General features: G+C 32.3%; 46 protein-coding genes, 2 tRNA genes and 1 CRISPR repeat array (1 of these 49 cut by a window edge). Of the genes, 28 read left to right on the top strand and 20 right to left on the bottom strand.

The features are described from left to right. Positions 1-181 precede the first annotated feature (181 nt). Positions 182-253 (bottom strand) — tRNA-Glu (locus V1T75_RS09895). A gap of 75 nt (positions 254-328) precedes the next feature. Further along, on the bottom strand, positions 329-1,807 hold the full coding sequence (gene proS / locus V1T75_RS09900; RefSeq protein ID WP_330488386.1) for a proline--tRNA ligase: 1,479 nt from the start codon (positions 1,805-1,807) through the stop codon (positions 329-331). Positions 1,808-1,954: 147 nt separating this feature from the next. On the opposite strand from proS, the gene V1T75_RS09905 reads away from it, so the two are divergent. The 5 genes from V1T75_RS09905 to porT all read left to right on the top strand — a co-directional run bounded on the left by V1T75_RS09905 (position 1,955) and on the right by porT (position 7,147). Then, a complete protein-coding gene (locus V1T75_RS09905) occupies positions 1,955-3,265 on the top strand; it encodes a hypothetical protein (protein WP_330488387.1) in 1,311 nt (436 codons plus the stop codon). A 46-nt stretch (positions 3,266-3,311) separates the two neighbouring features. After that, positions 3,312-4,706: an OmpP1/FadL family transporter gene (locus V1T75_RS09910; protein WP_330488388.1), complete on the top strand. Its 1,395-nt coding sequence runs from the start codon at positions 3,312-3,314 to the stop codon at positions 4,704-4,706. A 98-nt stretch (positions 4,707-4,804) separates the two neighbouring features. Then, positions 4,805-5,698: a NifU family protein gene (locus tag V1T75_RS09915; protein ID WP_330488389.1), complete on the top strand. Its 894-nt coding sequence runs from the start codon at positions 4,805-4,807 to the stop codon at positions 5,696-5,698. Between the two features lie 20 nt (positions 5,699-5,718). Further along, a complete protein-coding gene (gene ubiE, locus V1T75_RS09920) occupies positions 5,719-6,447 on the top strand; it encodes a bifunctional demethylmenaquinone methyltransferase/2-methoxy-6-polyprenyl-1,4-benzoquinol methylase UbiE (protein WP_330488390.1) in 729 nt (242 codons plus the stop codon). A 1-nt stretch (position 6,448) separates the two neighbouring features. After that, entirely contained in the window at positions 6,449-7,147 is a 699-nt protein-coding gene (porT, locus tag V1T75_RS09925; protein ID WP_330488391.1) for a type IX secretion/gliding motility protein PorT/SprT, read from the top strand. Between the two features lie 286 nt (positions 7,148-7,433). Here the strand turns inward: porT and V1T75_RS09930 are convergent, their stop codons facing one another. The 3 genes from V1T75_RS09930 to V1T75_RS09940 are packed head-to-tail and all read right to left on the bottom strand — an operon-like array spanning position 7,434 to position 9,052. Then, positions 7,434-8,252, bottom strand: a complete 819-nt coding sequence (locus V1T75_RS09930) for a mechanosensitive ion channel family protein (protein WP_330488392.1) — start codon at positions 8,250-8,252, stop codon at positions 7,434-7,436. A 41-nt stretch (positions 8,253-8,293) separates the two neighbouring features. Further along, positions 8,294-8,476, bottom strand: a complete 183-nt coding sequence (locus V1T75_RS09935; RefSeq protein ID WP_330488393.1) for a hypothetical protein — start codon at positions 8,474-8,476, stop codon at positions 8,294-8,296. Positions 8,477-8,482: 6 nt separating this feature from the next. Then, complete coding sequence (locus V1T75_RS09940) at positions 8,483-9,052, bottom strand: RNA polymerase sigma factor (protein ID WP_330488394.1); 570 nt, start codon at positions 9,050-9,052, stop codon at positions 8,483-8,485. A 219-nt stretch (positions 9,053-9,271) separates the two neighbouring features. Here V1T75_RS09940 and V1T75_RS09945 point away from each other — a divergent pair, with 219 nt between their 5' ends. Together V1T75_RS09945 and rpe are read left to right on the top strand one after the other, a co-directional pair. Further along, positions 9,272-10,135 (top strand): sigma-70 family RNA polymerase sigma factor, encoded by an 864-nt coding sequence (locus tag V1T75_RS09945; RefSeq protein WP_028891227.1) that lies wholly within the window; start codon positions 9,272-9,274, stop codon positions 10,133-10,135. 150 nt (positions 10,136-10,285) lie between these two features. Next, positions 10,286-10,942 carry a ribulose-phosphate 3-epimerase gene (rpe, locus tag V1T75_RS09950; RefSeq protein WP_330488395.1) on the top strand — a complete coding sequence of 219 codons (657 nt, stop codon included), beginning with the start codon at positions 10,286-10,288 and terminating at the stop codon, positions 10,940-10,942. 70 nt (positions 10,943-11,012) lie between these two features. Here rpe and V1T75_RS09955 read toward each other — a convergent pair whose 3' ends face one another. After that, positions 11,013-11,165 (bottom strand): hypothetical protein, encoded by a 153-nt coding sequence (locus tag V1T75_RS09955; protein WP_330488396.1) that lies wholly within the window; start codon positions 11,163-11,165, stop codon positions 11,013-11,015. A gap of 108 nt (positions 11,166-11,273) precedes the next feature. Further along, complete coding sequence (locus tag V1T75_RS09960) at positions 11,274-11,693, bottom strand: CBS domain-containing protein (RefSeq protein ID WP_330488397.1); 420 nt, start codon at positions 11,691-11,693, stop codon at positions 11,274-11,276. A gap of 141 nt (positions 11,694-11,834) precedes the next feature. Here V1T75_RS09960 and V1T75_RS09965 point away from each other — a divergent pair, with 141 nt between their 5' ends. The 19 genes from V1T75_RS09965 to V1T75_RS10055 all read left to right on the top strand — a co-directional run bounded on the left by V1T75_RS09965 (position 11,835) and on the right by V1T75_RS10055 (position 34,065). Continuing rightward, complete coding sequence (locus V1T75_RS09965; protein WP_330488398.1) at positions 11,835-12,467, top strand: Crp/Fnr family transcriptional regulator; 633 nt, start codon at positions 11,835-11,837, stop codon at positions 12,465-12,467. A gap of 65 nt (positions 12,468-12,532) precedes the next feature. Beyond that, positions 12,533-13,516 (top strand): Tll0287-like domain-containing protein, encoded by a 984-nt coding sequence (locus tag V1T75_RS09970; protein ID WP_330488399.1) that lies wholly within the window; start codon positions 12,533-12,535, stop codon positions 13,514-13,516. Positions 13,517-13,520: 4 nt separating this feature from the next. Next, the gene (gene trxA, locus V1T75_RS09975) at positions 13,521-13,820 is read left to right on the top strand and encodes a thioredoxin (protein WP_330488400.1); all 300 of its coding nucleotides are present in this window, start codon (positions 13,521-13,523) and stop codon (positions 13,818-13,820) included. A 75-nt stretch (positions 13,821-13,895) separates the two neighbouring features. Further along, complete coding sequence (locus V1T75_RS09980; protein ID WP_330488401.1) at positions 13,896-15,224, top strand: cytochrome ubiquinol oxidase subunit I; 1,329 nt, start codon at positions 13,896-13,898, stop codon at positions 15,222-15,224. 3 nt (positions 15,225-15,227) lie between these two features. After that, a complete protein-coding gene (cydB, locus tag V1T75_RS09985) occupies positions 15,228-16,304 on the top strand; it encodes a cytochrome d ubiquinol oxidase subunit II (protein WP_330488402.1) in 1,077 nt (358 codons plus the stop codon). Positions 16,305-16,425: 121 nt separating this feature from the next. Continuing rightward, the gene (locus V1T75_RS09990) at positions 16,426-16,953 is read left to right on the top strand and encodes a DUF2202 domain-containing protein (protein ID WP_330488403.1); all 528 of its coding nucleotides are present in this window, start codon (positions 16,426-16,428) and stop codon (positions 16,951-16,953) included. Positions 16,954-17,074: 121 nt separating this feature from the next. Further along, entirely contained in the window at positions 17,075-18,388 is a 1,314-nt protein-coding gene (locus V1T75_RS09995) for a TolC family protein (RefSeq protein ID WP_330488404.1), read from the top strand. Positions 18,389-18,395: 7 nt separating this feature from the next. Beyond that, positions 18,396-19,469: an efflux RND transporter periplasmic adaptor subunit gene (locus V1T75_RS10000; protein WP_330488405.1), complete on the top strand. Its 1,074-nt coding sequence runs from the start codon at positions 18,396-18,398 to the stop codon at positions 19,467-19,469. Positions 19,470-19,669: 200 nt separating this feature from the next. Next, entirely contained in the window at positions 19,670-22,876 is a 3,207-nt protein-coding gene (locus tag V1T75_RS10005; RefSeq protein WP_330488406.1) for an efflux RND transporter permease subunit, read from the top strand. Position 22,877: 1 nt separating this feature from the next. Beyond that, a complete protein-coding gene (locus tag V1T75_RS10010) occupies positions 22,878-23,183 on the top strand; it encodes a hypothetical protein (protein ID WP_330488407.1) in 306 nt (101 codons plus the stop codon). A gap of 2 nt (positions 23,184-23,185) precedes the next feature. Then, complete coding sequence (locus tag V1T75_RS10015) at positions 23,186-23,374, top strand: YgaP family membrane protein (RefSeq protein ID WP_330488408.1); 189 nt, start codon at positions 23,186-23,188, stop codon at positions 23,372-23,374. 233 nt (positions 23,375-23,607) lie between these two features. Then, complete coding sequence (locus tag V1T75_RS10020) at positions 23,608-24,351, top strand: LytR/AlgR family response regulator transcription factor (protein ID WP_330488409.1); 744 nt, start codon at positions 23,608-23,610, stop codon at positions 24,349-24,351. 61 nt (positions 24,352-24,412) lie between these two features. After that, the gene (locus tag V1T75_RS10025; protein WP_330488410.1) at positions 24,413-27,292 is read left to right on the top strand and encodes a sensor histidine kinase; all 2,880 of its coding nucleotides are present in this window, start codon (positions 24,413-24,415) and stop codon (positions 27,290-27,292) included. A 105-nt stretch (positions 27,293-27,397) separates the two neighbouring features. After that, a complete protein-coding gene (locus V1T75_RS10030; protein WP_330488411.1) occupies positions 27,398-28,408 on the top strand; it encodes a hypothetical protein in 1,011 nt (336 codons plus the stop codon). 26 nt (positions 28,409-28,434) lie between these two features. Next, complete coding sequence (locus V1T75_RS10035; protein WP_330488412.1) at positions 28,435-28,983, top strand: hypothetical protein; 549 nt, start codon at positions 28,435-28,437, stop codon at positions 28,981-28,983. 165 nt (positions 28,984-29,148) lie between these two features. Beyond that, positions 29,149-29,604: a hypothetical protein gene (locus V1T75_RS10040; RefSeq protein ID WP_330488413.1), complete on the top strand. Its 456-nt coding sequence runs from the start codon at positions 29,149-29,151 to the stop codon at positions 29,602-29,604. Positions 29,605-29,776: 172 nt separating this feature from the next. Further along, positions 29,777-31,633 carry a cadherin domain-containing protein gene (locus V1T75_RS10045; protein WP_330488414.1) on the top strand — a complete coding sequence of 619 codons (1,857 nt, stop codon included), beginning with the start codon at positions 29,777-29,779 and terminating at the stop codon, positions 31,631-31,633. 162 nt (positions 31,634-31,795) lie between these two features. After that, complete coding sequence (locus V1T75_RS10050; RefSeq protein ID WP_330488415.1) at positions 31,796-32,941, top strand: DUF4932 domain-containing protein; 1,146 nt, start codon at positions 31,796-31,798, stop codon at positions 32,939-32,941. Positions 32,942-32,982: 41 nt separating this feature from the next. Next, the gene (locus tag V1T75_RS10055; protein ID WP_330488416.1) at positions 32,983-34,065 is read left to right on the top strand and encodes a beta-propeller fold lactonase family protein; all 1,083 of its coding nucleotides are present in this window, start codon (positions 32,983-32,985) and stop codon (positions 34,063-34,065) included. 4 nt (positions 34,066-34,069) lie between these two features. Here the strand turns inward: V1T75_RS10055 and V1T75_RS10060 are convergent, their stop codons facing one another. From V1T75_RS10060 to cas9, 4 genes are all read right to left on the bottom strand, one after another. After that, positions 34,070-34,756 carry a zinc-dependent peptidase gene (locus V1T75_RS10060; RefSeq protein ID WP_330488417.1) on the bottom strand — a complete coding sequence of 229 codons (687 nt, stop codon included), beginning with the start codon at positions 34,754-34,756 and terminating at the stop codon, positions 34,070-34,072. A gap of 564 nt (positions 34,757-35,320) precedes the next feature. Next, positions 35,321-40,304: a CRISPR direct-repeat array (repeat unit 46 nt; unit sequence GTTGTGAATTGATTTCAAATTGTATTTTTACGTGAGCAATCACAAG). 58 nt (positions 40,305-40,362) lie between these two features. Next, the gene (gene cas2 / locus V1T75_RS10065) at positions 40,363-40,701 is read right to left on the bottom strand and encodes a CRISPR-associated endonuclease Cas2 (protein WP_099216047.1); all 339 of its coding nucleotides are present in this window, start codon (positions 40,699-40,701) and stop codon (positions 40,363-40,365) included. Further along, positions 40,698-41,588, bottom strand: coding sequence for a type II CRISPR-associated endonuclease Cas1 (gene cas1, locus V1T75_RS10070; protein ID WP_330488418.1), 891 nt, complete (start codon positions 41,586-41,588; stop codon positions 40,698-40,700). Before cas1 ends, cas2 begins: the two co-directional genes overlap by 4 nt. A gap of 56 nt (positions 41,589-41,644) precedes the next feature. Further along, on the bottom strand, positions 41,645-45,832 hold the full coding sequence (gene cas9 / locus V1T75_RS10075) for a type II CRISPR RNA-guided endonuclease Cas9 (RefSeq protein ID WP_330488419.1): 4,188 nt from the start codon (positions 45,830-45,832) through the stop codon (positions 41,645-41,647). A gap of 543 nt (positions 45,833-46,375) precedes the next feature. On the opposite strand from cas9, the gene V1T75_RS10080 reads away from it, so the two are divergent. Together V1T75_RS10080 and V1T75_RS10085 are read left to right on the top strand one after the other, a co-directional pair. Beyond that, positions 46,376-46,999: a JAB domain-containing protein gene (locus V1T75_RS10080; protein ID WP_330488420.1), complete on the top strand. Its 624-nt coding sequence runs from the start codon at positions 46,376-46,378 to the stop codon at positions 46,997-46,999. Between the two features lie 296 nt (positions 47,000-47,295). Beyond that, on the top strand, positions 47,296-47,706 hold the full coding sequence (locus V1T75_RS10085) for a hypothetical protein (RefSeq protein ID WP_330488421.1): 411 nt from the start codon (positions 47,296-47,298) through the stop codon (positions 47,704-47,706). A 357-nt stretch (positions 47,707-48,063) separates the two neighbouring features. On the opposite strand, the gene V1T75_RS10090 is transcribed toward V1T75_RS10085, so the two are convergent. The 9 genes from V1T75_RS10090 to murD all read right to left on the bottom strand — a co-directional run. Next, a tRNA-Arg gene (locus tag V1T75_RS10090) sits at positions 48,064-48,137 on the bottom strand. An 11-nt stretch (positions 48,138-48,148) separates the two neighbouring features. Beyond that, on the bottom strand, positions 48,149-48,595 hold the full coding sequence (locus V1T75_RS10095) for a GatB/YqeY domain-containing protein (protein WP_330488422.1): 447 nt from the start codon (positions 48,593-48,595) through the stop codon (positions 48,149-48,151). Positions 48,596-48,666: 71 nt separating this feature from the next. Next, a complete protein-coding gene (gene ftsZ, locus V1T75_RS10100; RefSeq protein ID WP_330488423.1) occupies positions 48,667-50,532 on the bottom strand; it encodes a cell division protein FtsZ in 1,866 nt (621 codons plus the stop codon). A gap of 84 nt (positions 50,533-50,616) precedes the next feature. After that, positions 50,617-51,957: a cell division protein FtsA gene (gene ftsA, locus V1T75_RS10105; RefSeq protein WP_330488424.1), complete on the bottom strand. Its 1,341-nt coding sequence runs from the start codon at positions 51,955-51,957 to the stop codon at positions 50,617-50,619. Beyond that, complete coding sequence (locus tag V1T75_RS10110) at positions 51,944-52,684, bottom strand: cell division protein FtsQ/DivIB (RefSeq protein WP_330488425.1); 741 nt, start codon at positions 52,682-52,684, stop codon at positions 51,944-51,946. Before V1T75_RS10110 ends, ftsA begins: the two co-directional genes overlap by 14 nt. Position 52,685: 1 nt before the next feature. Beyond that, complete coding sequence (gene murC / locus V1T75_RS10115; RefSeq protein ID WP_330488426.1) at positions 52,686-54,032, bottom strand: UDP-N-acetylmuramate--L-alanine ligase; 1,347 nt, start codon at positions 54,030-54,032, stop codon at positions 52,686-52,688. Beyond that, positions 54,032-55,123, bottom strand: a complete 1,092-nt coding sequence (gene murG / locus V1T75_RS10120) for an undecaprenyldiphospho-muramoylpentapeptide beta-N-acetylglucosaminyltransferase (protein WP_330488427.1) — start codon at positions 55,121-55,123, stop codon at positions 54,032-54,034. Before murG ends, murC begins: the two co-directional genes overlap by 1 nt. Positions 55,124-55,195: 72 nt before the next feature. Continuing rightward, positions 55,196-56,386 (bottom strand): FtsW/RodA/SpoVE family cell cycle protein, encoded by a 1,191-nt coding sequence (locus V1T75_RS10125; protein WP_330488428.1) that lies wholly within the window; start codon positions 56,384-56,386, stop codon positions 55,196-55,198. A gap of 16 nt (positions 56,387-56,402) precedes the next feature. Further along, on the bottom strand, positions 56,403-57,671 hold the 3' portion of the coding sequence (gene murD / locus V1T75_RS10130) for a UDP-N-acetylmuramoyl-L-alanine--D-glutamate ligase (protein WP_443082047.1). 117 nt of this gene lie beyond the right edge of the window; the window shows 1,269 of its 1,386 coding nt (coding positions 118-1,386); the start codon falls outside the window, past its right edge; the stop codon is at positions 56,403-56,405.

Raw genomic sequence — 57,671 nt, forward strand, 5'->3', positions numbered from 1 at the left:
CCGTACGGGAATCGAACCCGTGTTACCAGGATGAAAACCTGGCGTCCTAACCCCTAGACGAACGGACCAAAACAATCGTTCTGATTGCGGGTGCAAATATACAATTCTTTTTGTTATTTGCAATTAAAATTTATTTTTTTCTTTATTTATTTTTCCTTCTAAAATAAAGAAAAAGAACTTGTAGTCCGTACGGGAATCGAACCCGTGTTACCAGGATGAAAACCTGGCGTCCTAACCCCTAGACGAACGGACCAAAACAATCTTTTTTGCGATTGCGGGTGCAAATATAAAAACTGTTTTTTATTGCACAAAGCTTTTTTTTATTTTTTTAATATGCTTTTGCAAAAAGTACTCTTTTTGTAGATGGTTTCCCTGTTAAAACACATACACCTACCTCTTCCTGTGCATCGTTAGGAATACATCTTATAGTTGCTTTTGTTAACTCTTTAATCTTATCTTCAGTCTCTATGGTACCATCCCAATGTGCAGAAACAAATCCTCCTTTGTTTTCTATCACATCTTTAAACTCTTCAAAAGAATTTACCTCGGTGATATGATCGTTTCTATATGCTAAAGCCTTGTTAAAAATATTTTCTTGAATCTCTTCTAATAAAGCTGTCACAACTTCCACTACTTCGTCTCTAGAAACAGTTTGCTTTTCAAAAGTATCTCGACGAGCAACCTCAACAGTCCCGTTTTCTAAATCACGAGCTCCCATAGCAATTCGTACAGGTACTCCTTTTAATTCGTATTCAGCAAACTTAGCTCCTGGCCTAAATGTGTCTCTATCATCAAACTTTACAGAAATTCCTTTAGCTCGTAATTCTTTTACAATTACATCAACCTTTTCAGAGATTGCATTTAACTGTTCTTCTCCCTTGTATATTGGGACTATTACAACTTGGATTGGCGCTAACCTTGGTGGCAATACCAAACCAGCATCGTCAGAGTGCGTCATAATTAACCCTCCAATTAACCTTGTTGATACTCCCCAAGAGGTTGCCCATACATATTCTTGCTTTCCTTCTTTAGAAGTATACTTAACATCAAAAGCCTTTGCAAAATTCTGTCCTAAGAAATGAGACGTTCCTGCCTGCAATGCTTTTCCATCTTGCATTAATGCTTCTATTGTTAAGGTATCATCTGCTCCTGCAAAACGCTCACTTTCACTTTTTGCTCCTTTTACTACTGGCATTGCCATAAAGTCTTCTGCAAAAGTTGCATAGACTTCTTGCATTTGTTTTGCTTCCGCTACTGCTTCCGCTTTTGTAGCATGTGCTGTATGCCCTTCTTGCCATAAAAACTCAGCAGTACGTAAAAACAAACGTGTACGCATTTCCCAACGCACTACATTTGCCCATTGGTTAATTAACAATGGTAAATCTCTATGTGATTGTATCCATCCTTTATATGTATTCCAAATAATTGCTTCAGAAGTAGGACGAACAACCAATTCTTCTTCAAGTTTTGCTTCAGGATCTACGCGTAATTTTCCTTCGTTCTCTGGATCATTTTGCAAACGATAATGCGTAACTACCGCACATTCTTTTGCAAAACCCTCTGCATTTTTTTCTTCTGCTTCAAACAAACTTTTGGGCACAAAAAGAGGAAAATAAGCGTTTTGATGTCCTGTTTCTTTAAACATTCTATCTAATTCTTTTTGCATGTTCTCCCAGATTGCAAACCCGTAAGGCTTAATTACCATACAACCTCTTACGGCTGAATTTTCAGCTAAATCGGCTTTTACAATCAATTCGTTATACCATTTCGAGTAATCTTCGGCTCTTTTTGTTAAATGTTTGCTCATAATCAAAAGTTTGGCATAAATATTGTTATTTTTTATGCGTAAATTGTGTCTGCAAAACTACATTAAAAAGGTAACAAGCCCAACAAAGAACTAATTTTTTGCAGCTAGTTAAAAAACAATTTGCTATAACCTTAAAATAAAAAAGTCATGAAGCTACATTACACCAACACCAAACTCTCTTTTTATATCCTATCATGTATGATGGCAGCTATGTTTATTTCTTGTGGTTCTGCACAAACGGTTACTGGTAGTGATGATGGTATTTATGCTAACGAAGTAGAACAACCTCAACGCAGAGTAGTCATTGCAGACGATCGTGCATACGATGAATACCAAGAAAATTATTTTACCAAAGAAGTAGAACGTTTAGATGCTTTAAACGGTACGGATATTTTTACCGACATAGAAGATTATAAATCTGAAGGTACTGATTACTACGACGATGAAGAAGTTATTTATGAAGAAGAACCAGAAACAAGAATTACATACAATAGTAATGAGCCTTGGGGCTATGATTCTAATTCTGATGTGGTAATTAATATCAACACCTTTCCTCGTTATCATTTAGGATGGAATTGGAATACCTATTGGGGAGATCCCTATTGGGACGGTCCATTCGGATGGAATAATTGGGGGTGGAATAACTGGCGATGGAATCGTTGGAGATACAATTCTTATTGGCATCCTTATCATAATTGGAATGCTGGATTTTATGCCGGTTTAGGTGGATTTTATTACAACTCTTACTGGAATAGATACAATTATTATAGACCATATAGATACTATAACAACCACTATTACAGACGTCCTTACAGAGGTGCCAACTATTACAGAGGACATAGAACTGCTACAGTTTCTAGAAGAGGATACACTACTGGACGTAGAGGAACTACAACTGTTAGACGCTCTTCTGATGTATATAGAAGAAGTAACGGAAGTACCTATCGTAACAACAGAAATACACGTTCTACAAGAAATACACGAGGCTACAATACCAGAAGAGGTAATAGCTCAAATAACAGAAGCATCAAACGATCAACTAGAACAAGAAATTATAACTCAAATAGCAACAGGTCTACTCGTAGTTATAGAGATACGCCTCGTTCTACAAGAAGCTCAAGAGGATATTCTGTAAGAAACTCTAGCGCTTCCAATAATAATGGTGTTCGTAAATCTTCATCAGTTAGAAACTCCAGAAGTTACGCTAAGAGAAACCAAAGTTCTAATCAATCTGTTAGGAAATCATACACTCCTAGAAACTCTAAAAGCTACTCAAAATCAACTGGAAATAATCGTAAAAATTATGCTTCTCGCAAAAACAGTAGTTCAAGAAATTCTAGAAGTTACTCGAGATCTTCCAGCAGCTCTCGTAGTTACTCAACACCATCAAGAAGTAGTTCATCATCTACCAGAAGCAGTACAAGAAGTAGCAGTTCATCAAGAAGCTCTAGAAGATAAACTAAAAGCAAACTTCAAGATAAGTTTTTAACGAATTAATGAAAAAATGAAAAGAATTTTAACCTTCGCGATAATTATCGCATGCACCTATACTGCCTATTCACAATCTTTAGGCTATAATGATTTAGGAATTTTATTTTCTAAAGACGATAATTACGGAACTGCTCGCTTTGAAGCAATGAGCGGAGCTTTTGGAGCCTTGGGAGGTGACATCTCAGCTTTTGGAATTAATCCAGCTGGTAGTGCCGTTGCTATTAAAAGTACTTTTGGTGTTACTTTAGGAAACAGAAATACTACTTATACTGCTAGGTATTACGGAAACACTACAGAAATAGAAGATGATTTTTTTAATATTACTCAAGCAGGTGGTATTTTATCTTTTGACACTACTCATAACTCTGACTGGAACCGTTTTGCTTTAACTTTTAATTATAGATTGAAAAGTGATTTTGAAGGATTATTTTCTTCACAAGGCAATAGTGGTCAAGCATTGTTTAATGAACACCCTGATGATATTACCAACCAGTACGACAATGGACAAGAACAACGTTTTTTAAACTCTACCTACGGAGAGAGTAGTATTTTTGAAATGGGATTCTCTGCTGTACACCAAAATAAGTTACATGCAGGAGCAAGTATAAAGTTTCACAATTTTAGCTTTGGTCAAGTTACCGAACTAAGAGAAGTTAACGAAGATGATAACGGGAACACCTTAACAGCTCTTAACGTTCAGGACAGCTACTTTGAAGGTAGTGGAGTTTCTTTTAGTGCTGGTTTTATATACAAAGTAAATCAAAGCTTCCGTTTCGGATTAGCCTATGAAACTCCAACGTGGTACAATGAAGTTTTTGAAGACAGCAATTTAGGTGTTTTCGACCCAAATGATTCTAGATATGATGATTGGGTTGGTTATACTGAAATCTCTGCTACAAACCAAGATACAGATGTTAATAGTGGGGAAGAATTTTATTCAAATATTTTCAGGCTACGAACACCAAGTAAACTTACTGCTAGTGCGGCTTTTGTTTTTGGCAAACAAGGTTTGATAAGTGCAGATTATACTTATAAAGATTACAGCAGTACAAAATATAGAGAGAATGATCCTTATTTTATAGAAACTAATCAAAACTTTGATACTGATTTTAAAGGCACCCACTCCTTAAATATTGGTACCGAGTGGCGTTTTGACAAAATGAGTGTTCGTGGTGGTTATCATTATGAGCAAAGTCCTTATAAAAATGCTTTAGACGATGATAATATTTCTGGATTTTCATTAGGACTTGGTTATAATTTCGGAAACGTTAAGTTTGATTTATCATATACTAATTCAGAAAACAACAGTCCGTATCATATTTATAATTCTCCTGCTGTAGATGTGAATCCTATTGAATTAACAACTGATACTTCTCGAATTTCCGGAACACTTACTTTTAGTTTATAATTCACAAAAACATATAATAAAGGTCCTGCTATATGCGGGACTTTTTATATATACATATCTCAGTTTTTTACCGTAATTTTGCTTCTTATTTACAACTTATGAGTTCAATAAAAATAAACATACAAGAAACTAATAACGAAACCATTCTAAAGTTTGTTAGTAACCAAATTTTAGTCAATGGGGGTAGTTATGAATACAATAATATAGACGAGGCTAAAAACTCCCCGTTAGCACAACAATTATTTTACCTTCCTTTTGTAAAAAAGGTATTGGTTACAGCCAATTTCATTGCTATTCAACGATATGATATTGTTGAGTGGAACGATGTTGAAGAAGAGGTTCGCGAACAAATAGAAGCTTATATACAAGGTGGTAACTCGGTAGTAACAGAAGAAACTACCAAAAAAGATGCTGTTGAAGTATACGCTGAAGTTACTCCAAATCCTGCAGTAATGAAATTTGGAACCAACAAAGCATTAACGCAAACTGACGTCGAGTACACAAACATTGAAGAAGCAAGCAAATCCTCTCCTTTAGCTCAAGCATTATTTAGCTTTCCTTTTGTAAAAGAAATTTTTATTTCTGAAAACTACATTTCAATCACCAAATATGATATGATTGACTGGAATGAAGTATACCAAGAAGTGCGTACTTTTATTCGTAGTTATATTCAAGAAGGCAAAAAAATCATATCTGAATTGCCTAAGCAGCAAACCAAACAAAATGTTGAAGTTCCTAAAGAGAATTTAACCGCTACTGAAACTAAAATTGTTGATATTTTAGACGAATATATAAAGCCTGCTGTAGCTTCTGATGGCGGAAATATTGCGTTTCAATCGTACGATGCTGAAAGCAAAAGAGTAAGTGTTATTTTACAAGGAGCTTGTAGTGGTTGCCCATCATCAACAGTAACGTTAAAAAATGGTATTGAAACCATGCTAAAAGAAATGTTACCTAATCAAATTAATGAAGTAGTTGCCATTAACGGGTAATTGTAAATCAAACAAAAAATATGTCTGAAAAGATCAAACCATACAAAGATTCTGAACTAGGAAAAAAAGAACAAGTTGCTCAAATGTTTGACAACATCTCTGAAGATTATGATGGGTTAAACCGTGTTATTTCTTTGGGTATTGATGTTAGCTGGCGTAAAAAAGTAGTAAAACTAATAGGCGAAAATAATCCACAACAAATTTTAGACATTGCTACTGGAACAGGTGACTTGGCTTTAATGATGTCTGAATTAAACCCTGAAAAAATTGTAGGGTTAGATATTTCTGAGGGAATGTTACAAGTGGGAAGACAAAAAATAGCTAAAGCGAACTTATCCAATAAAATTAAAATGATTGTTGGTGACAGTGAAAACATTCCTTTTCCCGATAACACTTTTGATGCAATTACTGTTTCTTTTGGTGTTAGAAACTTTGAAAACTTAGATAAAGGCTTAACCGAAATATTACGTGTATTAAAACCAGGTGGTAAGTTTGTCGTTTTAGAAACCTCTAACCCAACCAAATTTCCGTTTAAACAAGGATACAAATTGTATACTAATTATATTTTACCTATTATTGGTAAACTCTTTTCAAAAGACAAGGTTGCTTACTCATATTTATCAGAAACAGCAAATTCTTTTCCTTTTGGAAAGGCTTTCAACAATATTTTACAAAAAAACGGGTTTAAGAATGCAAAGAATATACCTGTAACATTTGGTGTTGCATCAATTTATACCGCTTTAAAATAGTATGTTAAAAAAGCTTTTACTTTTCGGAATTTTAGTGACGTCGTTATCTACACAAGCACAAAAAGAAAAAATATTGAAACTTCCTAGTTTCGACAAACCACTTTTTCATTACGGATTTTACCTAGGTGCTAATAATAATGGTTACAAAATTTCGTATGCTCCAAGTGATTTTGACAATACTGAAATCGAAGTAGCATCTTCTATTGGTTTTAATGTAGGATTAATTGCCGATTTAAGATTACACAATAACGTAAACCTACGTTTTGAACCAGGACTTATGTCCAACACAAAAACGTTGCATTTTAAACACATTGCTGGGGCTGATAATGTAAACACTCGTGAAGTAGGAGCCACCTACTTACATTTACCTCTGTTGTTAAAATTAAGCACCAACAGACTCAATAATATGAGGCCTTATGTAATAGGAGGAGTTTCCTACGATCATAACTTTTCAAGCAACGAAGGAAATAGTGATGATAATTTTGCAGGAGAGTTTAGAACGACTACTAATAACTTTATGTATGAAGTAGGGATTGGGGTAGACTTTTATTTAAGTTACTTTAAATTTTCTCCTTCTATAAGAGGTGTTTTTGCTATTAATAACGAAGTAAAATACGATAATAAATCTCCAAGTCAATGGACAGATCCTATTCATTACTTAGGAACTAGAGGGGTGTTTTTACACCTAGCTTTTGAATAAAACTTATTTCAAAAACATATAATTAAAAAAAGGCTTTCTAAAATTTAGAAAGCCTTTTTAGGTTTAAATAATAGGAAGTCCCCCGAATTCTTATTACTATATACTTGTTAGACACACTTATTTTTTGAACGTCACATTTTATTTCAAAAAAAAAAGACCGCAAACTGCGGTCTTATTTCATAAAGATTTCTCTTTATTAATTGGATAGAAGTCCCCCGAAATCTATCGTACTGTTAAAAACATTGTTTTTAGCAGTTTCAAAGATATAAAAAAATGTTAATTTTTTTTAATTTTTTATAACTATTTTGTTGTCAACCACATCTTTAATTGGTATGATCACTTTTCCTTCTGTAGTATGAACTGTTACGCATATATTATCGATAGCTACAATTACTCCTTCTACGTCTTTAATTACAACTTTTTCACCAATTGTAATATTCTTTCTTGAGTAGTACCCGAAAAGCAATCTTGAAACGGCATCCCTGGCTCCAAACCCAAAAGCTAAGGTAAAAGCTAATAATACAGAACCTATTAAGAGTGTTAAGTTACTTTTAATCACAGAAGTATCAACTCCTGCTTGGTCTAATGCCGTGATAGATAAAAACACAACGATTAAGTAAAAAGCAATATTTCCTACTAAGTTTCCACCAGACACTTCAAGAGATTTGAACATAGATTGAATTGCTTTTTTCACCATGGTTCCCAAATAGGCACCTCCAACAAAAATACCTACCGCTGTTAATAATTTAGGCAAGTAAGCAAAAAAGCTTCTAATCCCATCAGAAACAACAGTTAGGCCAAACATTTCAGCTCCAACCATTACAAAAACAAAGATTAAAAACCATTTTAGCACAGCTAAAATAACATTGGTTAGTACAATATTTATCGTACTGCTTCCAAAAATTTCAGTCTTTTTAAGTTTCTTTGACCATTCGTCTATTTTAGTTTTTGCCAATGCTTTTCTAACAAGGTATAAAAAGACTTTGATAACAAGCCATGAAATAATAACAAACGCTAAAAAGCCAGCTACAGTAGGTAATGAATCTACTATATCTTGAAAAATATCCTTAAAAGGCGTTAAAAAATCTATCTTTAAAAAACTCATAACTTTAAATGTATAGTGATATTTGGTTAGTTTAAATTAATTCACTTTTTTTTATTGGGTTCAGTACCTCCAATTAAATCAATAATAGTATTGGGGTACTTTACCACAAATAAGTCAGCCATATCTATTGATAGCTTTATCATTGCCACATCGTTAAGCACTTTATCTTTTAGTACTTCTGGCAACTCTTCGTTATGTAATATTTTTTTAAATGGATTATCCATAATGTATTACAATTCGTTATACGCTTTCACCACTTTTTCTTTAGCTCTTTTTAGTCGCATTTTTACTGCGCTTTCTCCCAAATCTAACCCTACCGAAATATCTTTAATACTCATTTCATCTTGGTACTTCATTAATAAAATCATTTTCTCTGATGGAGAAATCATTTCGAGTGCTTTAGCTAATTTATCTGACTTTAACTCGAATAGTGTAGCGTCATCAATATCATCAATATTGCTTTCTTCTTTTATTTCATCTGTTACAACTGTTACTTTTTCTTTTTTCTTCTCCTTATTTCTCTGTACGTAGTTAACACAAAAATTATACGTAAAAGAATATAACCAAGTAGAAAACTTAGATTTCCCTTTAAAAGTTCTCAATTTAACAAATAAACGGATAAATACATCATGAGTTAAGTCTTGAGCCTCTTCTTTATTTTTGGAAAATCCATAGCATTTATTGTATACCACACCAGCGTAACGATCGTATAAAACAGCAAACAAATGAGTATCATTTTTCTCTACTATTTTACGAACTAAATCTTCGTCGCTTATTTTTTTTACATCAATACTCTCCAAGGGGCAGTATAGTTAGTTTCCATCTTAGTTATACGTTAAATTAGACACCCAGGTTGCTGCCTAGTCACCTAATTATTGTGCAAATAACGTGTTTTAACATTTCTTTAACAAATAGACGGAATTTTTCAAGAAATACAAAAAACTTTGTAACATTATTCTCTTAGCATACGTATAAGATAATGTAGAGTGATTGATAAATTAAAAATATACTTGAAGTAGATGAGACAACTTAAAATTACAAAACAGGTTACCAATAGAGAAACCGCATCTTTAGATAAATATTTGCAAGAAATAGGAAAAGTAGATTTAATTACTGCCGATGAAGAAGTGGAATTAGCACAAAGAATTAAGGCTGGAGATCAAAGGGCGTTGGAAAAACTAACCAAGGCTAACTTACGTTTTGTGGTATCGGTTGCTAAGCAGTACCAAAACCAAGGACTAACATTACCTGATTTAATTAACGAAGGTAACTTAGGCTTAATCAAGGCTGCAAAACGTTTTGATGAAACGCGTGGTTTTAAATTTATTTCTTACGCAGTATGGTGGATTCGTCAATCTATCTTACAAGCCTTAGCTGAACAATCTCGTATCGTACGTTTGCCTTTAAATAAAATTGGGTCTATTAATAAGATCAATAAAATGTACGCTTTCTTAGAGCAAGAAAATGAGCGTCCACCTAGTGCTGAAGAAATTGCTAAGAAATTAGACATGACTGTGAATGATGTTAAAGAGTCTATGAAAAACTCTGGTCGTCACGTATCAATGGATGCACCTTTAATTGAAGGAGAAGATTCTAATTTATATGATGTATTGAACTCGGGTGAATCTCCAAATCCTGATAAAACTTTATTACACGAATCATTACGTATTGAAATCAATCGTGCGTTAGAAACACTAACGCCACGTGAAGCTGATGTTGTAAAGTTATACTTTGGTTTAGGAGAGCACCAACCAATGACTTTAGAAGAAATTGGTGAAACATTTGATTTAACTCGTGAACGTGTACGTCAAATTAAAGAAAAAGCTATCAGAAGATTAAAACACACATCTCGTAGTAAGATTTTAATGACTTACTTAGGTTAATAATACAAACAACAACAAATAGTTATCGTAACTATTCGTTTTTTGATTAATGAATGAAAGCTCTCCAATTGGAGAGCTTTCTTTTTAGTTTTAATGCTCTTAGTTTTAACTATATTTGCACTTAATAACAACACAACAACTTATATATTAATGGAAAAACTTGTAGCCCCATCAATTTTAGCGGCTGATTTTGGAAACCTTCAGCGTGATGTTGAAATGGTTAATGATAGTAAAGCAGACTGGTTTCATATTGACATTATGGACGGTGTTTTTGTACCTAATATTTCTTTTGGAATGCCTGTTTTAAAATCTATTACAAAGCATGCTAACAAAACTATTGATGTACATTTAATGATTGTAGACCCCGATCGTTATATTCAAACTTTTGCAGATTTAGGTGCCGATATTTTAACAGTGCACTATGAAGCTTGTACGCACTTACACAGAACTGTACAAGCTATAAAAGCTGCTGGCATGAAAGCTGGAGTTGCTTTAAACCCACATACCCCTATCGCTGTTTTAGAAGACATTATTATAGATTTAGATGTCGTTTGTATTATGAGTGTCAACCCAGGTTTTGGGGGGCAATCATTTATTGAAAATACGTATAAAAAAATTCAACAGTTAAAAAACTTGATTGAATTTAGTGAAGCAGCTACCCTAATTGAAATTGATGGTGGTGTAACTGATAAAAACGCCAATAAACTTATAGAAGTAGGTGCCAATGTATTAGTTGCTGGTAGTTTTGTTTTTAAAAGTGACAACCCAACCGAAACAATTGAAAATTTAAAAACAATTATAAATTAACAAAGTAAAAAGCGGATTTAGTAAAGAATTCTAAATCCGCTTTTCATCTATTTTCTAGTTAAGGTCGTGATTATTCTCCTCCACAAAATACCTCATTCATACAAATATACCCTGGAGGTAACGGTTCACATCTCGTACACATTACATACGTCCACCCTCCTTGAATAGATTTTTGTGCTGATTTGTTTAAAACTGAACCTAGATTTGAAATATTTTTTAACATAATAAAGTGTTTTAAGTTTCTCAAAAATAAATTGTAAAAAACAAATTAACCTCAAAAAAGACGTAATAAAAGTAAGGTTTTTCCGTAATTTTCAACCTCAACAAAACTTTAAAACTGTTCTAATAAGTAATAAATTAAATCGGTTGTTGTTACAATACCCACTAATTTAGTACCATCTACCACTGGTAACGCATGAAACTCTTTAGTCGCTAATATTTCAGCAACTTCTTTAATTGTTGCATTTGAGTTAACGGTGATTAAATTTTTAGCCATTACTTGGTCTATTGTAAACATATTGTATACTACCGTATCTACATCTGTTTCATTTTCATCAACAGCGTCGGCAAAACTTATTCTTAATAAATCTGTATAACTTAACATTCCTTTTATTTCATTTCCACTAACAACTGGAATATGTCGTATGTGTTCTTTTTTAAATAACTTTTCTGCTGTCATTAAATCATCAGTACTACTCAATGTGATTACATCTTTAGTCATTATCACTGAAACGGGTGTTCTTTTTTTCATTTTGTATGGTTTTGTGTTATTATCTACTTCAAATTTCATTAATAAATAAATTTAAAGACCTGATTAAAATCATAGTTTTTAACTTATTTTATACGTACCTACAATGTGATTATTTAACTATTTTTACAAAAACATTTTATCTTGACAGAGGATTTACAGAAATACTACGGTTATTTATTTGAGGAAGCGTTGTTAAAAGAAATAGCAGAAGTTTCTATTGCCAAAGAAATGAGTGCTAATGATATTATTATCGATATAGGAAGCTATATTACATCCATCCCTTTACTATTAAGTGGCGCTATTAAGATTTTACGCGAGGATAAAGAAGGGGATGATTTGGTTTTATACTATATTGAAAAAGGTGATACCTGTGCTATGACGCTTTCCTGCTGCGTAGGAGAGACAAAAAGTAAAATTAAAGCGGTAGCCGAAACAGATGTAAAACTTTTAATGATTCCAAAGCAGAAAATGAGTGAATGGCTTAGTAAATATAAAAGTTGGCAGGAATTTATTTTACATAGTTATCATAGCAGGCTACAAGAGTTTATTGATGCTATTGATACCATTGCTTTTCTAAACATGGATCAACGTTTATTAAAATACCTAAAAGATAAGGCCTTGGTAAATCATAACGATACTATAAGTGTAACACACCAACAAATAGCCAATGACTTACATACTTCTAGAGTTGTCATTTCTAGACTGTTAAAAGCTCTAGAGAAACAAGGAAAAATAAATTTATATCGTAACCAAATTGAAGTGTTAGAACTTTAACCTTGTAACATAAGTTACATTTTTTACAAGAGAATCGTTCTACCTTTATGGTAAATATTAGAACGATGAAAAAATTGATAGTCTTATTTATAGTTTTATCTATTTTTAGTTGTAATCAAGCTAAAAAAAGTGATTATTCTAAGAAAAGCTCTCAGGGCATTACAACCAAAGAAGTTGGTATTCCTCCTGGCAAAGAACTACTCGAAACAAAGTGCTATGTTTGTCATAACCACACTACCCCACACGATGAAAGAATTGCTCCTCCTATGATTGCGATTAAAGCTCATTACATTCATGAAAATACTTCCGAAGAAGAGTTTACCGAAAGCTTCCAAAATTTTGTATTAAATCCAACGAAGCAAAAAGCAATAATGAAGGGAGCTATTAAACGATTTGGAGTAATGCCATATCAAAAATTTGAAGAAGAAGACCTCAAGAAGATAGCAAATTATCTATATAACTATAAAATTGAAGAACCTGGTTGGTTTAAAGAGCATTGGAAAGCTAAACAAGGAAAAAATTATATCAATTCTGGTAGAAAAACAAGCTATATCCAGTCTAACAAAACACTTGAAGAAATTGGATTAGAATATGCTATGGAAACCAAGAAAACATTGGGTAAAAACTTAATGGGAGCTATTCAAAAGAAAGGAACTTTACACGCTTTGAAATTTTGTAACGAAAAAGCCTATAAGCTAACCGATAGTATGGCTACTAAGTTTAATGCTACTATTAAGAGAGTTACCGACAACCCAAGAAACCTCAACAATACTGCAAACACTGAAGAATTAAACATTATTGAAGGATACAAAAGAATTGTACATAATAACGAAACTATCAACCCCATTACGAAACAAGCAGGGAGCAAAACCCAATTCTATTATCCAATTATAACAAATAGTATGTGCCTACAGTGTCATGGAACTCCTAACACACAAATAAAACCTGAAACTTTAAAAGAATTAACTCTCCTATACCCTACCGATAAAGCGCAAGGTTATGATGTTAATCAGGTACGAGGAATTTGGAGCATAACATTTAAAAATTAAAATTATGGGAAAATTTTCTGAAATAATTAAAGGAGACAAACCTGTTTTGGTTGATTTCTTTGCTGAATGGTGTGGTCCATGTAAAATGATGGCTCCTATATTAAAAGAAGTAAAAGAAGATTTAGGAGAAAATGTTATTATTTTAAAAATAGACATTGATAAAAATCAACAAATAGCTAATACCTACCAAATTAGGGGTGTTCCCACCTTTATGCTTTTTAAAAAAGGCACCCTATTATGGAGACAATCAGGAATGTTATATAAGAACGATTTGATTAGTATTATTAATAACCATGTGAAATAATATCATTATTTTTATTCCTCCTAATTGCTACAAAAAAAACGTTCTTATTTAATAACCTCATAAACAATCTTCGGTATGGAAGACATGCTCTTTTATGATAGAATGCAGTTTGCTTTCACTATTACTTTTCACTACTTATTTCCACAATTAACAATGGGACTATCACTAATGATAGTCTTCTTTAAATGGAAATTTTTAAGAACTAAACTTGAAAAATACAACGACGCTGCTAAGTTTTGGATGAAAATCTTTGCTTTAAACTTTGCTATGGGAGTAGTTACCGGAATTCCTATGGAGTTTCAATTCGGAACTAACTGGGCTAAGTTCTCCGAGCTTACTGGTGGTATTATAGGTCAAACATTGGCTATGGAAGGGATGTTTTCTTTCTTCCTAGAATCTTCCTTTTTAGGATTGTTTTTATTTGGTGAAAAAAAGCTAGGACATAAACTTCATTTTTTAACTGGGTTCCTTGTCTTTTTAGGTTCTTGGGCAAGTGGCTTCTTAATCATTGCGACACATTCTTGGATGCAAAATCCTGTAGGCTATGAAATACTAGCCAACGGTAAGTTTGTACTAAATAACTTTTCAGCCTTATTCTCAAACCCGTGGTTATGGCCTTCTTATTTGCATAATCAAGCAGCCTCCTTGGTTACTAGTTCTTTTGTTGTTGCTGGTATTGGAGCTCTTTACCTTTTAAACAAGAAGCACTTAGAATTTGGTAAATTATTTTTAAAAACCGGAGTTGTTTTCGGAGTTGTAGCATCTATTTTAGTTGCTTTTCCTACAGGCGATTTAGCCGCTAAAAATGTAGTAAAATATCAACCTATAACCTTTGCCGCTATGGAAGGAATATTTGAAACAGAAAAAGGAGGCTCTGAAATAGTGCTAATTGGGCAACCAAATATGCTAGAGAAAAAATTAGACAATAAAATAGCTGTCCCTAACATCTTAAGCTTTTTAACCTATCAAGAATGGAATGCAGAAATTAAAGGACTCAATGAGTTTGATGAAAAAAATTACCCAACAAACATACCGGGTTTGTATTATGCATATCATATAATGGTGGGATTAGGAACTATTTTTATTGCTTTGATGTTAGCTAGCATTGTTCAATTATTTAGAAAAAAGTTATATGATACAAAATGGATTTTATGGGCATTACTCTTTATGATTCCATTTCCTTATATTGCTAATACCACTGGTTGGTATACTGCTGAATTAGGCCGTCAACCTTGGTTAGTTTATAATTTACTACGAACATCTGCTGGAGCATCTCCTACAGTATCCTCAGGAAACACTTTATTTACTCTTTTAGGATTTATCGGATTATACCTACTATTAGGAATGTTATTTTTAATTTTAGTTGGAAAAATCATTAACAAAGGACCTCAAACAACACGTTAAGTTATGGAACTATTTTGGTATGTAGTATTAGTTACAATGTTAGCCATTTATGTTATTTTAGATGGTTATGATTTTGGCGCAGGAATTATTCATTTATTCTTTGCTAAAAAGGAAGAAGACAAAAAAAAGGTCGTAAAAGCAATAGGTCCATTTTGGGATGCAAACGAAGTATGGTTGATTGCTGCGGGTGGTGTCTTATTTTTTGCTTTCCCAACCTTATACGCTTCATCATTTAGTGGTTTTTACCTCCCTTTAATGATGGTTTTATGGTTACTAATTTTTAGAGCTATTGGTTTAGAGCTTCGCGGACAAATACATAATAAAATATGGGAACGTATTTGGGATAAAGCTTTTGGAATTGCCAGCTTACTTCTTGCCTTATTTTTTGGAGTTGCATTAGGAAATGTGGTACGTGGTGTTAATCTAGGAAATGTAGTAGAGGGTGTTTCAACTCATGAAGCACATTATTTTTTCCTTCCTTTATGGAATTCGGAATTTTCCCCTCATTCTGAAACACTTGGTGTTATTGATTGGTTTACTTTACTTCTAGGAATTATTGCAGTAGTATCACTAACAATCCACGGTGCCAATTGGGTAATTTTCAAAACCAATGCTAGTATTAATAACCAACTAAAAAAAGTTGTTTTTGCGCTTTCTTTTGTTTTATTAGGCTTAGTAATTATTTCATTATTCGCTTGGCACGTTATAGAACCTAAACCATTTCATAATTTTATAGAGCATCCTTTCCTTTGGGTATTTCCTCTACTGACGTTTGTAGGGTTATTTGGTTTATTCAACGTAAAAAAACACACAAAGCACATTACTGGTTTTTTATATTCTTCGTTGTTTTTATTAGGAGGTTTGGCAACTACAGTTGCCTCTATTTTCCCTAAAGTTTTGCCTTCAACTAATAATATAAATCCTGATTTAACCATTTACAATGTAGCTGCTGACGAATACGGTTTGTCTGTTGGTGTAAATTGGTTTTTTATAGCTGCAATACTAGTAATTGTTTATTTTGTTATTCAGTATAAAGTTTTTAAAGGAAAAATGGATGATGTAGACTATGGCGAGCATTAGTCTACTTCTTATGCTTAGCTAAATAAAAACATCCTATTAAAACCTTACTCCTATGTAACTAAAGTTGCAGACAACAGCCTATACAATATTTAAATTAGTATATAATTTAAAAGCTGTTATCATGAAAACTTTAAACACAATAGGCTTGTTATTCTTAGTACTTTTTTCGAGTATGAGTAGCTCTTGCCAGAATACCAACAATACCAGTCTTACTCTTTCTGAACAAGAAAAAAACGAAATGCTTTTGATGTTAGAGGAAGAAAAATTAGCTTTTGATGTATATAACTTTCTTAATGAAAAATGGAACCTACGTGTTTTTGAAAACATCAGTCAAAGTGAAGAGCGACATATAAATGCCATAAAAGGTTTATTACAATACAATAATATTGCTTTTACCTTAAATAAAGAAAGAGGAGTTTTTAAAAATTCTGAATTTCAAAAGTTATATGATGAGTTAATAAATAAAGGACAAAAATCTAAACTAGATGCACTTGAAGTAGGTAAATTAATAGAAGAAAAAGATATTGAAGATCTACAGTTAGCTATTAAGAACACCAATGATGAATACAGTATAAATGTATATACCAATTTAGTAAACGCTTCATACAACCACTTAAACGCATTCAACAGAAACATTTCCAAGTATTAGTTGATTTTTTAATTGTTAGTTAAGAACGTCTAGACTTTTGTTTAGGCGTTTTTTCATTGTAACATTAGTTACTGACTACTGTGTTTTATGCCACTAAATTTGTTCTCATAAAATAGTAAAAATGAAAACATCATATATTAGTTTATTTACGGTAGCACTTTTTATATCTGCCACTACCCTAGCTCAAACTAAAATTTCCATTTCAAAAAATGAAGTTTTAAAAAGAGTTCAGGAAAATAACACCTCTTTAAAAATAGCTGAACAAAACTATTTCCAAGCACGTGCCGATTATAAGCAAACCAATGCTGTATTCTTACCAAATATTACTGCCTCTCATACAGGAATTGTAACAACCAACCCATTAATGGCATTTGGTAGTAAATTGAATCAGGAAATTTTAACACAGGCAGATTTCAATCCTGATTTATTAAACAATCCGAAACGAACACAAAACTTCGCTACTAAAATTGAAGTACAGCAACCTTTAGTGAATTTAGACGGTATTTACCAACGTAAAGCCGCTAAAACTAAAATGGAAGCAACCAACTTACAAACGCAACGTACTCAAGAATATTTATTGTTAGAAGTAGAAAAAGCCTACATGCAATTGCAATTAGCTCATAAGGGAGTTTCCGTATTAGAAAAAGCCTTAAAAGCTGCAGAAGCCAACCAACAAATGGCAGAAAACAGCTTTAAACAAGGGTATTTACAACGCGCAGATGTATTAGCCGTTGAAGTTCGAGTTACCGAAGTAAAAAATCAGTTACAAACAGCAAAAAGCAATGTACTAAATGCTTCTAACTACTTGTCTTTTTTAATGAATGAAACACAGAACAACGTTTATGAACCTTCAGATAGCTTGCAAGTACACTTAACGAATCAACTGGCTGATATGACTATTTCTGAAAACCGTTCAGACATTAAAGCCATGGAGTTAGCTTCTGAAGCCTATCAAAAAATGCACAAAGCTGCTCAAATGGATTTTCTTCCACGCTTAAATGCTTTTGGTAGTTACGAACTGTACGATGATAAAATTTTCAATGCAGATGCAAGTGGATATGTAGTTGGAGCACAATTAACTTGGGATATTTTCAAAGGTTCTAAACGCTACGGAAAAGCACAAAAAAGCAAAGCACAATATGAAAAGTCTAGATTAGAATACGAACAGTACAAATCTAAAAGTCAATTAGAGTTACACAACACTAAACGATTGTTAACCGATGCTGAGGAACAATTAAAGTTAACCGAATTGGCCTTACAACAATCAGAAGAAGCCTTACGAATCAGAAAAAACAGGTTTAAAGAAGGACTAGAGAAAACTTCTGATTTGTTAATAGCTGAAACACAATACGCTCAAAAACAATTAGAATATCACCAAACCGTATATCAATACAACTATACCAAAGCTTACTTAGATTTTTTAACTAAAGAATAATCAACAAATGAAAACTATATATACAATCGCCCTTGCCGCATCACTTTTAGCATTGAGCTGTGGTAAAAAAGAAACAACCAACAATAACAACAAACCAACAGTAACTGTAACAATTGCCAAAGTAACCGCTAACGATACCAATCCGTTTATCACAGCAAGCGGAAAAGTGGAAGCTACCAACAGTGCTGAATTAAGTACTCGTATGATGGGCTACGTAACTAACATACACGTAAAAGTTGGTGATAAAGTAAACAAAGGGCAATTATTAGTATCTATCAATAACAGCGATTTACAAGCTAAGAAAGCGCAAGTAGAGGCTAACATTATTAAAGCAAAAGCAGGATTTTCAAGCGCTGAAAAAGATTACAATCGTTTTAAAAACTTATTTGAGCAAAACAGTGCTTCTCAAAAAGAATTTGACGATATCACTGTTCATTACAATGTTGCCAAAGCAAATTTAGAAGCTGCAAAACAAATGAGAAATGAAATCAATTCTCAGTTTGCTTATACGAATATTAGAGCCCCATTTTCTGGAGTGGTGACTAACAAATTTATTGATAAAGGAGCCATGGCGAATCCTGGAATGCCTTTACTATCTGTAGAAGGTAAAGGCGGATTTGAAGTTACTGCGTTAGTACCAGAAAGTGAAATTTCTCAAATTAAAAAAGACACAAAGGTTGATGTAACGATTAAATCAATCAATAAAACGGTTACCGGTAACGTATCAGAAGTTAGTACCTCAGCAAAGAATACGGGTGGACAATACTTAGTTAAAATCAACTTAGATAAAACGGATTTCAACTTGTTATCAGGAATGTTTGCAACAGTTCAGTTTCCTGTTGAAAAAACACAAAGAAGTACTGATATGGTTTTAATTCCATCAGAAGCTTTGGTACACAAAGGACAACTATCAGGAATTTATACGGTAAGTCAAAGTAATACTGCTGTGTTGCGTTGGTTACGCTTGGGAAGAACTTTTGGAGATCAAGTAGAAGTTTTATCCGGTTTATCTGCCAATGAAAGTTATATCGTTTCTTCTGAAGGGAAACTATACAACGGAGCGAAAATCAATGTACAGTAAGCAGTTACCAATAAACAGTTTTCAGTTAGTTGTAAAACTAAATTATAAATCATAGTTGAAAGTTGCGTTAGGGATAGAAGCGGCATCCTTTTTACGTCAGTTCGAGTGTCCTGAGCAAAGTCGAAGGATCTATCGAGAACAAGTAAAAAGATATAGCGAATAGCCCGTTAAAACGCCCAAAAAAATATAAATCAATCAAAATGAAAGAAGGTTTAGCAGGAAAAATAGCCAAAGGGTTTATAGGCTCTAAACTTACCATCTTATTAATGGTAGTGTTTATGGTAATTGGTGTGTACAGTTCTTTTTTAATTCCGAGAGAAGAAGAACCACAGATTGACGTACCAATGGCTGACATTTTTGTAGGATATCCAGGTGCGAGTCCTACAGAAGTAGAATCGAGAGTAATCAAACCCTTAGAAAAAATACTTTCAAACATCAAAGGAATAGAGTACGTATACTCTACTTCGATGAAAGAACAAGGAATGGTGATTGTGCAGTTTTATGTGGGAGAAGACATCGAACGCTCGTTCGTAAAACTATACAATGAGATTAACAAGCACATGGATCAAATGCCGAAAGGTGTTACCATGCCTTTGGTAAAAACACGTGCCATTGACGATGTACCGATGTTAGGGTTGACCTTATGGAGCGAAAACTACGACGATTATCAGTTAAAGCAAATTGCGCAAGAACTTACCAACGAAATCGAAAAGGTAAACGATGTTGCCATTACGCAAAAAATTGGAGGAAGGAACCGTGAGGTTCGTGTGGTTGTAGATAAAGACAAACTAGCAGCTAGCGGATTGGATTTTTTATCGGTTACTGAAATATTGAAAGCCAGCAATCAGCAACTAAGTGCAGGAAGTTATGATAAAAACGACACCGAGTTTTTAGTCACTACAGGAAAGTTTTTACAATCGGCAGAAGATGTAAAAAACTTGGTGGTTGGTGTACAACAAAATCAACCGATTTATTTAAAACAAGTTGCAAAGGTACTAGACGGACCAGAAATCTCTACAAACTATGTAAGTTTTGGGTACGGACAAGCAAGTAGTAATGCTTCCACGTATCAATCAGAATATCCAGCGGTAACCATATCGGTAGCGAAACGAAAAGGGGCTGATGCCATGCAAATTGCCGATGTTATTTTAGCGAAGGTTGAGCATTTACGCACCAATTTAATTCCTGATGATGTACATGTTGAAGTTACACGTAACTATGGTGAAACAGCCTCTCAAAAAGTGTCAGAATTATTATTACACTTAATCGGTGCCATTATCGCCGTAACATTAGTCGTAATGTTAGCCATGGGATGGCGTGGTGGTTTAGTGGTATTCTTATCAGTTCCCATCACTTTTGCGCTTACCTTGTTAAGTTACTATATGTTAGATTATACCTTAAACCGAATTACCTTATTTGCTTTGGTATTTGTGACGGGTATTGTGGTAGATGATTCCATTATTATTGCCGAAAACATGCACAGGCATTTTAAAATGAAGCGACTACCATTTAAACAAGCTGCCTTATATGCTATTAACGAAGTAGGAAACCCAACTATATTAGCCACCTTTACCGTAATTGCTTCGGTATTACCAATGGCATTCGTATCTGGATTAATGGGACCTTATATGAGTCCGATGCCTATTGGAGCCTCAATCGCGATGATTTTATCATTATTTGTTGCATTGACAATTACTCCGTATTTAGGATATATTTTCTTACGCGAAAAAGACAAGCATGGTGCGGAGGAAAAGGTAGAAGAAGACGAAACCAAAGCTATGCAAAGCACGCTAATCTATAAATTGTATGAGCGATTCGAGCGTCCGTTGATTGAAAATAAGACCAAGCGTTGGGCATTTTTAGGAATCACGATTGTTTTATTACTAGGTTCTATGTCATTGTTTTTTACCAAATCGGTGGCTGTAAAGATGTTGCCTTTTGATAATAAAAACGAATTCCAGATAGTAATTGATATGCCTGAAGGGACCACATTGGAGCGTACCAATGCTGTAACCAAAGAAATTGCACAGTACTTGGCTACACGACCAGAAGTAGTAAACTACCAAAGTTATGTGGGTACTTCTGCCCCTATTACCTTTAACGGATTGGTACGTCACTACGATTTACGTGGTGGTAGTAACATGGCGGATATTCAGGTAAACTTGGTTGACAAACACGACCGAAGTATACAAAGTCACGATATAGCTAAATTGATGCGAGCAGATATTCAAAACATTGCTAAAAAGTTCAAAGCCAATGTAAAATTAGTAGAAGTTCCACCAGGACCCCCTGTATTATCAACTATTGTTGCAGAAGTGTACGGACCAGATTATGAAAAGCAAATTGAAATTGCCAACGAAGTTCAAAACATCTTACACAATACAACCGATGTGGTAGATATCGATTGGATGGTAGAAGACAATCAAACGGAATATGAGTTTGTAATCGACAAAGAAAAAGCAATGTTATACGGTGTGGCTCCTCAGCAAATTGCTTATACGTTAAACATGGCGTTATCCAACAAAGCAGTTTCAACCTTGTATGATGAAGATGCTTCTAATCAAGTAGGAATTGTGTTTGCTTTGGATGAGAAAGAGAAGTCTTCTGTGCAAGATATTGCTCAGTTACAGATTAAATCGCAATACGGTAACCTAGTTTCTATAAGTGATTTGGTGACTGTTGAAGAAAAGAACAGTGCAAAAAGTATTTATAGAAAGAATCAAAAACGCGTAGTATATGTAATGGCAGACATGGCTGGGGAGTTGGAAAGTCCTGCCTATGCTATTTTAGGGATGGAAGAAAAATTAAAAGAGATTCCCCTTCCGAAGGGATATGAATTGAACGAATTATACATTAAACAACCCGATTTTGAAGACAATTACACCGTAAAATGGGATGGTGAATGGCAAATTACCTTAGAAGTGTTTAGCGATTTAGGTATTGCTTTTTTAGGAGTAATCATCATCATTTACATGTTAATTGTAGGGTGGTTTCAAAACTTTAAAGCTCCAATAGTAATGATGGTTGCCATTCCCTTATCAATGGTAGGAATTATTTTAGGGCACTGGATGCTGGATGCTTACTTTACAGCTACTTCGTTTATTGGAATGATTGCCCTCGCAGGAATTATGGTTAGAAATTCTGTCTTATTGATTGATTTTGTCAATTTACGTTTAGCAGAAGGAGTTCCACTAAAGCAAGCCGTGATTGAAGCTGGTGCTGTTCGTACTACTCCTATCTTATTAACCGCAGGTACGGTAGTTATTGGTGCATTTGTCATCTTATTCGATCCTATTTTCCAAGGATTGGCTATCTCTTTAATGGGCGGGACGATTACTGCAACTGTACTAACCTTATTGGTAGTACCATTAGTATACTATTTAATTGAACGTAAAAACTTTAAGTAAAATGAAACTATTAATCATAACTGTGGTTGAAGGACTTCAAGACGAAGTACTAAAACTATTAAAAGAAGCAGCTATCAATAATTTTAGTGCTTCTGATATTGAAGGTTTTCGAAATTCTTTTCCTGTAGTTTCTGTAAACGATTGGTTTTCTGGTAATAAGAAAGCAACAGGTTCGTATATGTATTTCTCATTTACTGAAAACGATAAAATAGATACACTGTTTAACTTAATTGAAACTTTTAATAAAAATTTAGAAACAAATAATCCAATACGAGCTGTTGTGGTTCCTATTGATAAATATATTTAATTATGAAAAATAGAATTGTACGCGGTATTGCTGGTAGTTTTATATTGATCAGTTTAATCTTAGCCATTAAAGTAAATAGTAATTGGTTATGGTTTACTGCTTTTGTAGGTGCCAACTTATTACAATCATCATTAACCAAATGGTGTTTGATGGATGATATTTTAACCAAAGTATTTAAAGTAAAAGATTAATTTATTCTATGGAATAATTCAACATGAGTTGAATCTTTTTATACAATTGTAGAAATTGTTGCTGTAAATCTTCTGGAGTTTCAAAAAAGTGCTCCATAATTACAGCAACAATTTTCTATTTATACTTTAGTCACTAACCTTCTTCCTGCTGATTATTCCTTTCTTACAAACGCAATTTCTCTTTCGTAAAATCTTAATCTCATTATAAAAACACTATTACTATATTTGTTTTTATGGTAGAAATTAAAGCTATTCTTATTGACGATGAACAGAGTGCAAGAAATGTTTTATCTAACTTACTAGAAAGAGCTTCTACCAATATTACCATTCTTGATTCCTGTAATAATTTAGAATTGGGTGTTCAAAAAATAAAAGAATTACAACCCAATGTGGTGTTTTTAGATGTACAGATGCCTAATTATGCAGGCTATGAAATCGCAAGATTTTTTGATGTTATACCATTTGAAATTATCTTTGTTACTGCTTATGATCACTACGCCATTAAAGCTTTTGAGTTAAATGCCATTGATTATTTAGTAAAACCTATCGATAGAAATAAGTTAGATATAGCTCTTAAAAAGTTAGAACATAAGCTACATCAAGAAGCTTCGTTAGTTGATTATCAAGCGCTGCTTGAAACTATAAAAGATAAAAATTATAAAAAAATTGTCATTCCAGAATTGGGTAATAGACATATTATTAACTTAGCTGATATTGTTGCTATAGAAGCTGATGGAGCCTACAGTAAAATACACTTATCAACTAAAACAACTATCACTACCAGTAAAAATTTGAAATATTTTGAAAATATTTTGACAGATGAACGTCTTTTCTTTCGTTCTCATAGAACATGGATTGTTAATTTAGCTTATATTGAGTTTTTAAACAAAACAACTTTAAACCTCACTCTAGATAATGGAACTATTACAGCAAAAATTTCTAGATCAAGAATAAGTAGCTTTGAAAGTAATATCTAGCCATAACCCATCATTTCTTTTTATAAAGTATTTTCTTTTATTACTTATGCTTTGTGTTCCAATGACAACAAAAGCACAAGAACCTGTGTTTATACAACTTTCTGAAAGAAACAAACTTCCTGATAATGAATTCTATAACATTCTTGAAGATCATAAAGGTTTTATATGGCTATCTGCCAACAAAGGGTTGTATCGATACGATGGTAAAACCTTTAAAAACTATAGCAACCCTATACAGCGAGGGGCTTCTGTATTTAACACTCAAGAAGATAATTTAGGTCGAATTTGGTGTAATAATATTTCTGGTCAGTTTTTCTATATCCTAAACGATGAACTCCATTTATTTACAGATTTAAGTAACCATTTAAATGGTGAACTAGCTGATTTTGTAATAAGAAATGATTTTTTATGGGTTTTTACTGTAAAAAAAATCTATAAAATAGATTTAAAAACCAAGCAAATATTACAGCAATACACTACTACAAAAAAATTCGGAACTCCGTTTTCTTTTAATAATGCTATTTATTCAGGAGCCATCGATTCTATTATTTCAATAAACAAAGACAACAGTATAACTTCACTAATAGAAACCAATCTTCCTTATAAAGGAAAAAAAGGTAATGCTTTAAGTTTGGGGAAGTCTGTTATTTTTAAAACGGACTCAACTTTCATTTACTCTCAAATAAGAAACAAAAAAAACAGCTTTTATAAATTAAACTTCCCACAAAAAAAGTTAGAACTAGTAAAAGGGCTAGAATCTCTTGAAAAAATAAAACTCTATACTATTTTTGAGCATAACGCTGAAACTTGGATAGCAACAAATCAAGGAATATGGGTTTTTACTTTCAAAAACGCTGCTTTTCAACTAAAAAAAAGATTCTTAAAAAATAAACATATTACCAAAATTATTAAAGATAAAGACAATAATTATTGGCTTACTAGTTTAAATAATGGTGTTTATATTATTCCTAATATTCATATAGAAACCTGTAACATTCCTCTAAAAGAGGAAAACATAAAAACATTAGACAACATAAACGACAGTACTTTAGTTATGGGAAGCAACCATGGAAATGTTATTTTTTATAACACCAATCTTCATACTTCTACAACTATTAATTTACCTATTAACGAAGGAAAACTGTCTAAACTAAAGTACAATCCCAAGCAGCAAAAAATTTACCTTAGTAAAGGGTTTAGAAGTTATGTTTTAGATTATAGAGATTTAACCCTTGAAAAAACTAGGTTTTTTGATGCTGCAAAAAGTTTTTCATTCTTAGCTCACAACGATTTACTGTATACCAACCATAACAAAGTTGTTTTATTAAAAAATGCTAATTACCACGGTAAAGAAAAATTTATTTCAACAAATAAAAGAACTTACGATTCTTTTTATGACGAAATAAAGCGCGAAGTTTATGTTGCCTTTGTTGATGAATTAGCGGTATACGACAGTCTTTGGAACAAACAGGTAATTTTAAATAACGAAAAACCCATCTATAGTAAATCGATAACCCAAACCGCTAATGGTATTGTTTGGGTTGCCACATTTAAAAATGGCCTTTTAGGAATTAAAAATGGCAAGGTAATTCGACATTATACCACCCAAGATGGCTTGACCTCAAATATTATTGAAAAAATTAAAGCTGACCAAAATACGTTATGGATTGTGGGGGCAAACAGTATTCAAAAGCTCGATATTCTCACCCATAAATTTAAAACACTCACCAAACGAGACGGTATTAAATCTTACAATATTTCTGGTATTGAAATAATTGGTAACAAAATCTATTTCTCATCTGACAAAGGGTTATTTTCCATTGATAAAAACAATGCTTTTAAAACATTACATCCTAAAGTATATTTTAATGCTGTAGAAATTAATGAAAAAGACACCTTAATTACTTCAAATTATACCTTAAGGTATAATCAAAATGCAATAAGAATAAATTTTAATGTCAATGGCTTTTTGTTTAACCAAAAAGGAACATATAAATATCGTTTAAAAGGATACAACGATGCTTGGTTAACCACAGCTATTGGTGAAAACTCAATAAAATACAATAGTTTACCCGCGGGTGAATACACCTTTCAAGTACACCCATTTTTAAATAGTACAAGTACTAACTATGAAATAAAAGAGCTACACTTTTTTATTAAAAAACCATTTTGGAGAACCTTATGGTTTATCTTATTAGTTGCTTCTCTTATTTTGGGAGCTACTATTGTATACTTTAAACAAGCAATGCAAAAAAAAGAAAAAGAGCGCATTGCCCAATTGGAAAAAATATCTTTAGAAAAAGAGCTGATTGCTATTAATTTAACTGCTTTGCGTTCACAAATGAATCCGCATTTTATTTTTAATGCGTTAAACTCTATTCAAGATTTAGTTTTGCAGCAAGACACCGACGCTTCTTACGACTATATTGTGTTATTTGCCAAGCTTATACGAAGTACCTTGAGCTATACAAATCAAGATTTTATTCCTATAGAAAAAGAGTTAGAGTTTTTAAATGTATATCTACAATTAGAAAAGCTTCGTTTTGGGGATGACTTTACCTACACAATTACCTACGACACCCATGAAGAACTGGAAGTTCCTTCTTTGTTAATTCAACCTTTTATTGAAAATGCTTTAGTACATGGTTTACTGCATAAAGAAGGAGAAAAAAAACTAGACATTACCTTCCATTTATCAAAAAACACCTTGCAATGTCTTATTATTGATAATGGTGTTGGAAGAAAGAAAAGTAAAGAAATTAACCTCCGTCAAGGAAACCGCCATGAATCTTTTGCGTTGAACTCCATAAAAAAACGTTTAGAAATTTTTCAAAAACAATATGTTACTAAAATAGGTTTTGTTATTGAAGATATTTATAAAAACAACGCTCCTAATGGCACAAGGGTAATTGTAACCATGCCCTATAGAAAAAGATTTTAACTCCCTATCTTTTTGTTTATAAACTCAAATGGCTATTCATTAAGTCATTTGTTTTCTTGTAGTTACTGTAGAGTATACTTGTCATAAATTTTAAATAAAATGAATATGAAACAAGTTTACTTACTAATTACTTTATTACTCTTACCTTTTACAATACAGGCGCAACAAAACTTTTTTGAAGCATTAGAAAACAATGGTGATGGGGCTACCTACCGTGGTTTTGGTGCTTTGGTAGCTAAAGGCGATGGAACTTATAATTTTAAAACAGACTATCTTCCTGTTAAAATTGAATTAGAGCGCACCCCATCGGGTATTCCTGTTGGTTTTGAAGCTAGATTTATTAGTGAAGATAAGCGTGCTTTTCGTGAAACTGAATTAAGTGATTATGGCACAATAGATAACTACATCCATCCTATTAGTATAAAACATAGGTACACAAAAGAAGGCTATGTGGTAATTGATGATTTGCTATTCCGGTTAGATAAAATATACGACGGAAGTTTTCCTAGTATGGAAAATGTAGCTTCGGTTTATGTGCTTGAAAAAGACAGAAAAGCTACGACTACAACTGAAGCCCCAAAAAAGAAAAAAGGAGGTTTTCTCTCTAGAATGAAAGCTAAAATTAAAACGGCAAAAATTTCATCTGCTGCCTCCAACCCTACTTACAAATACCTTACTTCTTTAAACCTTGATAAAAAGTTTAATGATTATATCGCTGCCATGAAGCTAAAACAAGCAATTCCTTTAACAGCAAAAGACAATGCTAAAATAGCTGACATAAAGAGAGCTAAAACCATGGGAGAAGAAGAAATTAAACGTTATAATGATTCTATCAGAGCCACTCCTGAATATAAAAGATTGAAAGAACATCAAGCTCGTATGAAAGCCATGGATGAGGGAAATGCTTTAACAACCGTAACCATTATAAACCGAACTGGTAAAGATATTTATGTATTTGAAGAAGGATCTAGTAATGCAAGCAAAATAACCAACTCAAGCTCCTTAAAAGTACCTTGTACTAAAAATTATTACTACAATTTCAACCCTAATTCTTCTAATAAATCTTCTTGTTATAGTGCCAATAGTGCATGTAACTATAGTATAACAATTAAATAAAACAGTTAATTCAAAATCAATCACTCATGAAATCAAATAAAGTTTTCAACCTACTTGTAGCAACTCTTTGTGTATTCTTTTTAACTGCTTGTAGTGACGATGATACTATTACTCAAAAAGCAAATGAAATTAAAATAGGATCTAAAAAGTTTGAACTTAAAAATATGGTGCTTTTTAATAACGGAACACATAATAATCTTACCAATTTTGAATTATACCTTTCTAGTCCAGGCCTTATTATTGATGAAAATAAAGACCCAAAAGGTAATGGAAACATATTGGTTCTTGATCTTTATGCTAACGAAGACACAAAATTAACAGGAGGAAAATATGTTTTTAACGACTACAGTAATACTAGTTTTAGTATTATTGGAGGGTTTCATTTCCTAAATTTTGATGCTTCTTTAGGTGAAAATCAAACAGGTAATGCTATAGATATAGTATCAGGAAATATTTCGGTTGATGCTAATAATAATGAATACACCATTACAATTACATTAGTTGATGAAAATGGAACCAATGTTATAGGGTACTACAAAGGAAATATACCAATTCTAAATTACGACGCCCCATAATAAAACCAACTGCTAAATACCTCAACATTTTAAATTAATATTGAGGTATTTTATACAACAAATATAGCGTCATAACAAACTATTTCAATTTACTCTTCGTAAAAACGTTTTTTATAAAACTATATATTAAAAGTACTCTTATATTATTGATTAAAAAAAAGACAAATGAAAATTTTTAAATATATTTTTGTATTTATATTACCTTTTACCGTCTATGCTCAAAATGAAGTACCTACCAAAAACATTAATGGTCTTTATCATTTACTTGAAGGAGAAAGAACTTTTGGAAATAAGCAAACCAAAACTAAATTTTTTCAATATGGCTTAATAGATACTACAAAAACAGTAGCCGTAGCTGCTTGTAAAAAGTGTATACCTGCAATTTATAAATATCAAGAAGTAGAAAGTAAAGAACTAAACAGACCAGTTTTTTATAATAATATTGGTCTTTTTTTAATTTCATATGATAAAGAAAGTTTTGTTATGGTAATGGCAGCCAATAAGCAAGATGTAGATTGGACTAACTTTGCATACAGTAATTTTTACAGTAAAAATTACACAAAAGTAAAAGCAATGTCTCAAAAAAAAATTAAAGAATTTATTGTACGAATAGCAAATTAGTAATCGTCTTTCATAAAACATGCCCCCTAAAAATCAATTGAATTTTAGGGGGTTCATGGTTTATCTTGAATTTACATTTTCAATTTACAAACTCAATTTACTCTTCGTAAACTGTTTTTTAAAATATCTACATATAAAAGTACTCTTGTACTATTAATTAAAAAAAGATCAAATGAAATTATTTAAAAAAGGAATATTACTAGGCTTTATTGCACTACAACTAATTTCTTGTAGTAAAGACGACGAACCACAAAACACACCTCCTGTTATTAAAGCACAAAGTTTTACGGTAGCAGAAGACAAAGCTGCCAACACCAAAATAGGAGTTATTACTGCCACAGATGTTAATAAAGACGACTTAACTTTTAAAATCACAAAAAACGACAACAATCTGTTTGCTGTTAATGTTTCTGGAGAACTAAGCATTGCTGCTAACAAAAGTTTAGATTATGAAACCCAAACCAAACACGAAATTACAGTTGAAGTAAGCGATGATAAAGACAAAACCTCTGCTGTAATAACCATTAACGTTACCGATGTAAACGAAAATAGCCCAATCTCTATAGCGGATCAAAGTTTTACAGTAGCTGAAAACATTACTAATTCTGATATTATTGGTACTTTAAATATTACTGATCCAGATGGTGATGTATCAAGTTTTTCAATAGAAAGTGGAGATGCTACTAATTTATTTGTTCTTAGCAACACGGGAGAATTACGACTTGCATCTGGTAAAACATTAGACTATGAAACGAATACTACGCATACGTTAAATATTGAAGTAAGCGACGCTAATGGAAGTTCAGATACCGCTACTGTTACTATAAATGTAATGAATATAAACGATGTTGAACCTACTTTTACCGCATTTGGTCCCTTTACCGTTGCTGAAGATATTGATGATACCGTAATTATTGGGCAAATACAAGCTACCGATGCAGAAGGCGACAACATTACCTATAGTTTACCAGCATTGAGCACAACAGGAAACTTATTTGAAATTGATGCCAATAGTGGTGAAATATCATTAATTACAGGTAAAAACTTAGATTACGAAACCTCTACTTTTCACATTTTATCAATAAGAGTTTCTGATGGTACACATAACGTAGATAAAACCATAAGAATTAATGTTACCGATGTAGTTGAAACAGGAGGTACTACAGTAAATATACCTGATGCTAACTTTAAAGCGATTTTACTAGCAAACACTGCCATAAATACTAATGGAGATAATGAGATACAAATTAGTGAAGCTCAAAATTATAATGGAACCATTAATGTAACGTCAAAAAGCATTGCTGATTTAACAGGTATTGAAGAGTTTATAAATATTACACGTCTATACTGTGGAAAAAATGGGCTAGTAAATTTAAATATTAGTAAAAATACTAAATTAATAACTCTAATTTGTGACTCCAACTTACTTACTAATCTTGATATTAGTAAGAATACTCTTTTAACTAGTGTAAATTGCAATAAAAATAGATTAACAGGTTTAAACACAACCCAAAACATTGGTTTAATGGCATTGCAATGTTTTGATAATAAAATAACTAATTTAGACCTTACACAAAACAAGAGATTAAGAACCATATGGGTTAGTTCAAATCAATTAACTAGTTTAGATCTAAGTAATAATACAGATTTACAAAACTTAAGGTGTTTTGATAACAAACTAACTAATTTAGACTTGAGTAACAATACAAAATTGCAACGTTTACGATGTCAACAAAATCAATTAACTAGTTTAGATCTAAGCAGCAATACTGATTTACAATATTTACAATGTTGGAACAACCAAATAACCAGTTTGGATGTAAGCAATAATACAAAACTTATTCAATTTTATTGTATAAATAATGCGCTTACAAGTGTAAACGTAGCTAACGGTAATAATACAAACTTTAATTCGTTTGGAGTTGAGGGCAACCCAAGCTTAAGCTGTATAAAAATAGATACTGGTTTTACCCCACCAAGCACTTGGACAAAAGATAGTACTGCTAGCTATAATACTTCTTGCCCTTAAAAATCATACCATTAGAATAAGGTCAAAACAAGTGTGTGTTTTGACCTTTTTTTACAATACCTAAGCTTCTTTATAATTTCTACCTGCTGTTTATAAAATAACCTCTAATGATCTTCACTTACAATTTTGTGTCATTAGAAATAGTCCAAAAAAATCTATTATATGAAACAAATAATAGGAATATTCTTGATTTTAATCACTTTAAGCGCTTGTTCTCAAGAGAGAAAAAAAGTTAGCAAACAAAAAGAAACAATGCTAAAAGAACCAAAAGTAGATAAACGTATAGAATTATTAAGCATTGTTTTTAGGCTTGCAGATAGCCATGAATATAGTCAAAATCTTTTTCCTATGTATGTTGAAAACATTGAAAATCATTTTGGAAAATTTAAAAGTCACGATTTAATTAAGTATGTAAAAAGTGAACTACATGAAAAAGGAATTGGTTTTAGTTCTGTTATGAGCATGGCTATACATATAACTGAACCTCCAAATATAAAAGCGTTGATAGTACCTTTTTCAAATAAATCTCTGGAGAAATCGTGGAGTGAAGAAAACTCTACACAGTTTTTAAAACTGTTAAATGAATTTTATACTGATGCCGACTGTGAAACTTTTTTCAATAACAATAAAGAACTTTACGAAACTGCATCAAATAGATTTAAAAAAGTTTATCGAAACTTAGATTTAGAATGGTATCAAAAATTTTATGGAGAAGGCCCAAAAGGAGAATTTAAAATTATAAATGCCTTAGGAAATGGAGGAGCGAGCTATGGTCCAAAAATAATTTATCCGAATGGAAATGAAGTGGTTTATGCCATAATGGGAACGTGGAGTGTTGATAACTTAGGTATGCCCAAATATGAAGTGAACGATTATTTTCCAACTATTTTACATGAATTCAATCATTCCTTTGTAAATCATGTTATAGAAAAACACCACTCCGAACTACAAGAAAGTGGGGCAATTATTTTTAACAAAGTAACAGATGAAATGAATAAACAAGCATATGGTAATTGGAAAACTATGTATGATGAAGCGTTGGTTAGAGCGGCTGTTATTAAATATATGAAGGACCATAATTATGATGAAAAAACAATCAAAAAGGAATTGAATGAACAGTTAAATAGCGGTTTTTTCTGGACTCATGAGTTAGTGAAAGAACTAGAAAGGTATGATAACAATAGAGACAGGTATCTAACATTAGAGAGTTTTATGACAGAGTTGGTATTTTTTTTCAATAAAACGGCTTCTGAGATAGACAAAAGAAAAAACCTCGGTACTAAAAAAGAGAAAACAATTTTAGAATAAAAAAATAACAAACGTATAACAGTATTTAAACAAAAGAACAAATGAAACTATTAAAAAAAGGGGTATTATTAATGTACATAGCACTACAACTAATTTCTTGTAGTGATGATTCTTCTACAATTAAAAGTCCAGCAGAAATTATAGATGCTATTTTAAAAGGAAATGTAACTAGTATTGGCTCACAACCCGATTTGGTGGCCTTATCTGCATTCTCATTCCCTTCAGATGTTGCAATAGATCAAAATGGTAACATTTATGTAGCTGATACTGGTGACAACAGCATCAAAAAAATCACTATCAATACTAGTGGAAGCTACCATATAACAACAATTGCAGGAGATGGTTCGTCAAATAGTAATGACGGTGTGGGTACAACCGCTTCTTTTCAAAGTCCGCTAACTTTAACTTTTAGCAAAGACTACAAAACATTATATGTAGCTACTCAAATTAAAATTAGAGCTATAAACATAAATACCAACGAAGTAAGTACTATTGCTGGTAATGGCAGTTATGGAAATACAGATGGGATAGGTGAAAATGCTCAATTTAAGCACCCTTCTCATATTACAATAAACACCAATGGCACCGTTTTATACGTTTTGGAAAGTGAAAATGGAATTGTTAGTACAGGAAGAATTAGAAAAATTGACATTGCCAACAAACAAGTAACTACTTTACACTTAACAAATTTACCAACAACCTTTTACCCTCAAGGAATTGTGATAGATAGTAAAGATGAACATCTATATGTTGCAAATTGGCGAACCATATTAAAAATAAACTTACAAACAAACAATGCTACTATCATAGCAGGTTCTGATACCGAAAGTGGTACTACCAATGGTATAGGTGAGGCTGCACGTTTTACATCGGCAAAAAGCATAACTTTTAGCCCTCATGAAACCTTTTTATATATAGGTTCTCTTGGTGGTAATTATGGAATTAGAGCTATTAATATGCGTACTCTAGAAGTAACAACTGTAATCGGTAACGGCTATGGTTTTGTAAATGGAGGTGCTTCTACTGCACAATTTAAAGGTCCTTACAAGTTGAATTATGACAACGTTTCTAATAAACTATATGTTGCTGATCCAAGCAACAATGCTATTAGAGCTGTAGAATAAACTGTTATTTAAAATTCAACATAAGTTGATTTTTTTTATACAATTGTAGAAATTGTTGCTGTAAATCTTCAGGAGTTTTAAAAAAGTGCTTCATAATTACAGCAACAAATTCCAATTTATTCGTCAACGCGTATGCTCTAAAATAACCTGATAATTTAATTCTTTCAGCATTTGCTTTATCATCCATAAAACTGGTTATTTCTTCAAATAAACGGTAATAAATTCGGGCACTTACATCTTTCAATTTTCTTCCATGAAAGGTTAACGCATGTGAAAACTCATGAATTCCTAAGTTTAAATTATCATTTAGAACCATATCTCCTAACAAAAAATCTTCCCAAGAAAATACAATAGATTTTAGTTTTGGGTTAAACTCTCCTTTATGATATTGTTTAGTTATGCTTGAATAAAAACTAGTAGGATATACTATAATCTTATCGAAAGTTGTTGTACGATATTTACGCATTCCAAAAGTCAATTTAACATACGATGCTGCGATTAAAACTTTTGCCTCTGGGATTAGCTCAAAATTGTCTCTTTCAACAAAATCATAGGTTCTGATAAACTTGGTCAATCGATGTTCAAAATATACTTTTTGTTTTTCATCTAGTTTTTTATAGAATCTTACATTTTCAACTAAAAACTCTTTTTTCTTCTTTGCTAACTTCTTCTTTACAAGATAAAAATGCACAAAAATAGGTTTGTTGAAAACATAGACATATATTGACTCTACGATATTAATTCCAACCCCCACAAAACTAAGTAAGAAAGTAGTATATTTTATTAAAAAACAGGTTTCATATTAATGTAAACTTCAAATATAACTTGTGTAACTTAAGGCACGTGAGTTCATATTACTCTTTTGTAATATTGCTACTCTTAAGCAATTTCCCTTAAAAAATAAATCCTGAAAAATTGGGGTTTTGAAAACAGACTACAAAAATCCAAAAAAGTAATCGGCGGAGCGAAGTTTAAAAAAATAACTTCCAATATGATGCGCTACGATACTTTAGGAACGATTGATAACTGTAAAAAATAACACCCCTTTAACTCGAAAGTTCTTAAAAACAGAGTTTAACAAGTATTTAAAAAAGTTACAGAAGAAAAAAAGGATTTGAATGTCTTACTGATCTTATCGATAATTTCTTATCAAAGCGCCTAATCTTATCAATCGTTCTACAAAACGAAATTATACAGCAGACAAGATAAAGCTCTATAAAAAAACAAATAATCGTTTAAAGGAACTTGAAACCTCGTTGTGAATTGATTTCAAATTGTATTTTTACGTGAGCAATCACAAGTGTTTAGACAAGCCAATAAGAAAAGCCGTTGTTGTGAATTGATTTCAAATTGTATTTTTACGTGAGCAATCACAAGTCATCTGTTATGTAAATTCCCTCGTTTTTAGTTGTGAATTGATTTCAAATTGTATTTTTACGTGAGCAATCACAAGGGGTTACCAGATGTACACGTTAAAGTTGTTGTTGTGAATTGATTTCAAATTGTATTTTTACGTGAGCAATCACAAGAATATGGAGATTGACTAAAAAAAGTGCAGGGTTGTGAATTGATTTCAAATTGTATTTTTACGTGAGCAATCACAAGGGGATTTATTCTTATACGCTAACAAACTACGTTGTGAATTGATTTCAAATTGTATTTTTACGTGAGCAATCACAAGAACCTGTAGAACTTTTTTCAATATGTAATGGTTGTGAATTGATTTCAAATTGTATTTTTACGTGAGCAATCACAAGCTGAGACTTCGTTTACTCCGTTAGTACCGTGTTGTGAATTGATTTCAAATTGTATTTTTACGTGAGCAATCACAAGAAATCGATCTCTATATTAGATGATAAGATAGTTGTGAATTGATTTCAAATTGTATTTTTACGTGAGCAATCACAAGAAGCATAAGACACTGGTTAGTAACAGAGCTGTTGTGAATTGATTTCAAATTGTATTTTTACGTGAGCAATCACAAGATGAAATCAAAGGAACTAGACAGGTTCAAGGTTGTGAATTGATTTCAAATTGTATTTTTACGTGAGCAATCACAAGGTTTTGACTCGAATATACTTTACAGGCGATGTTGTGAATTGATTTCAAATTGTATTTTTACGTGAGCAATCACAAGCTAAATTTAGAGTAAGAGTTAAATGTTCACGTTGTGAATTGATTTCAAATTGTATTTTTACGTGAGCAATCACAAGAAAATAACAAAAATTGAACCTAGATAAGTTGTTGTGAATTGATTTCAAATTGTATTTTTACGTGAGCAATCACAAGACGCTCCTCTTCTGCTTTTCTTTCTGCTTCGTTGTGAATTGATTTCAAATTGTATTTTTACGTGAGCAATCACAAGCGACCACAAGAGCGGACGCATGGAGGTTGTGTTGTGAATTGATTTCAAATTGTATTTTTACGTGAGCAATCACAAGCTAAATTTAGAGTAAGAGTTAAATGTTCACGTTGTGAATTGATTTCAAATTGTATTTTTACGTGAGCAATCACAAGAAAATAACAAAAATTGAACCTAGATAAGTTGTTGTGAATTGATTTCAAATTGTATTTTTACGTGAGCAATCACAAGACGCTCCTCTTCTGCTTTTCTTTCTGCTTCGTTGTGAATTGATTTCAAATTGTATTTTTACGTGAGCAATCACAAGCAAGAATATAACAAAACACTTGTAACTCTTGTTGTGAATTGATTTCAAATTGTATTTTTACGTGAGCAATCACAAGCGACCACAAGAGCGGACGCATGGAGGTTGTGTTGTGAATTGATTTCAAATTGTATTTTTACGTGAGCAATCACAAGCTAAATTTAGAGTAAGAGTTAAATGTTCACGTTGTGAATTGATTTCAAATTGTATTTTTACGTGAGCAATCACAAGAAAATAACAAAAATTGAACCTAGATAAGTTGTTGTGAATTGATTTCAAATTGTATTTTTACGTGAGCAATCACAAGATTAGACCTAGAAGAATTAGTACTGATTAAGTTGTGAATTGATTTCAAATTGTATTTTTACGTGAGCAATCACAAGAAGCTATTGGATACAAGCACAAGGATTCTAGTTGTGAATTGATTTCAAATTGTATTTTTACGTGAGCAATCACAAGCCTTGGCCTCGAGCTCTTTTTGCTCTTTGTGTTGTGAATTGATTTCAAATTGTATTTTTACGTGAGCAATCACAAGATGAATAAAATCCTTTTCAACGTATATACCGTTGTGAATTGATTTCAAATTGTATTTTTACGTGAGCAATCACAAGGTAATGGACAGTGATGAGCTTGCACAGTTAGTTGTGAATTGATTTCAAATTGTATTTTTACGTGAGCAATCACAAGTCTCTAAGCTCTCCTCCTGCGTCTACTCCGGTTGTGAATTGATTTCAAATTGTATTTTTACGTGAGCAATCACAAGTAAAACAATATTATATAGCGGTTCATCATTGTTGTGAATTGATTTCAAATTGTATTTTTACGTGAGCAATCACAAGATTTTAAGTTATGTTAACGATGAGAATCCTGTTGTGAATTGATTTCAAATTGTATTTTTACGTGAGCAATCACAAGAACTTGGTATCAATGAGTAAATTTACAAGAGTTGTGAATTGATTTCAAATTGTATTTTTACGTGAGCAATCACAAGAACCTTTAGTGTTAAACGCTACTAACTCTAGTTGTGAATTGATTTCAAATTGTATTTTTACGTGAGCAATCACAAGCGCCTCTAAATACACCAGTAAACAAAATCTGTTGTGAATTGATTTCAAATTGTATTTTTACGTGAGCAATCACAAGTACACAGCTAGAAAAGAGGGTATTTTGCCGGTTGTGAATTGATTTCAAATTGTATTTTTACGTGAGCAATCACAAGATTATATGACAAATATAAATGAAACCAGAGGTTGTGAATTGATTTCAAATTGTATTTTTACGTGAGCAATCACAAGATACAATTCTGATTTATTTAACAATTGGATGTTGTGAATTGATTTCAAATTGTATTTTTACGTGAGCAATCACAAGATCAACGTTATAAGTATGTATATAGGGTTAGTTGTGAATTGATTTCAAATTGTATTTTTACGTGAGCAATCACAAGCTAGTTTTATAATTAAATGTCTCTACATCGGTTGTGAATTGATTTCAAATTGTATTTTTACGTGAGCAATCACAAGTAATTATCAGGTATTGGACTTAAATCCCATGTTGTGAATTGATTTCAAATTGTATTTTTACGTGAGCAATCACAAGTGACAGAAAAGACAAAATAAAACTTAGTATGTTGTGAATTGATTTCAAATTGTATTTTTACGTGAGCAATCACAAGTCTTTGTCTTGTTCGCTTAGATATTCGTTTGTTGTGAATTGATTTCAAATTGTATTTTTACGTGAGCAATCACAAGCATAAAAAGACCTACTATCCTATTGCTTTCGTTGTGAATTGATTTCAAATTGTATTTTTACGTGAGCAATCACAAGAAGCAATAGGGGATGTATTTAAACTATAACGTTGTGAATTGATTTCAAATTGTATTTTTACGTGAGCAATCACAAGTTTTCCTTTGGTTTATCTTCAAAATAAGGGGTTGTGAATTGATTTCAAATTGTATTTTTACGTGAGCAATCACAAGAACTCGATAGGAGTATTTTCTAGAGATGCAGTTGTGAATTGATTTCAAATTGTATTTTTACGTGAGCAATCACAAGTCTACAACAGCAAAATATAAATTAGCCACAGTTGTGAATTGATTTCAAATTGTATTTTTACGTGAGCAATCACAAGCAATAACATCAACTGTCCATCCGTTACCTAGTTGTGAATTGATTTCAAATTGTATTTTTACGTGAGCAATCACAAGTAATAGAAGAACTTCAATTCCCCCAATTTAGTTGTGAATTGATTTCAAATTGTATTTTTACGTGAGCAATCACAAGGTATTCTTATTTTTAAATAAATATCATTTGTTGTGAATTGATTTCAAATTGTATTTTTACGTGAGCAATCACAAGGATTGTCAAAAGAAATATGACGAGAATGTAGTTGTGAATTGATTTCAAATTGTATTTTTACGTGAGCAATCACAAGAGTAGAAATCATGATAAAAATATATCAAGTGTTGTGAATTGATTTCAAATTGTATTTTTACGTGAGCAATCACAAGAATTTTTGCGATAAATACACAAGCTTTACTGTTGTGAATTGATTTCAAATTGTATTTTTACGTGAGCAATCACAAGCTCTTTAGGTTTTTGATAATAACCCCTTGGTTGTGAATTGATTTCAAATTGTATTTTTACGTGAGCAATCACAAGTTTTCCTTTGGTTTATCTTCAAAATAAGGGGTTGTGAATTGATTTCAAATTGTATTTTTACGTGAGCAATCACAAGAGGGAAGATTACAACCCATACATACAATGGGTTGTGAATTGATTTCAAATTGTATTTTTACGTGAGCAATCACAAGTTAAACGTCGTACATTCTAATTTACGTGCAGTTGTGAATTGATTTCAAATTGTATTTTTACGTGAGCAATCACAAGTCTTTATTTGGTTGGGTAACTGACTTTATAGTTGTGAATTGATTTCAAATTGTATTTTTACGTGAGCAATCACAAGGCTAAGTTAAAAACAGCCTTGGAAGAAGTAGTTGTGAATTGATTTCAAATTGTATTTTTACGTGAGCAATCACAAGAGTAAACTTGAAGATACGCTAGTATATGTAGTTGTGAATTGATTTCAAATTGTATTTTTACGTGAGCAATCACAAGAATTCTGTAGAGTGACACCATTCACGAAAAGTTGTGAATTGATTTCAAATTGTATTTTTACGTGAGCAATCACAAGTCCATTATGAGTTTTTTTAACCTGCTTTTTGTTGTGAATTGATTTCAAATTGTATTTTTACGTGAGCAATCACAAGATACTTCTAGTATAAAATTTGGTGAAAATGGTTGTGAATTGATTTCAAATTGTATTTTTACGTGAGCAATCACAAGTTACGAAGCTAAATTAAAAGCTGAAAGAAAGTTGTGAATTGATTTCAAATTGTATTTTTACGTGAGCAATCACAAGTCAAAAACAATTAAGCAAGTTTTTAAGTGAGTTGTGAATTGATTTCAAATTGTATTTTTACGTGAGCAATCACAAGTTTTTAGGGCATATGTATTTAGGGCTCCTTGTTGTGAATTGATTTCAAATTGTATTTTTACGTGAGCAATCACAAGGTAAATGTTTAAAACCTCCTATTTTAGGGAGGTTTTTGCATTCAACAGAATTTTAAACTTAGAACAATTCTAATTGCTGTACAGGAGTTGGCTTTGGAATTTCTTTTCTACCATGAAAAATCTCCATCATTCCAAATTGCTTATCGGTTATTTCAAAGACACATACTTTACCATACTTTGGTAGTGAACTTTTTACCCTTCTTATATGTACTTTACTATTTTCTCTACTGGGGCAATGGCGCATATAAATAGAAAATTGAAACATCGTAAACCCGTCATTTAACAACTTTTTTCTAAATACATTGGCAGCCTTTCTTTCTACTTTGGTTTCGGTTGGCAAATCAAACAAGACTAGTATCCACATAACTCTATAGGCATTATAACGGTTCTGACTCACGATAAACTAGGGTATAAAATAGTGCGCCTTTCTCCTATAAAGCATTTATACAAGCTAGCTGTAGTCGTTGTTACAGCCACCATAAGAGGGCGTATTTTTGCATCAATCAAAACATCTTCAGTAGCTATTTGCAATAGGTGTGCTTTGGCTTGTTTACTTAAAGCATCTTCTGTTGGATGTTTTGTAATATATTCTAATACAAGTTTATCTACAAAAGGGCGGTAAGGTTCCATTATATCATCAGCTAAACAATACGGATTATATTTATTCTTATGAAAAATGCCTTGTGCTGGTAACATACCGCTACTTACAATAGCACGTGCTACAATACTACGTAAAACAGCATATCCAAAATTTAAAAAATTATTTGGAACATCTCCAAAGCGCTCTCGTTGAAAATCGGTTAGTATGTATTTCCAATAATGGTTGGCCGCTTTTCCTTCCATATTTGTTTCATCTCCTGAAGTAACTTTTTCTAAATAGCTATCCATTGCCTCAAATGGACTATTATTTTGTTGTAAAAGCTGCTTTTGATTTTCTATTTTAGAAATTACAGTTTGTTTCCAAAGTTGTTTTTTTAAGGGGATGGAACTTTTTAATTGGTATCGCCAACGTTCGGTAAGTTCAGAATGTCCTACCATGGGTTGCATGAGTCCGTTTGGCAAATGATGATTATCGCAATGAATTAATGCAACACCGTTCCCCATTAACTGATTAATAAGTTGAGTAGATATAGTAATCTGATGATGGTCTAACATTAGCAACGCCATATCTTCAATAGACACTGTACCTATTGCTTGTTTGGTTTCTGGGCACGCGACAACTAACTGATTGTGTTTTAGTTTTAAATATGCTGGATTGCCTATGTAAATGGTTCTTTTTAGCATAACGGTTTGATTTTAATAAAAAAGCCCATATACATATATATGGGCTTTTACAGTAATTAATATTCTCCTACTTGAACAATTTGACCAAGGTGATTTAATCTTACTTTTTTAATATCCTTGATATGATTTAGACCTAGCCTTTTCCATGCGATTTCTTTTGTGCTTTTATTATCTTCTACTGTTGTTTCTAAATGATGTCTGAAGAAATAGTCTTTAGTAGCAATTTTCTGTACTCTAAATAGGTATGGACTAATACGCGATGCTTTTTTTGCGTCCGTTAAATCAATTTCATTTATATCAAAATCTTCATTAGGAAAAACAAACATTTCGTTTTGTTTCATGGTAAATAAAAACTGCCAGCCTTCTTTTTCTTTATACGTTTTATCAATTATAGGCAAGTTTTTATTTACCCTTGCAACAGCTTCGTAAAAAGAAACTACCATTTCTTGTAGATTTCCTTTGTTATCTTTATAAATAGCTATATGGTGGTTGTTTCCTGTGCTAACAAAATCAACCGCTTGCTTATTACCTTGTTCATTTAAAATTTCTCTTCCTAAATGGTCTTTTTTTGTATGCAATGCTTCAGCGTTGCTAACACCTGTAATACGAACTCTTCTTATACAAATACCTTTTTCTTTATGTAACCATATAGGGTTTTCCTTAAGGTTAGAGAAAGCTTTTATCGCATTGTTATCGTGGGCTTTTAAACGTTGGCTTAAAAGCTGTCTTGTTTTTATATCGATTACTTTTTCTATATTTTTTTGTGTTTTAAAATTCTCTGAATTTACTTCTTTTCTAATAGTATAAATATCTTCAAAACAAACAACCTCTTTAAAAGGTTTATTTTTACATAAAAGCGGATTTGTTTTAAGTGTTTTGCTATCAAAAGCAATTGTTGGGTTGTTATCAAATGTTTTTAAGTGTTCTAAAACTATTTTTTTATGTACAGGATTTACAATTTGCTGTGCAGTGCTTGCCTCAAAGTTTTTATTGAGTTTTATCGTTTTTTTAGAGGGACGTTTAATCTTTCCATAAACAGTTTCTTTATGTAATTGTCCTCTAGGAGTTAATTGTTTTTTTTGTAAGGTATTATTTTTAGTTTTGGTAATATTTATGTTACGAGTTACTACTTTATTTTTGTTTTTAAATGAAATAAGTATTGCTTCAATATGTTTTTTTGCTTCAGTTCTAAAGTTAGATATGGGTGCTTTAAACTTGCGTTTGCCATTTTTGTTTTCGGTAATTAAATTTTCAATATTTAGTATAATTTTGTGCTTCTTGTGATTTGTAAGCTTTCTAGCACTTAAATTGTTGATGTATTGAATATGGTTGTGTGTGGTAAAAGCAACTGTTAAAGCGTCCATTGCATGATGACGATGGTCGTTTCTTTTCGTCCAATCTTTTATAACTTCTCGTTTGTTTATTTCTTCAGTCCCTTTATTTAAGCGTTCTTCATATTCCGTGAGTCCTAAAGCACGATATTTTGGTAAATTGAGTTCTTTCATGATATTGATTAAATCCCAATCTTCTCTTAATTTATCGGTAATACTTCCTGTGGTGGCAACTACACTAGGAAATACCTCGAACAACATTGCCTTTGCTTTTTTAGCGATGTACTGACTGTTTCTTAGGTCTCTTTCAATAAAATCATCTGAAATATCTTCTTTAGAAATTAACAATTTCTTCCTTTTTGCAGGCGATATTTTTCCGTCTTTATACAAACTCTCAACCCTTAATTTATAGTCCTCTATTCCTGAATGATTGCTGTTGTTAATAAAGTCGAAAGCTGTAGTATTACTCTTTTCTAAATTTACTTCTCTATATGCGAGTGTTTTGTTTGAAAAGGAATCATCAAATACTAAAGCTTTAGGAATAATATGTTCAATATCTATTTTTTTTGAAAAAATATCTTCTTTATTTATTTTTCTGTTTGTAAACAGTGTTTTATATCCGTTACTTGATAGTTCTTCATAAAGACGATAACGAACTACATCATTTTTGGTTGGGTTTGGAATACCAAAATCTTTAATAATTAGCTTTTTTATATCTTGGTTTCTTTTGGTTGCCTCAGCAATATTCCTAGTCATTTTACTACGTTCATCAGCTGATTTTTTAAGCTCTCTAGCTAATTCTATACGTACTTCATCAGGTTTTCCATAGGTTTCTATAATTTGATTTACTACGTTAACAGTTTGGTTTAAAATTTTTTCTACAACAGGGTTTCTTAAACTATTTTTTTTAATGAGCTCAAGTTTGTCTTTGAGTTCTCTATTTTCAAGTTCTTCTTTTGTGAAACTATTAGAGTGGTTATACCCCACATTTTTACAGGCTTCGGAATAAGTATATCCTTTTTGAAGTTCGGGTAAAATCTTTTTTAACGCTTTGCTTGATAAATTTCCATAGTCTTGAGGAAAAGAAATACTGGCTAACATTTTTGTATGTTCAGGTTTAAAACCAAATTTTGAAACTAACTTTTTCTTTAAACTTACAGCATTATTCCCATAAATCATTTGGTCTTCTTTACTAACCTTGTTAAAATCTTCTTCAGTTGCATAAAGCAAATGCCATAACTGATAACTTGCCTGATTTTCAAATTTTTTACCCTGTAGTATTCCGTTAAACTCTAAAATATCTTGATTTATTCCTATTTCAGAAAAAACAGCTTTTAACTCTTCTTTAATAGCTGTGGCTGTTTTCTTTTCCCAATCAAAACCATACCCTTCTAACTCCGCAATTTTTTGATAAACATCATATAGTACTTTATTAGTAGTATTTCCTTCAATTTTTTCGTGGTTAGCTTTCCAATCACTTTGCTTTCCTAGCGCTATATGCTTTTTAAGAATCTTAAGCACACTGGTTGCTTTATGTTCACCTCTAAGGTTTAATTCCTGAAAAATTTCATCAATTATGTTTCTGTCTAAATCGTTAATGGCAATATGGTCGCCTGTATTTTTATTAGAAAAAGTAAGGTTGTTTAGTACCTGCCAAATTTTAACCTCTTGGAATAACGGAGATGATTTAGATACAACACGACGACCAATGCGTCTCTTCATTATTTTATTGGTTGTATCGTTCACATACTCTTGCTCCCAACTTTCAAACTGACAAAAGTCTAATTGTCCTTTTTGCGATTTTAATTTTCGTTGATAAAAAATAATAATATCTCGAATTTTTTCTTTTAAGGGCAGCGTTAGTTCTTTATGGAATTGTGTTTGTACAGACCATATTTTTTCAAATTCATCCATATAATCTTGCCTGTAAAAAACTTGATTTTTTAGTGAGATATGTGGGTTTTCTTGAATTTGTTGGTACAGATACTCTCCTACGATTATATTTTTAAAATGTAACTCTTTACTTCTGTCAGAAATTGCGCCTAAATAATCGCTCGATTTGTTCAAGTCATTATTAATTTCTTGAAGGACAATAGCTAAATGTTCAAGTTCTAATTTTTCAGTCAATCCCTTTGTGCGCCACTGATAACGTTCTAACCTTTTTTCATTAGCTGTTCCTTTTTGTGTGATTCCAACTAAGTTAAAAGGAGTTTTACAAATTGCCCATGTTTGTCTTTTATTTTTTCCTTGCAGTTCTTTATATAAGGGTTCGCTAAGAATTTCTGAATAATACTTTTGTTGATTTTTCCATATTTTATTGAACTCATTATGTAAGTCAGATTTATAAAAATCAGGAATGTATTTTTTATTTTGTTTTAATAAGTTTAGCACATATTCCCCTGGTGTTAAGTTATTTTCGTAAAGCTCTTTTGCTATTGACATTCCATCAATAGCTCCCCCATCTTCTTCATTCCTTGCTTTTCTACTACTTTTGTAACCTCTTTTTTTATTGATACTTAATAATATTCTTGCAAAGTCTTCCAGTTCAACCCTTTCTTTTGCTGCCTTAGCCCTTAGATATAAAGTTTGATGCGTTGTATTTTTTCCTATTTCTGTTAATAGAGTTTCTTTTGAGATAATATTATGATTGATTAACTCATTAATTAAAGCTTCTCTTCTTAGCTTATATCGTTGTAAGTTTCTTCTTGCTCCACGTTTTAAGGTCCTTTCAGTATTAGTACCTGAAGGGCGCCCTTTTTCAAAATCGGTTTTTTCATCAACAGTCAAAGGGGTTACTCTAACTCCTAACTTTATAATTTTTGATTCTTCCGAGTTATTTTCAGCTTCTTCTACCAATGCCCAACCGATTGAGGTGATACCTAAATCTAGACCTAAAATTTTTTTAGTCATCATTTTTATATGTTTAAAAAAAATTGATTCTAATCATACAAATATAATTATTTTATAATATATTTGCTATCAGAAACTAATTGAATTGAATATTTTAATTTTTAATAAAGAATAAAATTCCAACCTTTATTCTTTGAATTGAATATTTATTTTTTAATACTGGGGTCCAAGCCAGTTATTTAAGTCAGGAAACTGAATTATTAGTTTATCATAATTTAATCTTGTTTGTATGATTAATTGTGAATTGATTTCAAAAGGGAAGCTTTCGAGCTTCCTTTTTTGCTTTTTTAAGAGGAATAGCAGCAATTTTAAAATAAGTTGCCTTGGACAATAAAAGTAAGTTTTTTTTATTCTTTAAAAAAAGGAAAGCCGTAATCTACTAATTAAAAAAAATGTATATTAGCTCTACAATTTTGAAATCAATTCACAATAAGGATTATTCCGTTGTGAAAACATTTAAAGCGGCAAGGTATTACTTTGTCGCTTTTTTTGTTACCATAACTAGAATTGGCAAACATTAAGAGATAAAATCTTACATTTGTTTCTATGGATATAAAATTGACAGAACAAGAGAAGATAAAGATTCTAAATTCCGATGATATTTACGGAATTATGCAAAAAGTATTGCTCCGTGAAAGTAAGATAGACCAAAACCGTGAGCATTTTTGGGTTATTGGCTTAGCTAATAACAACCGTATTCTTTTTATTGAACTCATAAGTTTAGGCACTGTAAATGCTACCTTGGTAGAACCTATGGAGGTGTTTAGTTTTGCGTTGCAAAAAAGAGCTGTTAAAATCATATTATGCCATAACCATCCAAGTGGTGAATTAAAACCTTCTGAGGCAGACAAAGATATTTCTGACCGTTTAATACAAGTAGGCATTATTGTGGATACTGAAGTAGTAGACCATCTTATAATATCTGACAAGAGCTATCTTAGTTTTGGAGATATTGGGTTACTAGCTGAACTTAAAAAAAGTACTAAATATGTACCCAAATACGTGTTGGAGCAGCGTCTAAAAAAAGAAGCTACTGAAATAGCTAAACGTAATGAGAAAATAGAAATCGCCAAAGCTTTTAAAAGAAGTGGTCTTGATAATGAGTTAATCGCTAAAAACACAGGTCTTACTATAGAAGAAGTGGAAAAATTACGAGTAAAAAGAGTGTAAAAATTCTTCTATTTGTTACTTATAAGTAAACTTATTTACTTAGAAAAATATTTAAAACACCTACAAGTTACCTCCCTATATAATAATCTAATTTTACAGCTTTTTTACTCAAAAACACCTGTTTTTTCATATTGTTTCGTACTAAAACCGTACAAATATTGTATAAATCCACAATTTAATTACCCGTTGAAGATATTAAAATTCTTATTGATGGAAAAGATTTTGATGGTGAGGATGCAGCGCGTTGGAAAGCAGCAGGAGGTATTCTCCTTACCGTAGTACCCGGTGGTAAAATTGTGGGTGCTGGGATTAAAGTATTAAGACCTATTATTAAAGTCACTAAAGAACCTAATGTTTGGAGGATCGTTATAAAAAATGGTTCAAAAACCTATACACGTATTGTAAGGGAACTTACCGAAGAAACCTTAGCACATTTTGATAGGTATGCACCAGGTACTAAAGAATTAATTGATGAAGCTTTAAGAACAGGAAAGTATGTAGATACCACCATAAATGATGCAGCAGACATTTCCATTAAAGGAGTTAGAGAAGAATGGTATAGATTTAATGAAGTTACCGTAGAGCAAACTATAAGTGGTAAAAAAGTTAAATTTAGATTAGATTCTTATGAAGAAGGCTTAAAAATCGTATCTAGAAAAGCTACAAATTTAAGGGATATAAATTTTCAACATTCCAAAAATACATAGCGGAAATAAAAAAGAAGTATCCAAGAGAAACAAAAATTACAGCACCAAAATATGGAAAGGAACTTGAAGGTAAATATTATCTAGAAGTACCAAATAGTAATTTATCTTTATCTAATATTAATGATTCTATTAAATATGCAAAAGATAATGATGTAATTTTAATTTTTAAGTCAGAATAAAGAGATGACAGAAAAAGAGTATTTATTATACATAAATATTGATTTTTACAATCGTTATAATTGCTTTAGAGAAAAGTATAAAGACCTTGAGCCTAAGTTAGAAAAATATGAAGTCAACCTTGTATTAAATATTTTTAAAAAAAATCCACTGAAAATCAGTGGATTTAAAATACTAATGCGACCCAGAGAGGACTCGAACCCCCAACCCTCAGAGCCGAAATCTGATGTTCTATCCAGTTGAACTACTGAGTCTATGAATTTTATTAAGCTAGTTTAGCTTTTACAATTGCTGAAATTGTTTTCCCGTCTGCTTGTCCTGCTAATTGCTTTGATACAATTCCCATTACTTTTCCCATATCCTTCATCCCGTCTGCTCCAACATCTGCAATGATTTTCTCTACAATATTCCCAATTTCTTCCTCACTTAAGGCCTCTGGTAAAAATTGTTCTAAAACAGCTGCTTCTGCCAATTCTGGTTCTGCTAAGTCGTTACGCCCTTGCTCTGTAAACACAGTAGCACTATCTTTACGTTGTTTTACCTGCTTTTGAATAATTTTTAATTCTTCTGCTTCGGTAAGTTCCCCTGCTCCCGCTTCGGTATTTGCTAGCATAAAAGCTGATTTCAAAGCTCTTAAAGCTGTTAAAGCTATGGTATCTTTAGCCTTCATAGCTTCTTTCATTTTATCCATTACCTGTTTTTGCAAACTCATAATTTTATATTTTTAAAGTATTAAAAAAATCCCGAGTTATCGGGATTTTAAAAATAAGTCTTATTCTTTTATTAATCTACATTATCGTGTAAAAACGAGTTGTTAGCGCGTAATAAGTCGTTGTTATCTGTATTCAATGCTGTATCTGACTTACTAATATCAGAACCTGCATCAATATCAACTCCTAATCTTTTATACGCTGGTTGACGCTCAATTTCGTCTATGTTTTTACTAACCTGGTCGTTAAACTTGTAGTTAAAACCTTTCATTTTTTCACGTCTTTCTTGTGCTCTTTTTTGCAATTCAGAAATTGTTAAGTCTAACGGAGAAACTTCTTCGCTTGAAGTGTTTATGTTATTAATTTCTTCTTGCATTTTAGATTTTACCTCAAATTGCAACTCTTCTTCCACCTCTTCTTTAATAGTAGGAGTAGAACTTTTACCAATGGTTGGTTGTGCGCTAAAATCGTCTAATACATAACGTTTTTCAACTTTATGATACTTTACTTCTTCGGCTTTTACTTCAATATTTTTTATCTCGTTAGTTGTTTCAACTAAATGAGAAGCTGGTGTTATTTCTTCGTAAGAATTTAAGGGCAAATCAAACAACAAATCTTGTTGAGTTGGTTGTTCTTTTACTTCTTCTCTTTCTTCTACTTTAGGTTCCGCAATATTGGTGATGATAAAATCGTCTTCAGAAACGGTTTCTATTGCAATTTCATCATATACTACCTCTATATTTTTTAGTGCTTCTGTGGTAGGAATAATCTCTGATTTAGGTTCAGGCTTTTCTTCCTCTAAAACATGAATCACTTTATTTGATGGTGTATTTTGTATAGGCTCGTCAATTGCTGTAGAAGTTTGTACTTGTTGATCTCCAAAGTTATAAGTTGCCTTTTGTTCATCTTCTAGGGTATGAACTATTTTCTTTACTTCTGTATTGGTAATATTTCCTTGTTGATCTGCTGCAAAACCAGTAGCCACAACGGTTACTGCTATTCCATCTTCTAATGATTCGTCTTCTCCAATACCCATAATAATATTGGCATCGTATCCTGCTTCATCCTGAATATAGTCATTAATTTCACCTATTTCATCTAGGGTAACTTCATTACCTCCAGAAACGATTAATAACAATACGTTTTTAGCTCCTGTAATTTTATTATCGTTTAACAAAGGTGAATCTAATGCTTTTACAATGGCATTTTTAGCTCTGTTAGCTCCTGTTTCTTTCGCAGACCCCATAATTGCTGTACCACTATTTGACAATACCGTTTTTGCATCGTGTAAATCGATATTTTGCTTGTAGTGATGTGTAATTACCTCTGCAATCCCTTTTGCTGCGGTTGCTAATACTTCATCAGCTTTAGAGAATCCTGCTTTAAACCCTAAGTTACCATAAACTTCGCGCAGTTTATTATTATTGATAACAATTAATGAATCTACATTATTACGTAACTCATCAATTCCTTTTTGAGCTTGTTTTGAGCGCATTCTTCCTTCAAATTGAAATGGCATAGTAACGATTCCTACCGTTAAAATATCCATGTCTTTAGCAATTTTAGCTATGATTGGAGCTGCTCCTGTACCGGTACCTCCTCCCATACCTGCGGTGATAAACACCATTTTAGTATGTGTACTCAACATTTGTTGAATTTCCTGTATACTTTCAGCTGCTGCTTGTGCTCCAATTTCTGGATTTGCACCTGCTCCTAACCCAGAGGTTAAGTGTGCCCCTAATTGAACTTTATTAGGTATCGGACTGTTTTCTAATGCTTGTGCATCTGTATTACAAATTACGAAATCTACTCCGTGAATTTGTTTACTATACATGTGGTTTACTGCGTTGCTCCCTCCCCCACCAACACCAATTACTTTAATGGCATTCGATTGTGTTTTTGGCATGTCGAATGAAATGTTATCAAATTCTGCGCTCATAATAACTTTTCTTTTTTATTAATTCTTATTCAATTTTACACTCCTTTTTAGGGGATTAATCAGGAGTATTCTTATATATACTAATTACTCTGCGTTATCTAAAAATTCTTTGAATCGTTCGGTAAACTTATCAAAAAACGATTTAGATTTTTTCGCTTTGTGTTCCTTCTCTTCTTGGATTTCTTCTATTATTTCTTTTTCTTCCTCAATTATTTCTTCTACTAACGCCTCTGGCGCTTCTTCAACAATTACTTTTTCTTCTACTTCTTTTTGTAAACCTTCCATCAACAACCCTACAGCAGTTGCAAATGCAGGGCTCGACAATACCTCATCAGAGTCTCCTGCTAGGTGTTCATTTGGATACCCAATACGAACGTCCATTCCAGTAATATATTCTACTAACTGGCGTAAATGTTTTAATTGAGCTCCACCCCCAGTTAATACAATACCTGCAATTAGTTTTCCTTTTTGAGTTTCGTGCCCATAGTTCTTAATTTCTAGGTACACATGTTCAATAATTTCTTGAACTCTCGCATGGATTATTTTTGATAAATTTTTAAGCGTAATTTCTTTAGGCTCTCTTCCTCTTAATCCTGGAATAGAAACAATTTCTGTTTCTTTATTTTCTCCAGGCCATGCTGAACCGAACTTAATTTTTAATAATTCTGCTTGTTTTTCTATTATGGAACAACCTTCTTTAATATCTTCAGTAATTACATTTCCTCCAAAAGGAATGACTGCTGTATGACGAATAATTCCGTCTTTGAATATCGCTAAATCTGTGGTACCTCCACCTATATCAATCAATGCTACACCTGCTTCTTTTTCTTCTTGACTTAATACTGCTGATGCTGAAGCCAACGGTTCAAGGGTAATATCAGAAAGATTCAATCCTGCACTTTTAATACACCTGCCTACGTTTCGAATAGAAGATACTTGACCTACGACTACGTGAAAGTTAGCTTCTAACCTTCCACCATACATTCCGATGGGCTCTTTTATATCTGGTTGACTATCTACTTTAAACTCTTGTGGTAATACATGAATAATTTCTTCTCCAGGCAACATAACCAGTTTATGTACCTGGCTTACTAAGTTTTCAATATCCGTTGCATCTATTACTTCTTCAGACTTTTCTCTTGTTATATAGTCGCTATGATGTAAGCTGCGTATGTGCTGACCAGCAATACCTACTACAACATTTTCTATCTTATATCCTGAAATACTTTCTGCTTCTTCAGCTGCTTGCTGAATAGATTGTATGGTTTGCGTAATGTTATTAACTACCCCACGTTTTACACCTAAACTTTTCGCTTTACCAATACCTAAAACTTCAAGCTTACCGTATTCGTTTTTACGACCAATCATGGCAACAATCTTGGTTGTACCAATATCTAAACCAACTGCAATTTTATTGTTTTCCATCTTGATTTTGTTTTGTGCACACAACTTGGTTGTGGTATTTTACATTTATCGCTTTATAGTTATTAATGGTTTTGTCTGTAAATGCTTTGTTGTAAAAAGCTGTTAGCTTTTTAAACTTCATTGATGCATCTGTTAACTCTCCAAAAATTATCTTATAATCACCACTACGAACTGTAAATATGTATTCGTTTTGGGCGTCTCTTTGAATAGCAATAATTTCTTTAGCGAAAAAACTGTTGCTATTTATGGTCTTTATTAACGTTGTTAATTCGTTGATTTCTTCTGGCTCCCTTACTCCTAAAACTAATGGTACTCTTGCCGAAAAATTTGTTGATAACGGAATTTTCACCCCATACTTATCAACATAAAAAGAGTTATCTTTATCAACAATTCGAGCTATCGGTGTTCGTTGTTTTATGGTAGTTTTTAACACCCCATCTACAGTTAAAAACACAGCTGTTTTTTCAACATACGGATTCGCCGAAACATTAGCCTCTAGAAAGTGTAAATCTACCAATCTTTTTGGTTGGTTTTTAACAAATTCATTATTTTGTATTAACAATTTATCAACCATACTGTGTGTCAAAAAGTTATTGTCACCAGCAGCAAACTCCACCACGGTATTTTGTACCTTTTTTGCTCCATTTCTACTGGTTGTAAAACCATATAAAAACACCAAAAACATCAACAGCAAGAAAAAAGACAGATATGTTGCTAATTTTTTCATTCTATTTTTTATGCTTTTCTTCTAGTTTATTTTTTACTTCATCCACTAACAAACCAATATCTCCTGCTCCTAACATTGCCACTATTTTTGATGCTGATTTTACAATTTCGTCACTTAATTTTTCCTTAGACACTACCTTTTTAGTATCAATGGTTATTTTTTCTAATAACCAATTAGAAGTAACTCCTTTTATTGGCAATTCTCTAGCTGGATAAATATCTAATAATAGTACTTCGTCGAACAATGATAATGCTTCAGCAAAATCGTCTACAAAGTCTCTAGTTCTACTAAACAAGTGTGGTTGAAACACAGCCAACACTTGTTCTTTTGGATACATTTCTCTAACAGATTGCACTACCGCTTTTATCTCAGTTGGATGATGCGCATAATCGTCAATCAATACTACATCTTCTGTTTTTATTTTATAAGAAAATCTACGCTGTACCCCTTTAAAAGTTCCTAGCTGTTTTTTAATTTTTTCTAATGACACTCCATAAACATCTGCAATAGCTAATGCTGCTAAAGCATTCATCATATTATGGTTTCCTGGTAAATGAAATGCTATATTTTTAATTTCTGATGTTGGTGTTTTTACATCAAAAACATATTTACCTTCTTCTATTTTTACATTATAGGCTTTGTAGTCTGCTTCCTCATCAACGGCATATGTTAACCCTTCTAATGGCAATCCTTTTGCTACAATCAAGGTATCAGAAACTTTACCTGCAAAATCTCTAAATGATTGCTGTAACAATTCATTTTCTCCATAGATATCTAAATGATCTGCATCCATAGAAGTTACACAGGCTATATTAGGTGATAATTTTAAAAACGAACGATCAAACTCATCAGCCTCAACAACTGAAACTTCATCACCTCCTAAAATTAAATTTGAATTGTAGTTTTCTGCAATGCCTCCTAAAAACGACGTAGCTTTTTCAGGTTGCATAATGTGCCCTAAAATTGAAGAGGTTGTTGTTTTTCCATGCGTTCCTGCTACCGCCAAACAAAAAGTGTTTTTGGTAATTTCTCCTAGCACTTCTGCTCTTTTCAAAACGGTATATCCGTTCTCTTCAAAATAATTTAATTGTGAGTGATTTTTAGGAACTGCCGGGGTAAACACTACCAATGTTTTTTCTTTATCTAAAAAAGAAATTGGAATGTTCTTGACAGCATCTTCAAAATGGATTTCAATTCCTATTTCTTCTAAACTCTTAGTAACAGGTGTTGGTGTTTTATCGTAGCCTGCAACCAGCTTCCCATTAACAGAAAAGTAGCGAGCTACAGCACTCATTCCTATTCCGCCAATACCTATAAAATAAACGTTATGTATCGTTTTTAAATTCACTAACTAATTAATTTTTCTATTTCGTTAACGATATGACTGGTTGCATTTGGCAATGCCAGTTCATTAATATTTTCACTTAAACTTTCTTGCTTCCCTTTGTCTTTTAGCAATGTTTCTAATACGACAGGAAAAGTATCTAATTCACTCTCTTTAACGACTAAAGCTCCATGTTTGTCGGCAATAGATTTTGCATTTTTTGTTTGATGATCTTCTGCCACATTTGGTGATGGAATAAAAATAGTGGGTTTTCCTACAATGCATAATTCCGATACCGAACTTGCTCCTGCTCTCGACACGATAAAATCTGCGGCAGCGTAGGCCAAATCCATTCTATTCAGAAACTGATGTACCTGAACATTTTCTAGCTCATCATACTTTTTATACTCCTCATAATACAATTTACCACATTGCCATATTAATTGAACTTCTTGTTTTTTAAAGAACTCTAAATTTGCTTCAACTAACTGATTTATCTTACGGGCACCGAGGCTTCCTCCTAATATTAAAATTGTTTTTTTTGAGGTGTCTAATTCAAAAAACTCCTTTCCTTCTTCTATTTTCGTATGAATAAATAGCAAATCTTGACGAACTGGATTTCCTGTTTTTATAATTTTATCTTCAGGGAAAAAGCGTTCTAAATTATCGTGCGCAACACATATTTTTTGTGTTTTTTTTCCTAACAATCTATTCGTTATTCCTGGGTACGAATTTTGTTCTTGAATTAAGGTTGGTATCCCCTTTCTATTAGCAACTAACAATGTTGGCCCACTAGCAAAGCCTCCTGTTCCAACAGCAACATCAGGTTTAAATTTTCGTATAATTCGATAGGCTTTCCATAAGCTGCTTATTAGTTTAACAGGAAACATTAAATTTTTCAAGGTCAACTCTCTTTGAATCCCTGAAATCCACAGTCCTTTAATTTCATATCCTGCTTGTGGAACTTTTTCCATTTCCATCTTATCTTTTGCACCAACAAACAAAATATTAGCCTCTGGGTAACGAACTTTTATTTCGTTAGCAATTGCTATTGCAGGATAAATATGACCTCCTGTACCTCCACCGCTTATTATGATATTAATCGATTGTTTCATACAATTTCTTTTATTTTAATATTATGGTTGTATGTAACACTCATAATAACCTCACCCCATAAATCTATATTCTTAGTCAAGTGTTTCATGTAAAATATCTAAAGGGTTATCATCTAAAATTGTTTCTTCAGTTTCGTTTTTAGAAGCGCTTACACTTAAAATCATTCCTAATGCGAAACAGGTCATCCAAATAGAGGTACCTCCACTACTAATTAGCGGGAGTGTTTGTCCTGTTACTGGTAAAATATTCACTGCTACTGCCATGTTAATCATCGCTTGAAAAACAATGGGAATTCCCACCCCCACAACTAATAAAGTTGCAAATATGGTAGTCGCTTTTTTGGCGGTTATTAAAATTCTAAAAAGCAATAAGAAATAAATAAATATGACCACTATTGCTCCTGCAAAACCGTATTCTTCAACAATAATCGCATAGATAAAATCGGATGAAGATTGTGGTAAAAAGTTTTTCTGCACACTTTTCCCTGGTCCTTTTCCAATTACTCCTCCTGTTGCTATTGCAATTTTAGCTTTTTCTACCTGATAATCTTCTTCACCGTCTGGCTGAGAAAAACTTTCAATTCTACTTTTCCAGGTGTTTACACGGTTGGGCATTGCATCTGGAAATGCCTTAGCTACTAAGATGAAAAATAGAAAAGCAAAAAGTCCTATTCCTAATATGTATCCTATATATTTTAATGGATACCCTCCAATGAACGACACCATTAAAATCATAAAGAACACCATGGCTGTGGTTGAGAAGTTTGCTGGAAGTATTAATACCAATACTAAACCAACTGGTAGCCATAACTGCAATAAGCTTTCCTTAAAAGAAATTACTTTTTCTTTATTTTTTGCCAAGTAACGCGCAACATATACCATTAACACCAAACCTGCCAATGTAGAGGTTTGAAATCCAATACCTACAAATGGAATACGAATCCATCTACTCGCATTGGCTCCTCCTATAGTGGTTCCTTGTGCTAAAGTAAAAACCAACAACAAAACAACAACAGGCAACATTAAAACAGAACCTCCACTAAAATACCTATACGGAATTTTATGTACTCCATAAATAACTGCAAATCCTGTAATTAATAACACAATGTGTTTTACCAAATGGCCTAAAGTAGACCCGTTACCAACTACATACACTAAATTGGTACTCGCACTATATATTGGCATAAACGAAAATATTGCCAATACTGCAACGATAGCCCAAATAGCGCGATCTCCTTTTATATGTCGAAAGATGTTTTTCATCAATCTTTAGTGTGCTTTATATATTTCTTACGGCTTCTTTAAATTTTTCTCCTCTATCTTCATAGTTCTCAAACAAATCGAAGCTTGCACATGCTGGTGATAATAATACTGTATCTCCTTTTTGTGCTATTTTATACGCTACTTTAACAGCCTCTTCAACTCCTGCTGTTTCTACCATCACGTCTACTACATTTGCAAAAGTATCTATGATCTTTTGATTATCTAAACCTAAACAAACTATGGCTTTTACCTTTTCTCTTACCAAAGGCAATAAATCGGTATAATCATTTCCTTTATCAACTCCACCTACAATCCAAACTGTTGGATTGTCCATACATTCTAATGCATAAAAAGCTGCATTGACATTGGTAGCTTTGCTATCGTTAATAAATTCAATTCCGTTTATTTTTTGCACTTTTTCTAACCGATGTTCTACCCCTTCAAAATCAGACAAACTTTCTGCAATTGTTTCTTTTCTTACTTTCAACAACCTCGCAGCCATTGATGTAGCCATTGCATTTTTAGTATTGTGCTTTCCTTGTAATGTTAGTTCAGAAACTTTCATTAATTTTTCTTCTGTATTAAATTTCATTAGTATCGTGTCTTGTCTTAAAAAAGCTCCGTACTCTAATTCTTTTTCCATTGAAAATGGTACTAGCGTTGCTTCTGTTTTATTATTTTTTAACCAATTTTGAATTGCTTCATCATCGGCATCATATATTAAAAAATCATCTTTTGTTTGATTTTTTGTAATTCTGAATTTTGAGTTTATATACTTATCAAATTCGTATTCATATCGATCTAAATGATCTGGTGTTATATTGGTAATTATTGCAATATGAGGTCTAAATTTTTCAATTCCATCTAGCTGAAAACTACTTAATTCCAACACATATTCGTCATACTTATCATCAACCACTTGTTTGGCAAAACTATCACCTATATTTCCTCCAACTCCTACATTTAAACCTGCTTTTTTTAACACATAATGTATTAGCATGGTCGTGGTTGTCTTACCATTTGAGCCTGTAACTCCCACAATGGTTGCCTCTGTATACTGAGCAGCGAATTCAATTTCTGAAATCACTTTTACCCCTTGAGAAATCAGCTTTTGAACCAATGCTACTTTCTCTGGAATTCCAGGGCTTTTCATCACCACGTCAGCATTTAAAATTTTATCTTCTGTATGCTGATTTTCTTCAAAATTGATTGAATTATGTAAAAGAACTTTTTTATACCGTTCTGCTATATTTCCTTTATCTGAAACAAAAACTTCATATCCCTT

The organism is Tenacibaculum sp. FZY0031 (assembly GCF_036350695.1).
Classification (GTDB): domain Bacteria; phylum Bacteroidota; class Bacteroidia; order Flavobacteriales; family Flavobacteriaceae; genus Polaribacter.

Coding starts and splice junctions, on each gene's coding strand:
- V1T75_RS10000 (WP_330488405.1), top strand. CDS start 18,396: ATGAAAACTATATATACAATCGCCCTTGCCGCATCACTTTTAGCATTG.
- V1T75_RS09970 (WP_330488399.1), top strand. CDS start 12,533: ATGAAAAAATTGATAGTCTTATTTATAGTTTTATCTATTTTTAGTTGT.
- V1T75_RS09980 (WP_330488401.1), top strand. CDS start 13,896: ATGGAAGACATGCTCTTTTATGATAGAATGCAGTTTGCTTTCACTATT.
- V1T75_RS09935 (WP_330488393.1), bottom strand. CDS start 8,476: ATGGATAATCCATTTAAAAAAATATTACATAACGAAGAGTTGCCAGAA.
- V1T75_RS10020 (WP_330488409.1), top strand. CDS start 23,608: ATGGTAGAAATTAAAGCTATTCTTATTGACGATGAACAGAGTGCAAGA.
- V1T75_RS09945 (WP_028891227.1), top strand. CDS start 9,272: ATGAGACAACTTAAAATTACAAAACAGGTTACCAATAGAGAAACCGCA.
- cas1 (WP_330488418.1), bottom strand. CDS start 41,588: ATGCTAAAAAGAACCATTTACATAGGCAATCCAGCATATTTAAAACTA.
- V1T75_RS09910 (WP_330488388.1), top strand. CDS start 3,312: ATGAAAAGAATTTTAACCTTCGCGATAATTATCGCATGCACCTATACT.
- V1T75_RS10080 (WP_330488420.1), top strand. CDS start 46,376: ATGGATATAAAATTGACAGAACAAGAGAAGATAAAGATTCTAAATTCC.
- murG (WP_330488427.1), bottom strand. CDS start 55,123: ATGAAACAATCGATTAATATCATAATAAGCGGTGGAGGTACAGGAGGT.
- ubiE (WP_330488390.1), top strand. CDS start 5,719: ATGTCTGAAAAGATCAAACCATACAAAGATTCTGAACTAGGAAAAAAA.
- V1T75_RS09915 (WP_330488389.1), top strand. CDS start 4,805: ATGAGTTCAATAAAAATAAACATACAAGAAACTAATAACGAAACCATT.
- trxA (WP_330488400.1), top strand. CDS start 13,521: ATGGGAAAATTTTCTGAAATAATTAAAGGAGACAAACCTGTTTTGGTT.
- V1T75_RS09955 (WP_330488396.1), bottom strand. CDS start 11,165: ATGTTAAAAAATATTTCAAATCTAGGTTCAGTTTTAAACAAATCAGCA.
- V1T75_RS10050 (WP_330488415.1), top strand. CDS start 31,796: ATGAAACAAATAATAGGAATATTCTTGATTTTAATCACTTTAAGCGCT.
- V1T75_RS10045 (WP_330488414.1), top strand. CDS start 29,777: ATGAAATTATTTAAAAAAGGAATATTACTAGGCTTTATTGCACTACAA.
- V1T75_RS10010 (WP_330488407.1), top strand. CDS start 22,878: ATGAAACTATTAATCATAACTGTGGTTGAAGGACTTCAAGACGAAGTA.
- V1T75_RS10030 (WP_330488411.1), top strand. CDS start 27,398: ATGAAACAAGTTTACTTACTAATTACTTTATTACTCTTACCTTTTACA.
- ftsZ (WP_330488423.1), bottom strand. CDS start 50,532: ATGAGCGCAGAATTTGATAACATTTCATTCGACATGCCAAAAACACAA.
- proS (WP_330488386.1), bottom strand. CDS start 1,807: ATGAGCAAACATTTAACAAAAAGAGCCGAAGATTACTCGAAATGGTAT.
- V1T75_RS09995 (WP_330488404.1), top strand. CDS start 17,075: ATGAAAACATCATATATTAGTTTATTTACGGTAGCACTTTTTATATCT.
- V1T75_RS09930 (WP_330488392.1), bottom strand. CDS start 8,252: ATGAGTTTTTTAAAGATAGATTTTTTAACGCCTTTTAAGGATATTTTT.
- rpe (WP_330488395.1), top strand. CDS start 10,286: ATGGAAAAACTTGTAGCCCCATCAATTTTAGCGGCTGATTTTGGAAAC.
- V1T75_RS10025 (WP_330488410.1), top strand. CDS start 24,413: ATGACAACAAAAGCACAAGAACCTGTGTTTATACAACTTTCTGAAAGA.
- V1T75_RS10005 (WP_330488406.1), top strand. CDS start 19,670: ATGAAAGAAGGTTTAGCAGGAAAAATAGCCAAAGGGTTTATAGGCTCT.
- V1T75_RS09990 (WP_330488403.1), top strand. CDS start 16,426: ATGAAAACTTTAAACACAATAGGCTTGTTATTCTTAGTACTTTTTTCG.
- cas9 (WP_330488419.1), bottom strand. CDS start 45,832: ATGATGACTAAAAAAATTTTAGGTCTAGATTTAGGTATCACCTCAATC.
- V1T75_RS10125 (WP_330488428.1), bottom strand. CDS start 56,386: ATGAAAAACATCTTTCGACATATAAAAGGAGATCGCGCTATTTGGGCT.
- cydB (WP_330488402.1), top strand. CDS start 15,228: ATGGAACTATTTTGGTATGTAGTATTAGTTACAATGTTAGCCATTTAT.
- V1T75_RS10040 (WP_330488413.1), top strand. CDS start 29,149: ATGAAAATTTTTAAATATATTTTTGTATTTATATTACCTTTTACCGTC.
- V1T75_RS10055 (WP_330488416.1), top strand. CDS start 32,983: ATGAAACTATTAAAAAAAGGGGTATTATTAATGTACATAGCACTACAA.
- V1T75_RS10110 (WP_330488425.1), bottom strand. CDS start 52,684: ATGAAAAAATTAGCAACATATCTGTCTTTTTTCTTGCTGTTGATGTTT.
- V1T75_RS10015 (WP_330488408.1), top strand. CDS start 23,186: ATGAAAAATAGAATTGTACGCGGTATTGCTGGTAGTTTTATATTGATC.
- porT (WP_330488391.1), top strand. CDS start 6,449: ATGTTAAAAAAGCTTTTACTTTTCGGAATTTTAGTGACGTCGTTATCT.
- V1T75_RS09960 (WP_330488397.1), bottom strand. CDS start 11,693: ATGAAAAAAAGAACACCCGTTTCAGTGATAATGACTAAAGATGTAATC.
- V1T75_RS09905 (WP_330488387.1), top strand. CDS start 1,955: ATGAAGCTACATTACACCAACACCAAACTCTCTTTTTATATCCTATCA.
- V1T75_RS10035 (WP_330488412.1), top strand. CDS start 28,435: ATGAAATCAAATAAAGTTTTCAACCTACTTGTAGCAACTCTTTGTGTA.
- V1T75_RS10095 (WP_330488422.1), bottom strand. CDS start 48,595: ATGAGTTTGCAAAAACAGGTAATGGATAAAATGAAAGAAGCTATGAAG.
- ftsA (WP_330488424.1), bottom strand. CDS start 51,957: ATGGAAAACAATAAAATTGCAGTTGGTTTAGATATTGGTACAACCAAG.